54 protein-coding genes (1 of these 54 cut by a window edge) are annotated in these 56,119 nt (G+C 59.5%); 32 read left to right on the top strand and 22 right to left on the bottom strand.

Translation table 11 applies throughout. The annotated features are described in order from the left end of the window. The 3 genes in view from BMZ24_RS12425 to BMZ24_RS12410 are tightly spaced (at most 4 nt apart) and all read right to left on the bottom strand, a layout consistent with a single transcriptional unit that may run on beyond the window. Positions 1-306, bottom strand: partial view of a phosphate ABC transporter ATP-binding protein gene (locus tag BMZ24_RS12425; RefSeq protein ID WP_225940268.1) — the beginning only. It extends 462 nt beyond the left edge of the window; the window shows 306 of its 768 coding nt (coding positions 1-306); the start codon lies at positions 304-306; the stop codon falls past the left edge of the window. After that, a complete protein-coding gene (locus tag BMZ24_RS20175; RefSeq protein WP_244150354.1) occupies positions 306-2,105 on the bottom strand; it encodes a phosphate ABC transporter permease in 1,800 nt (599 codons plus the stop codon). The genes BMZ24_RS12425 and BMZ24_RS20175 overlap by 1 nt, the downstream gene beginning before the upstream one ends. Before the next feature lie 4 nt (positions 2,106-2,109). Continuing rightward, positions 2,110-2,940, bottom strand: coding sequence for a phosphate ABC transporter substrate-binding protein (locus tag BMZ24_RS12410; protein ID WP_092192757.1), 831 nt, complete (start codon positions 2,938-2,940; stop codon positions 2,110-2,112). A gap of 144 nt (positions 2,941-3,084) precedes the next feature. Between BMZ24_RS12410 and BMZ24_RS12405 the strand changes: the two genes are divergently transcribed. The 3 genes from BMZ24_RS12405 to hcp all read left to right on the top strand — a co-directional run bounded on the left by BMZ24_RS12405 (position 3,085) and on the right by hcp (position 6,540). Further along, the gene (locus tag BMZ24_RS12405) at positions 3,085-3,543 is read left to right on the top strand and encodes an HPP family protein (protein WP_407644764.1); all 459 of its coding nucleotides are present in this window, start codon (positions 3,085-3,087) and stop codon (positions 3,541-3,543) included. 78 nt (positions 3,544-3,621) lie between these two features. Then, entirely contained in the window at positions 3,622-4,803 is a 1,182-nt protein-coding gene (locus tag BMZ24_RS12400) for an FprA family A-type flavoprotein (protein WP_092192755.1), read from the top strand. 75 nt (positions 4,804-4,878) lie between these two features. Continuing rightward, on the top strand, positions 4,879-6,540 hold the full coding sequence (hcp, locus tag BMZ24_RS12395) for a hydroxylamine reductase (protein WP_092192753.1): 1,662 nt from the start codon (positions 4,879-4,881) through the stop codon (positions 6,538-6,540). Positions 6,541-6,658: 118 nt separating this feature from the next. Here the strand turns inward: hcp and BMZ24_RS12390 are convergent, their stop codons facing one another. Both BMZ24_RS12390 and BMZ24_RS12385 read right to left on the bottom strand, forming a co-directional pair. Further along, a complete protein-coding gene (locus BMZ24_RS12390) occupies positions 6,659-7,144 on the bottom strand; it encodes a chemotaxis protein CheW (protein WP_092192751.1) in 486 nt (161 codons plus the stop codon). A 19-nt stretch (positions 7,145-7,163) separates the two neighbouring features. Continuing rightward, a complete protein-coding gene (locus BMZ24_RS12385) occupies positions 7,164-9,197 on the bottom strand; it encodes a methyl-accepting chemotaxis protein (RefSeq protein WP_092192749.1) in 2,034 nt (677 codons plus the stop codon). Positions 9,198-9,797: 600 nt separating this feature from the next. Between BMZ24_RS12385 and BMZ24_RS12380 the strand changes: the two genes are divergently transcribed. After that, complete coding sequence (locus tag BMZ24_RS12380; protein WP_208599850.1) at positions 9,798-10,715, top strand: L,D-transpeptidase family protein; 918 nt, start codon at positions 9,798-9,800, stop codon at positions 10,713-10,715. Positions 10,716-10,725: 10 nt separating this feature from the next. On the opposite strand, the gene BMZ24_RS12375 is transcribed toward BMZ24_RS12380, so the two are convergent. Continuing rightward, positions 10,726-11,043, bottom strand: coding sequence for a hypothetical protein (locus BMZ24_RS12375; RefSeq protein ID WP_092192747.1), 318 nt, complete (start codon positions 11,041-11,043; stop codon positions 10,726-10,728). Positions 11,044-11,075: 32 nt separating this feature from the next. On the opposite strand from BMZ24_RS12375, the gene BMZ24_RS12370 reads away from it, so the two are divergent. The 4 genes from BMZ24_RS12370 to BMZ24_RS12355 all read left to right on the top strand — a co-directional run bounded on the left by BMZ24_RS12370 (position 11,076) and on the right by BMZ24_RS12355 (position 18,220). After that, entirely contained in the window at positions 11,076-12,044 is a 969-nt protein-coding gene (locus BMZ24_RS12370) for a L,D-transpeptidase family protein (protein WP_341864730.1), read from the top strand. Positions 12,045-12,403: 359 nt separating this feature from the next. Beyond that, positions 12,404-13,426, top strand: a complete 1,023-nt coding sequence (locus BMZ24_RS12365; RefSeq protein WP_225940277.1) for an efflux RND transporter periplasmic adaptor subunit — start codon at positions 12,404-12,406, stop codon at positions 13,424-13,426. 20 nt (positions 13,427-13,446) lie between these two features. Next, the gene (locus tag BMZ24_RS12360) at positions 13,447-16,617 is read left to right on the top strand and encodes an efflux RND transporter permease subunit (RefSeq protein WP_092192741.1); all 3,171 of its coding nucleotides are present in this window, start codon (positions 13,447-13,449) and stop codon (positions 16,615-16,617) included. Between the two features lie 4 nt (positions 16,618-16,621). Continuing rightward, positions 16,622-18,220 (top strand): efflux transporter outer membrane subunit, encoded by a 1,599-nt coding sequence (locus BMZ24_RS12355; RefSeq protein ID WP_092192739.1) that lies wholly within the window; start codon positions 16,622-16,624, stop codon positions 18,218-18,220. Between the two features lie 111 nt (positions 18,221-18,331). Here BMZ24_RS12355 and BMZ24_RS12350 read toward each other — a convergent pair whose 3' ends face one another. Next, positions 18,332-18,646, bottom strand: coding sequence for a DUF4351 domain-containing protein (locus BMZ24_RS12350; RefSeq protein ID WP_092192737.1), 315 nt, complete (start codon positions 18,644-18,646; stop codon positions 18,332-18,334). Positions 18,647-18,664: 18 nt separating this feature from the next. Further along, positions 18,665-19,648, bottom strand: coding sequence for an Rpn family recombination-promoting nuclease/putative transposase (locus BMZ24_RS12345; protein WP_143077901.1), 984 nt, complete (start codon positions 19,646-19,648; stop codon positions 18,665-18,667). Between the two features lie 195 nt (positions 19,649-19,843). Here BMZ24_RS12345 and pgl point away from each other — a divergent pair, with 195 nt between their 5' ends. Together pgl and BMZ24_RS20170 are read left to right on the top strand one after the other, a co-directional pair. Continuing rightward, positions 19,844-20,548: a 6-phosphogluconolactonase gene (gene pgl / locus BMZ24_RS12340; RefSeq protein WP_092192733.1), complete on the top strand. Its 705-nt coding sequence runs from the start codon at positions 19,844-19,846 to the stop codon at positions 20,546-20,548. A 415-nt stretch (positions 20,549-20,963) separates the two neighbouring features. After that, positions 20,964-21,326: a DUF2325 domain-containing protein gene (locus BMZ24_RS20170; RefSeq protein WP_225940263.1), complete on the top strand. Its 363-nt coding sequence runs from the start codon at positions 20,964-20,966 to the stop codon at positions 21,324-21,326. A gap of 123 nt (positions 21,327-21,449) precedes the next feature. On the opposite strand, the gene arsB is transcribed toward BMZ24_RS20170, so the two are convergent. The 3 genes from arsB to BMZ24_RS12320 form a co-directional block, all read right to left on the bottom strand. Continuing rightward, positions 21,450-22,505, bottom strand: coding sequence for an ACR3 family arsenite efflux transporter (gene arsB, locus BMZ24_RS12330; protein ID WP_092192965.1), 1,056 nt, complete (start codon positions 22,503-22,505; stop codon positions 21,450-21,452). Between the two features lie 161 nt (positions 22,506-22,666). Next, positions 22,667-23,371, bottom strand: coding sequence for a cytochrome c biogenesis CcdA family protein (locus BMZ24_RS12325; protein WP_192623092.1), 705 nt, complete (start codon positions 23,369-23,371; stop codon positions 22,667-22,669). Then, a complete protein-coding gene (locus BMZ24_RS12320) occupies positions 23,371-23,757 on the bottom strand; it encodes a thioredoxin family protein (protein ID WP_092192727.1) in 387 nt (128 codons plus the stop codon). Before BMZ24_RS12320 ends, BMZ24_RS12325 begins: the two co-directional genes overlap by 1 nt. A 91-nt stretch (positions 23,758-23,848) precedes the next feature. Here BMZ24_RS12320 and BMZ24_RS20370 point away from each other — a divergent pair, with 91 nt between their 5' ends. Next, positions 23,849-23,974, top strand: a complete 126-nt coding sequence (locus BMZ24_RS20370) for a hypothetical protein (RefSeq protein ID WP_264080937.1) — start codon at positions 23,849-23,851, stop codon at positions 23,972-23,974. Between the two features lie 96 nt (positions 23,975-24,070). On the opposite strand, the gene BMZ24_RS12315 is transcribed toward BMZ24_RS20370, so the two are convergent. Together BMZ24_RS12315 and BMZ24_RS12310 are read right to left on the bottom strand one after the other, a co-directional pair. Next, entirely contained in the window at positions 24,071-24,307 is a 237-nt protein-coding gene (locus BMZ24_RS12315) for a thioredoxin family protein (RefSeq protein WP_092192725.1), read from the bottom strand. 97 nt (positions 24,308-24,404) lie between these two features. Continuing rightward, positions 24,405-24,725, bottom strand: a complete 321-nt coding sequence (locus tag BMZ24_RS12310) for an ArsR/SmtB family transcription factor (RefSeq protein WP_092192723.1) — start codon at positions 24,723-24,725, stop codon at positions 24,405-24,407. 175 nt (positions 24,726-24,900) lie between these two features. Between BMZ24_RS12310 and BMZ24_RS12305 the strand changes: the two genes are divergently transcribed. The 12 genes from BMZ24_RS12305 to BMZ24_RS12250 all read left to right on the top strand — a co-directional run bounded on the left by BMZ24_RS12305 (position 24,901) and on the right by BMZ24_RS12250 (position 34,092). Then, a complete protein-coding gene (locus BMZ24_RS12305; RefSeq protein ID WP_092192721.1) occupies positions 24,901-25,245 on the top strand; it encodes an ArsR/SmtB family transcription factor in 345 nt (114 codons plus the stop codon). Positions 25,246-25,254: 9 nt separating this feature from the next. Further along, a complete protein-coding gene (locus BMZ24_RS12300) occupies positions 25,255-26,556 on the top strand; it encodes a permease (protein ID WP_092192718.1) in 1,302 nt (433 codons plus the stop codon). Positions 26,557-26,618: 62 nt separating this feature from the next. Next, positions 26,619-27,410, top strand: coding sequence for a prolipoprotein diacylglyceryl transferase (lgt, locus tag BMZ24_RS12295; protein WP_092192715.1), 792 nt, complete (start codon positions 26,619-26,621; stop codon positions 27,408-27,410). 46 nt (positions 27,411-27,456) lie between these two features. Beyond that, entirely contained in the window at positions 27,457-28,938 is a 1,482-nt protein-coding gene (gene atpD, locus BMZ24_RS12290; RefSeq protein WP_092192961.1) for a F0F1 ATP synthase subunit beta, read from the top strand. Beyond that, the gene (locus tag BMZ24_RS12285; RefSeq protein WP_208599849.1) at positions 28,922-29,314 is read left to right on the top strand and encodes a F0F1 ATP synthase subunit epsilon; all 393 of its coding nucleotides are present in this window, start codon (positions 28,922-28,924) and stop codon (positions 29,312-29,314) included. Before atpD ends, BMZ24_RS12285 begins: the two co-directional genes overlap by 17 nt. Next, the gene (locus BMZ24_RS12280; protein ID WP_092192713.1) at positions 29,307-29,633 is read left to right on the top strand and encodes an AtpZ/AtpI family protein; all 327 of its coding nucleotides are present in this window, start codon (positions 29,307-29,309) and stop codon (positions 29,631-29,633) included. Before BMZ24_RS12285 ends, BMZ24_RS12280 begins: the two co-directional genes overlap by 8 nt. Further along, positions 29,623-29,904 carry an ATP synthase subunit I gene (locus BMZ24_RS12275; RefSeq protein WP_092192711.1) on the top strand — a complete coding sequence of 94 codons (282 nt, stop codon included), beginning with the start codon at positions 29,623-29,625 and terminating at the stop codon, positions 29,902-29,904. Before BMZ24_RS12280 ends, BMZ24_RS12275 begins: the two co-directional genes overlap by 11 nt. Then, entirely contained in the window at positions 29,904-30,590 is a 687-nt protein-coding gene (locus BMZ24_RS12270) for a F0F1 ATP synthase subunit A (RefSeq protein ID WP_092192709.1), read from the top strand. The genes BMZ24_RS12275 and BMZ24_RS12270 overlap by 1 nt, the downstream gene beginning before the upstream one ends. A 16-nt stretch (positions 30,591-30,606) precedes the next feature. Then, a complete protein-coding gene (locus BMZ24_RS12265) occupies positions 30,607-30,888 on the top strand; it encodes a F0F1 ATP synthase subunit C (protein ID WP_092192707.1) in 282 nt (93 codons plus the stop codon). 2 nt (positions 30,889-30,890) lie between these two features. Then, positions 30,891-31,679, top strand: coding sequence for a F0F1 ATP synthase subunit delta (locus tag BMZ24_RS12260; protein ID WP_092192705.1), 789 nt, complete (start codon positions 30,891-30,893; stop codon positions 31,677-31,679). Beyond that, positions 31,676-33,202, top strand: coding sequence for an alternate F1F0 ATPase, F1 subunit alpha (locus BMZ24_RS12255; protein ID WP_092192703.1), 1,527 nt, complete (start codon positions 31,676-31,678; stop codon positions 33,200-33,202). The genes BMZ24_RS12260 and BMZ24_RS12255 overlap by 4 nt, the downstream gene beginning before the upstream one ends. Further along, positions 33,199-34,092, top strand: coding sequence for a F0F1 ATP synthase subunit gamma (locus BMZ24_RS12250; protein ID WP_092192701.1), 894 nt, complete (start codon positions 33,199-33,201; stop codon positions 34,090-34,092). The genes BMZ24_RS12255 and BMZ24_RS12250 overlap by 4 nt, the downstream gene beginning before the upstream one ends. Before the next feature lie 60 nt (positions 34,093-34,152). Here BMZ24_RS12250 and BMZ24_RS12245 read toward each other — a convergent pair whose 3' ends face one another. The 3 genes from BMZ24_RS12245 to BMZ24_RS12235 form a co-directional block, all read right to left on the bottom strand. After that, entirely contained in the window at positions 34,153-35,406 is a 1,254-nt protein-coding gene (locus BMZ24_RS12245) for a hypothetical protein (protein WP_092192699.1), read from the bottom strand. A gap of 154 nt (positions 35,407-35,560) precedes the next feature. Then, positions 35,561-36,631, bottom strand: a complete 1,071-nt coding sequence (locus BMZ24_RS12240) for a response regulator (RefSeq protein ID WP_092192697.1) — start codon at positions 36,629-36,631, stop codon at positions 35,561-35,563. A gap of 4 nt (positions 36,632-36,635) precedes the next feature. After that, a complete protein-coding gene (locus BMZ24_RS12235) occupies positions 36,636-40,553 on the bottom strand; it encodes a response regulator (protein ID WP_092192695.1) in 3,918 nt (1,305 codons plus the stop codon). Positions 40,554-41,260: 707 nt separating this feature from the next. Between BMZ24_RS12235 and BMZ24_RS19825 the strand changes: the two genes are divergently transcribed. From BMZ24_RS19825 to BMZ24_RS12210, 5 genes are all read left to right on the top strand, one after another. Then, a complete protein-coding gene (locus tag BMZ24_RS19825; RefSeq protein ID WP_161949148.1) occupies positions 41,261-41,902 on the top strand; it encodes a tetratricopeptide repeat protein in 642 nt (213 codons plus the stop codon). A 16-nt stretch (positions 41,903-41,918) separates the two neighbouring features. Then, positions 41,919-42,266 carry a hypothetical protein gene (locus tag BMZ24_RS12225; protein WP_143077900.1) on the top strand — a complete coding sequence of 116 codons (348 nt, stop codon included), beginning with the start codon at positions 41,919-41,921 and terminating at the stop codon, positions 42,264-42,266. A 90-nt stretch (positions 42,267-42,356) separates the two neighbouring features. Continuing rightward, positions 42,357-42,743: a hypothetical protein gene (locus BMZ24_RS12220; RefSeq protein ID WP_092192690.1), complete on the top strand. Its 387-nt coding sequence runs from the start codon at positions 42,357-42,359 to the stop codon at positions 42,741-42,743. Beyond that, positions 42,740-43,897, top strand: coding sequence for an ABC transporter permease (locus BMZ24_RS12215; protein ID WP_092192688.1), 1,158 nt, complete (start codon positions 42,740-42,742; stop codon positions 43,895-43,897). The genes BMZ24_RS12220 and BMZ24_RS12215 overlap by 4 nt, the downstream gene beginning before the upstream one ends. Continuing rightward, positions 43,890-44,567, top strand: coding sequence for an ABC transporter ATP-binding protein (locus BMZ24_RS12210; protein ID WP_092192686.1), 678 nt, complete (start codon positions 43,890-43,892; stop codon positions 44,565-44,567). The genes BMZ24_RS12215 and BMZ24_RS12210 overlap by 8 nt, the downstream gene beginning before the upstream one ends. Positions 44,568-44,706: 139 nt before the next feature. On the opposite strand, the gene BMZ24_RS12205 is transcribed toward BMZ24_RS12210, so the two are convergent. From BMZ24_RS12205 to BMZ24_RS12185, 5 genes are all read right to left on the bottom strand, one after another. Then, entirely contained in the window at positions 44,707-45,498 is a 792-nt protein-coding gene (locus BMZ24_RS12205; RefSeq protein ID WP_092192684.1) for a dimethyl sulfoxide reductase anchor subunit family protein, read from the bottom strand. Positions 45,499-45,502: 4 nt separating this feature from the next. Beyond that, entirely contained in the window at positions 45,503-46,060 is a 558-nt protein-coding gene (locus BMZ24_RS12200) for a 4Fe-4S dicluster domain-containing protein (protein WP_092192682.1), read from the bottom strand. A 12-nt stretch (positions 46,061-46,072) separates the two neighbouring features. After that, positions 46,073-48,325 (bottom strand): molybdopterin-dependent oxidoreductase, encoded by a 2,253-nt coding sequence (locus tag BMZ24_RS12195; protein ID WP_092192959.1) that lies wholly within the window; start codon positions 48,323-48,325, stop codon positions 46,073-46,075. Between the two features lie 29 nt (positions 48,326-48,354). Further along, positions 48,355-48,924, bottom strand: a complete 570-nt coding sequence (locus tag BMZ24_RS12190; RefSeq protein ID WP_092192680.1) for a molecular chaperone TorD family protein — start codon at positions 48,922-48,924, stop codon at positions 48,355-48,357. A gap of 121 nt (positions 48,925-49,045) precedes the next feature. Continuing rightward, the gene (locus BMZ24_RS12185) at positions 49,046-50,374 is read right to left on the bottom strand and encodes a helix-turn-helix transcriptional regulator (RefSeq protein WP_092192678.1); all 1,329 of its coding nucleotides are present in this window, start codon (positions 50,372-50,374) and stop codon (positions 49,046-49,048) included. Positions 50,375-50,491: 117 nt separating this feature from the next. Here BMZ24_RS12185 and BMZ24_RS12180 point away from each other — a divergent pair, with 117 nt between their 5' ends. Further along, a complete protein-coding gene (locus tag BMZ24_RS12180; protein ID WP_092192676.1) occupies positions 50,492-50,905 on the top strand; it encodes a hypothetical protein in 414 nt (137 codons plus the stop codon). A 101-nt stretch (positions 50,906-51,006) separates the two neighbouring features. On the opposite strand, the gene BMZ24_RS12175 is transcribed toward BMZ24_RS12180, so the two are convergent. Beyond that, on the bottom strand, positions 51,007-51,555 hold the full coding sequence (locus tag BMZ24_RS12175) for a GNAT family N-acetyltransferase (protein ID WP_208599848.1): 549 nt from the start codon (positions 51,553-51,555) through the stop codon (positions 51,007-51,009). 339 nt (positions 51,556-51,894) lie between these two features. On the opposite strand from BMZ24_RS12175, the gene BMZ24_RS12170 reads away from it, so the two are divergent. The 3 genes from BMZ24_RS12170 to BMZ24_RS20165 all read left to right on the top strand — a co-directional run bounded on the left by BMZ24_RS12170 (position 51,895) and on the right by BMZ24_RS20165 (position 55,950). Beyond that, the gene (locus tag BMZ24_RS12170) at positions 51,895-54,243 is read left to right on the top strand and encodes an ATP-binding protein (RefSeq protein ID WP_161949147.1); all 2,349 of its coding nucleotides are present in this window, start codon (positions 51,895-51,897) and stop codon (positions 54,241-54,243) included. Between the two features lie 3 nt (positions 54,244-54,246). Then, complete coding sequence (locus BMZ24_RS12165; protein WP_092192672.1) at positions 54,247-54,621, top strand: response regulator; 375 nt, start codon at positions 54,247-54,249, stop codon at positions 54,619-54,621. Between the two features lie 153 nt (positions 54,622-54,774). After that, complete coding sequence (locus BMZ24_RS20165; protein ID WP_244150353.1) at positions 54,775-55,950, top strand: methyl-accepting chemotaxis protein; 1,176 nt, start codon at positions 54,775-54,777, stop codon at positions 55,948-55,950. The last annotated feature ends 169 nt before the right edge of the window (positions 55,951-56,119 follow it).

Here is a 56,119-nt window from a genome sequence, read left to right as displayed (position 1 = left end):
GTTGGGGTGCTGGAAGACCATGCCGACCAGCCGACGCAGTTCGGGCAGGGGAATGTCGCCCGAGTAGGGGCGCACGACTCCGTGGTCGCGGTGGAGCTGCACCTCTCCGGTGGTGGTGCAGCCGGGGAAACAGTCGTTCAGGCGGTTGAAGACCCGCAAGAGGGTCGTCTTGCCCGCCCCGGAGCGGCCCATGACAAAGGTGGCCCGGTTTTTCATGATCTCAAGATTAAGGGCGGACAGGATCCGCTTGCCATTCAGGGCCACGCCTACGTCGCGCAAGGTGAAGAGGGGCGTCATTTTTTCCATTAATTCTCCATGCCCGCCCGCAGCATTCGCGCGCCTCCATAAAGGAGCACGGTCAGGACAAGCAAGGTCAGGGCCGCGCCGAAACCTTTGTGCAGATCATCCGCGCTCTGGTATTGGGCGGCAAGGTAGTAGATGGTGAAGGGCAGGGCCTCGAATTTGTCCAGCAGTCCGCGCGGCAGTCCGCCTTGAGCCACGACACCGGTCAGGAGGATGACGGCGGTGTCCTCGGCGGCGCGGCCCATGGACAGCACGATTCCGCCCAGGATTCCCCGGTTCGCGGCCGGAAGCAGGATGCGCCGCAGGCTCTGCAGGCTGGTCATGCCGAGGCTCGGGCCCAGCAGACGAAGCTCCTCCGGCAGCGTCTCCAGCGCTTGAGCCGTGGCATTGATCATGTACGGCAGGATGAGCAGGGCCAGGCAGAACGCGGAGAGCAGAAGGCTTGTGTTGGCCTCGGGGGCTATGGTGTGGCGCAGAAAGATGATCAGCGAGAAGCCGAACAGACCCATCACGATGGATGGCACTCCGGCCAGGGTGTTGGCCGAGAATCTGAGCGCGCGGGCGAGCCTGCCGTGCAGATATTGAGACAGGGCAATACCTGCGCCGATTCCGGCGGGGATGGCCATGAGCGAGGCCAGGGCGACCAGCGCCACAGTCCCTGCGCAGGCGGCGAAGATGCCGTCCCAGACAGGTGCGCGTCCCAGGATTGCGGCCATGATCGGCGCGTCGCCGAAGAAAAGCCGCGTATTGAAGACAGGCAGGCTTTGCCGAAGCAAAAAGACGACCAGACCGCCGATGGCAATGAGCATCAGGGCCGAGGCCGTTCCCGACCAGACGTGAATCAGCGTCCGGCAAAGCCGGTGCCCGGCCAGGAAGGACAGGAGGTCCAGCCACTTCCCGCCCAGCGGTTTGGTGGACGCGTCATGTCTGCGAATCATGAACTGCACCGCAAGGCTCATGCCGAAGAGCAGCAGGCCGCAGGCAAAAAGGGAATGAAACGCTGGCGAGCTGTTGTCCGTGGCCACGACCAGGGCGATGTGCGCGGTCAGGGTGCGGATGGAGTCGAAAAAGGAGGTCGGCAACTGCGGTGCGTTTCCGGCCAGCATGAGGGGGATGAGGGTGTCGCTCAAGGCCCTGCAATAACCCATGATGGCCGCGGTGCGCAGGCCCGTGGCCGAGCCCGGCAGGACGACCAGGAGCAGGGCCTGGAGCGGAGAAAAGCCAAGGCTCGCACTGGTCAGGCGGGTCCGCTTTTCCGTCTCGCGCATGGTTTGGTAAAGAAAGAGGACGATGGTCGGCAGGACAAGCAGGGCCAGGGTCAGGCATGCCGCCAGCAGGGATGGTCCGCTCCTGCCCGTCAGGGCGCCGCTCAGGATGGGCACGAGCAGAAAGACCGCGACAAAACCGTACACCACGGTGGGGATGGCGGTCATGAAGGTGATCACCGCGATGACCGCCCGGCGCAGGGGGCGTGGGCCTGGTCCGCAGGCAAAGACGCAGATGCCAAGGCCGAGCGGGTAGGCCACGGCAAAGGCTGACACGCTCAATGCCAGGGAACCGGCGATCATGGGCAGGATGCCATAGTGCCCCTGGTACGGGCGCCAGGTCAGGGACAGGATTTGCCCCCACTGTCCTTCCAGAAAGAGGGGCAGGGCCAGTACCAGCAGGAAGACGAAGATGGCTGCAAGAGTCCCAAGAGAGATGAATCCGGCCCCGCAGGAAAGAATCCTGACCACCCGGTCGAAAAAAAGCTGCCGGCAAAACCGCGAGGAATTTTGCCGGCAGGTTCGTATTTGCTGCATGCCTCTACTGGAGCGGGATGTAGCCGGCCTTGGCGATGATGTCCGTGCACTCGGAGCTGGTCACATAGTCGATGAACAGTTTGACCAATCCCTGGGGCTGGCCCTTGGTGTTCATGTAGAGTTTGCGGGCCACCTTGTAGGTGCCGGATTTGGCGTTGTCCTGCGAAGGTTCGATTCCGTCCAGCGTGGGCGCCTTGACCGAGGCATCCACGAAGCCGATGCTCATGTAGCCGATTGCGCCGGCATCCTGCGACACGGCCACCTTCATGGCGCCGTTGGAGGCCACTATGTTGGCGCTGTCGGCGATGGCTCCTTTCTTGAGCATCTTGCCCCAGAAGACTTCTCGCGTGCCGCTGGCCTCGTCGCGGGAATAGAGATTGATGAGTGCATCAGCTCCGCCGACTTCTTTCCAATTGGTGATCTTGCCTGAAAAAATGTCCTGCACCTGAGCCGCGCTCAAGTCCGCTACTGCGTTGGCGGGATTGACGACCACGGTCACTCCGTCCACGGCAAACGCGAAGGAAACAAGGCCGTACTTGGCGATTTCGTCTTCGGACAGGGCGCGGCCGGTGTTGCCGATATCGACCAGTCCTTCGCCGGCCTTCTGGACTCCCACACCGGTCCCGCCTCCTTCGATATTTATGCGGATGCCGGGGTTGGCCGTCATGATCCTTTTGGCTGCCTCGGTCATGACCGGAATGTGAGCCGTGCCCCCGGCAATGTCGATCTTGCCGGACTGGCCGGCGAAGTTGTCGAGCAAACCGGCGTGGGCAAAGCCGCTGGTCAGGAAAACACCTACGATCAATGAGATGACAAAATGCGTCCAAGCTTTCATTTCAGGCCTCCAAGAATAATATGTTGGCAATTGCACTATGCCAGCAAAGGTGGGAAAACAAATTGATAGCATCTATGAGTGGGCATCATTTTTATTGAAAAAACGGATGGTTGAAACGTGGTATTCTGCGCCTGTGGCCGAATTTTGGTATGGGATGCCACGATTCCTGAGCCGAATTTCCAGAAAGTCGGAATGGTCGATCAAACCGGTCAGGCCCTGCTCATCGGATCTTTCGGGGCCACGGCGGTGCTGGTTTACGGGGCTATCCGCAGCCCCCTTGCACAACCGAGAAATGTGCTCGGGGGGCATGTTCTTTCCGCAATAATTGGTGTATGCGCGCAGCAGGTCCTCGGTGAAGCTCCATGGTTGGCGGCCGCGGTGGCCGTGGCCACGGCCATTGCGGCCATGCACCTGACCAAGACCCTGCATCCTCCGGGCGGGGCCACGGCGCTGATCGCGGTCATCGGCGGAGATTCGGTGCACAGCCTGGGCTACATGTACGCCCTGGTTCCGGCGGGGCTGGGGGCGGTGGTTCTGCTTCTGGTCGCCCTGGTGGTCAACAACATTCCCAGGGGCAGGCGCTATCCGGAATTCTGGTTCTGACTCGTAAGGGTTTTGCCGTAACGACCGGAACTCGCTTCGCCAAATTTGCAACACACAAGATATGACAAGGAATCTCTGATGCGAACGAAAAAAATCACTGATGGTGTATACTGGATGGGCGCTGTCGATTGGGACAGACGCCTTTTCGACTCCCTGGTTCCGCTTCCCGACGGGACGACCTACAACGCCTACCTTGTGGAAGGCAGCGAAAAGACCGCGCTCATCGATGCCGTGGATCCGGACATGGTCGACACGCTGCTCGGGCATCTGGAAGGTGTGGAAAAGCTCGATTACGTCGTTTGCCAGCATGCCGAGCAGGATCATTCCGGGACCATCGCCCTGGTGCTGGACCTCTACCCCGAGGCCAAGGTCGTCACCAACGCCAAGGCCAAGTCAATGCTCATGGACCTCCTGCTCATCCCCGAGGAAAAGTTCATCGTCGTCGGGGATGGTGAAACCCTCTCTCTTGGCGACAAGACGCTGACCTTCATTCTCACGCCCTGGGTGCACTGGCCGGAAACCATGTCCACCTATCTGTCCGAGGACAAGATCCTGTTCAGTTGCGACTTTTTCGGCTCGCATATCGCCACGAGCGATCTCTTCGTGCGCGACCAGGGCCGGGTGCATGAAGCCGCCAAACGCTATTTCGGCGAGATCATGATGCCTTTTCGGAGCATCATCGCCAAGAACCTGGAAAAACTGAGCCCCCACGACATCCGCATGATCGCCCCCAGCCACGGCCAGATCTACGACAGCCCGGGCTGGATTGTGGACGCCTACAGAGACTGGGTTTCGGGCGCTCCGCACAATCTGGTGGCATTCCCCTTCGTCTCCATGCACGGCAGCACGCGGCTCATGGTCGACCATCTGACCGCGGCCCTGTCCGAACGCGAGGTGCGGGTGGAGCTTTTCAACCTCGCCGTGACCGACATCGGCAAGCTGGCCATGTCCCTGGTGGATGCCGGAACCATCGTGCTCGGTACTCCCACGGTACTGGCCGGACCGCATCCCATGGCCGCCAATGCCGCGTTTCTGGCCAACGCCCTGCGGCCCAAGGCCAAATATCTGTCCATAATCGGCTCATATGGGTGGGGCGGCAAGACCGTGGAAACCCTGGCCGGAATGATACCCAATCTGAAGGTCGAGGTACTTGAGCCCGTGTTGTGCAAGGGTTTGCCCAAGGATGACACCTTTGACGCCCTGGAGCGCCTGGCGGACGCCATTGCCGCCAGACACCGGGAGAGCGGCTTTCAGGGGTAGTTTTGAGTCATTGAAAATTGGTAGAGGTGCGTGCGCTTGCACGCGGCAAGGAACAGACAGTTGAAGGAGGTCGGTATGTTTTGCTTTCAGTGTCAGGAAACGGCCAAAAATACAGGCTGCACGGTCAAGGGCATGTGCGGCAAGCCGGAAGAGACCGCCAATCTGCAGGATCTGCTTATTTTCGTGCTGCGGGGAATCGCCGTGTACGGCGAAAGGCTCAAGGAACTGGGGCAGCCGGATCGTTCCAATGACGATTTCGTGTTGCAGGCTCTTTTTGCCACCATCACCAACGCCAACTGGGACGATGCCCGCTTCGTGGCCCTGATCCAGGAGGGCCTGGCCCGGCGCGACAAACTGAGAAATTCCTTTCTGGCCGCATTCAAGGCCAAGCACGGCAAGGATTTCGCCGATCCGCTGCCCGAGGCCGCGACCTGGAGCGCGGATTCGTCCGCCTTCGCTGAAAAAGCCAAGACCGTGGGCATTCTGGCCACGGAGAACGAGGACGTGCGCTCCCTGCGCGAGCTTCTGATCATCGGCCTCAAGGGCGTGGCCGCCTATGCGGATCATGCGGCGGTGCTGGGTTTTCGCAAGCCCGAGATCGACGACTTCATGCTTGAGGCCCTGGCCTCCACGACCAAGGACCTGTCTGTAGATGAAATGGTCGCCCTGGTCATGAAGGCCGGGAACATGTCCGTGACCACCATGGCCCTCCTGGACGAGGCCAACACCACGACCTACGGCAACCCGGAGATCACCACGGTCAACATCGGCGTGGGCACGAACCCCGGCATCCTCATCAGCGGCCATGATCTGAAGGACATGGAAGAACTGCTCAAGCAGACCGAAGGCACGGGCGTGGATGTCTACACCCACGGCGAGATGCTCCCGGCCAACTACTATCCCGCCTTCAAGAAATACTCCCATTTCGTGGGCAACTACGGCGGTTCCTGGTGGGAGCAGAACCGGGAATTTGAATCCTTCAACGGTTCCATCCTGCTGACCACCAACTGTCTGGTGCCGCTCAAAAAAGAGAACACCTATCTGGATCGTCTCTACACCACGGGCGTGGTCGGTTACGAAGGGGCTACGCACATTCCCGACCGTCCGGAAGGCGGGGCCAAGGATTTCTCGGAGATGATCGCGCGGGCCAAAAAATGTCCGCCGCCCACGGAGATCGAGACCGGAAGCATCGTCGGCGGCTTCGCGCACCATCAGGTCCTGGCCCTGGCCGACAAGGTGGTGGAAGCAGTCAAGTCCGGCGCCATCAAGCGCTTCGTGGTCATGGCCGGCTGCGACGGACGGCAGAAATCGCGCGGCTATTACACCGAGGTGGCCGAGAACCTGCCCAAGGATACCATCATCCTGACGGCGGGTTGCGCCAAGTATCGCTACAACAAGCTGGATCTGGGCGACATCGGCGGAATCCCGCGCGTGCTCGATGCCGGGCAGTGCAACGATTCCTATTCCCTGGCCGTCATCGCCCTGAAGCTCAAAGAGGTCTTCGGCCTCGACGACATCAACGACCTGCCCGTGTCCTACGACATCGCCTGGTATGAGCAGAAGGCCGTGGCCGTGCTGCTGGCCCTGTTGGCGCTGGGCGTGAAGGGCATCCGCCTCGGGCCCACGCTGCCGGGCTTTTTGTCCCCGAATGTGGCCAAGGTGCTGGTCGAGAACTTCAACATCAAGCCCATCGGCATCGTGCAGGACGACATCGCGGCCATGATGGCCGGAAAGTAGACCGCACGTTCGAGCGGCACGAGATGGCAAAGCCCCCGACGGAAATTTCCGGCGGGGGCTTTTTTGGCATTCAGATCGTTGGAACCGTATCTACCGTTCAGAACGGCAGGGCATTGTGCTAGGCGTCAAGCACTTCATGGTCGTGCACGCGCGCCAGTTCCTCCTGGGAGAAGACCTTGCCGATATCGAGGATCATGATGAATTCCTCGTTCTGCTTGCCCATGCCCCGGATGAAGTCCGCCCTGATGGACGTGCCCATGCGCGGCGGCGGGTTGATCTGGTCGCTTGTCATTTCAAAGACCTCGCGCACGGAATCGACGATCGCTCCCATGTAGCAGTTCTCGCCCTCGACCTCGACATCCACGATGATGATGCAGGTATTCACCGTGTCCTGGGTCTTTGGCATGTCGAATTTGATGCGCAGATCGACCACGGGCACGGCGTGGCCGCGCAGGTTGATGACTCCTCGCATGAAGGGCGGCGTCTTGGGGATGCGGGTCACGGGCACAAGTTCGATGACCTCGCGCACGGAGCCGGTCTCCAGGGCAAAGATCTCTTCGCCCAGGGCGAAGGTCAGATATTGCAGGGTGGTGTTGTCATTCATGAGTCAGTTCGGCCTTTGGTTAGAAACGTTCGAATTCATCATCTTCTTCGTCGCGCCCCATATCAAGGGCCAAGCCGCTGGTCGAGCCCTTGGCCGCCAGGGTCTTTGGAGCCCTTCTGGGCGGCTGGGCCATGCCCCTATGGGCGGCCTGCCGGGTGACGCGGGCCGCCGTGGCGCCCAGATGGAAGAAGGAGATGGAGGACTGCAACTGTTCGGCCTGGCTGGACAGTTCCTCGGATGTGGAGGCCATTTCCTCGGAGGCCGAGGCGTTTTGCTGGATGACCTGGTCAAGCTGCTGCAGGGCCTTGTTGATCTGCTCGGCGCCGGCGTTCTGTTCGCTTGATGCGGCGGAGATTTCCTGCACCAGTTCGGCGGTGCGCTGGATGTCCGGGACGAGCTTGGTCAGCATCTGCCCGGCCTGGTCGGCCACACTCACGGTGGAGGAGGACAGCTCGCTGATCTCGGCCGCGGCCGTGCCGCTGCGTTCGGCAAGCTTGCGCACTTCCGCCGCGACCACCGCGAAGCCCTTGCCGTGCTCGCCGGCGCGGGCGGCCTCGATGGCGGCATTGAGGGCCAGCAGGTTGGTCTGGCGGGCGATCTCCTCGACGATGGAGATCTTCTCGGCGATGTTCTTCATGGCGCCCACGGCCTGAATCACGGCCTTGCCGCCGGCCTCGGCGTCCTGCGCGGCCTTCAGCGCGATCTTTTCGGTCTGGGTGGCGTTGTCGGCGTTTTGGCGGATATTGGAGCCCATCTCTTCCATGCTCGACGAAACTTCTTCAACGGAGGCGGCCTGCTCGGTGGCGCCCTGGGAGAGCTGCTCGGCGGAGGCGCTCAGTTCCTCGGAGCCCGAGGCCACGTTGTCGGAAGCCGACTGCACTTCGGTCACGATCTCGCGCAGCTTGGCGACCATGTCGCGCAGCGCCTGGGCCAGGATGCCCAGCTCATCCTTCTGGTCCACGTCCACCTTGGCGGTGAGGTCGCCCTGGGCGATCTTGCGGGCAAATTCAACGCCTTTATACACCGGCCCGGTAATGGACTTGGTCAGAAGAAGTCCCAGGGCCAGGGCTATGGTGACTCCCAAGACCATGCCGCCGATGGAAATGGTGGTGTCCCGCGAGGCGGCGGCGCGTGCAGTTTCGAGATTCCGGTTGCTCTGCTCGACCGCCAGGTTCACGACCTCGATCAGGAGCTTGTCGAGCTTGTCCTGCCCTGCCTTGGATTCGACCATGAGCAGTTGCCCCATTTCCTGGAAGATTTTCTGTGACGCTTCCGCCTGGCCCCGGATGGTCCTGAAATGGGCAAAAACTTCTTCCGCGATGGGCAAGAGCTTCCGGTACAGGTCCTGGGCCTCGGCTTCACGCCCGGCCGCGAGGGCTTCCTTGATGTCGTGGATGGTCTGATGGAAGGCTTGGTGCGGTGTACGTACGACCTCCATGGTCTTGTCGAAATCGGAGTTGTCGGTGGAGAACGACGCTGACCATTTTCCGAAATTGCAAGCCTGATGGTCGGTGCCTCCCTCGAAAGTTTGCCCGGTGGCCAGGAGTCTGCCGATTTCGGTCATGAGCTTGTAGTGGTCCCCGCGATATTGTTGCAGCTTCTGCATCAGGTCATCGGGGTTCATGATGTCTCGGGCAATGAGTTGCTGGTTCAGTTCAAGCACGCGGTTGTTGGTTCCGGTCAGACCGGCGAGGGTCTCCTGGCATTGCTTCCAGATGGCCTGGGCTTCGGCGGTCTGGGGCAGGGTGGTGTATATGTCCAGGGACTGCTTGTATTCCGCCCTGATAGTGGCGATGTTCGTGGAGATGTCCTTGCGTTCCTGAGGGGTCAGGTTGGAACTGAGCAACGTGCGAAGCCCCGTGGTCAGGTCGGAGATGCTGCCTTTCATGCGCAGCAGATGTTCTACTGTAGGCAGGGAGACGGAGCCAATGGAATCCATGCCCCGGGTCAGGTTGTTCATGCCATTGATGGCGAGCAGCCCTATGGCCAGGGCAATAAGAGCGGTGAGGCAAAAGCCTCCGATAAGCTTGAGGCCGAGTTTGACGTTCTTCATGGAATCTCCGCAAGGATGAAGTGGGTATATTTTATCCTTGTGCCCTTTCTCACATGAAAGCAGAAAATGCAATGCGTCTTACAGAATGTTTAATTGCTATATAAAAATTGTATAAGTATCATTTTTTTGATTAAACTATAATATTATATTTGTAATACATTTATTTTTATGATGTTTTTTAAAAAAAAACTTCTTATAATCAATTTAGTAATATTAAAAATTTGATTATCTAATCGCATTTAATACTTTATTTTAATTTTTTTTATTCATTTTACTTATAAATATATATCTATAATTTTAATTATATGACAAGAATTTTTAATATTTAATTTTTATGAATAATTAAATCATTCATACTGTTTCTGCTTAATCGTGTGTTCTTTTTTGAAGCAACTGCAAAAACTCGTCACCCCTTTGAAAATGCGGGCGCCAGATTTGATCCTGGAAATTATCCGGCAATCACGACTGGAACAATGCGGGATAAATCTGCTATGGGGTGTGTCATGGCAGGAGCCGTCCCGGTAGCGCGTTTGGCCGCGATTGTGGCTCGGAGCGGGGAGTTTTATTTCGGTGTCAGGAATTTATGGAGATCGGCGGGTCATGAAGCGAATATTTCCATCTCTTATAGCGGCGGTTTTTGTCCTCTTGCTGGCTCATCCCGGTTCCGCATGGGCGCTCAGGTCCTTCATGCTCTCGCCGGACACCGATTTGTACGGCTCTGTGCGCCAGGTGAAGGTGGAGGGAGAGGATACGCTCCTTGATATCGCGCGCGAGTTTGGCCTTGGGTACAATCAGATCGTGGCCGCGAATCCCGGCATCGACCCCTGGGTGCCACCCACGGGGGAGTTGGTCAAAATCCCCTTGGCCTTCATGCTCCCCCGGGAACGTCCGCAAGCGGGCATTGTGGTCAATCTTGCCGAGATGCGGCTGTATTTCTTTTTTTCAAACGGCGGCCACGACTTTTTTTTCACCGCACCCATCGGCATCGGGAGGGAAGGGTATCTTACGGAGCTTGGCGTCTACAAGGTCAAAAGCAAGACGCCCAATCCGACCTGGGTCGTGCCCGCTTCGATCCGTGAAGAGGAACCGGACCTTCCGGCCGAGGTGCCGCCTGGACCGGACAATCCCCTGGGTGATTTCGTGTTCAGGCTGTCCCGTAACCTGTACGCCATTCACGGCACGAACAAACCTTGGGGCATCGGCCGCAGGGTCAGTCACGGGTGCATCCGCATGTACCCGGAGGACGTGGGCGCGCTCTATCCGGTGGTTCCCGTGGGCGCCACGGTGCAGGTCATCTACGAGCCGGTCAAATACGGATGGGGGAACGGGCTTTTCTGGGTGCAGGCTTTCGAGGATTTTGAAAACAGGGCTGAATACCCTCTCATGAAAATCATGGAGGAACTTCTCTATCACGAAGCAACCATAGGCCCCCTCGACATTGACCGTCAGGCCCTCGAAAGGGTCCTGGAGGAAAAGACCGGGGTGCCCATGGTTGTTGCGCGTCCCAGGGAGCAATAACCGTGATCGGTTATTTCTTCAGGGACTTGTCGAAGATGCGTTCGGCCTTTTCGGCCGCTGCCTCGGCGCGTGCGGCAGCCATCTCGGCCTTGGTCGCGGATTGCTCGGCGCTGGCCGCCGCGTTTTCAAGGCGCACGCCCATGGCTTCGAGCCTGTCGCCCACGGCCTCGGCCCTGGCGGCTGAAAGTCTGGCTTCCTCGGCGGACTGCTTCGCGCTTTCAAGGAGAGCACGATCCTCCTTGTTCAAGGTCGCGCATCCTGCAAGACCAAGGACAGCGGCGAGACAGACGGCCATGGACAGATCGCGATACATTTTTCTCGTGAACATCTTTTTTCCTCCTTATTTCGAGCCGGGGTAACGTGAAACCATTTTCACATATAATACAGCGCAAACATTTTCAAAGTCAAAGGGTACTGTTATTTTGGCTGATATGTGCGCTCACTATTTTTTTCACGGCTCAGGCATGGTCCGCGACGAGCGGATGCCTGGTCGTGGACAAGGCCAGGAGAGAATTGGTCGCATTCAGGGAAGCAAAGCCGGTGGCCACGTACCCTGTCAGCTTCGGGATCGACCCGGTCTCGGACAAGCGCAGGACCTTCGACTGCGCAACCCCCGAGGGGCTCTATTTCGTATCATATAAAAAGGCCGTGACCCGCTTTCATCGCACGCTCGGGATTTCCTACCCCAATCTCGCCGACGCGGAAAAGGCCCTGGCCGTTGGCGTCATCTCTATCCCGGAATTCAAGAAGATACGCGCCGCTGCCCGAAAATCCAGGCCCGGCCCCTGTAACACGGGACTTGGCTGCGGCATCGCCATACATGGCGGCGGAGTGTTCCGGCAATTCGGCGACAATCGGGAGCGCGACTGGACCGAAGGATGCGTGGCGCTGGACAATCCGGACATGGAAAAGCTTTTCAAATCATGCCGGGTAGGGGACGCGGTGATCATCTTCAACAGCGCAAGCAACCTTTACGCCCTGGCCAGGCCCTTCGCCCGAATGGCCACGCTCGATGCCGAGGGGCTGCCGTTTTGTCCTCAGGAGGGCTGCGTCTACGTGCTGGATCTTGTGACCGCCCTTGGGCGCACGCTCATAAGCATCACGGAAGGGGGCAGGCTTGGCTGGTCCGTTCGGGTCCGCGTGACTTCGGGCGACGGTTCCGGGAGGGAACTTCTGGCCCTGTCCGACACCAACGCGGACGGGCAGATCTCCTTTCTGGACAGCGTGACGGGACCACTTGCAGAGGGGCGTTCCTCTGAAGCCGTCTACGAGATGGTCAGGCAGGCGGTGGTCGATGTTTTTGCTGGCGGGACGTATCGTGGCCTTTGATGTCTGCATGGGGAGCGTTTCAGGAAATTTGTGACGAAAATTGCGTGACTGTTCGAACGGGATTGGCATTTTGGGTGAAAATATGTAATTGATCGCCTTAATATGGAAATTTTGGCGTCACGTGGGATGCGGATACGGAAGCGTGGTCTTCATGCGGTTTTGCGGCTGGAACTATTGAGTGGCAGATGAAAAAACGAGGAAATGGTGTCGACATGAGCAGGAATAAATTGATCTTCCGGTGCAGCGGATTTTTTTACCCTGGCGCTGCCTTGCTGTTTCTTTTTTCATTTTTTCTTTTGTCCGCATGTGACAGTCCGCCGGAGCGGCAGGCTGCGGCCGAGGAACCCCGGCCCGTGAAGATGCTGACTGTCGGGGAGTCCTCCGAGGTCATGCAGCGTAAATTTCCGGGCATGGTGCGGGCGTCCAAAAGGGCGGAGCTGGCCTTCCAGGTGTCCGGGACGCTTACGCAGCTCCCGGTGGGGGAAGGGCAGGAGGTCAAGGAAGGGCAGATTCTGGCCCAGCTGGATCAGCGCGATTTCGAGAACAGCCTGCGCAACGCCCAGGGCCAGCTCGGCAATGTGCGCGCGGCCCTTGAGAGCGCCACGAGCGAATACGAGCGCATCCTGCGCATCCGCAAGCAGGACCCCGGCGCGACCAGCGAGAGCATGGTAGTCAAGAGGCGGGAGGCCAAGGACCGGGCCTCGGCCGAGATGGAGTCCGCCCAGGCCGCAGTGGATGCGGCCCGGGACAAGCTCGGCGACACGACCCTGCGCGCGCCTTTTTCGGGCATCGTTTCCAGGCGGCACGTGGAAAATTTTCAGGAGGTGCAGGCCAAGGAGCCCATCGTCAGCCTGGACGACATCTCGGCGCTGGAAATTCTGGTCGATCTGCCGGAGAGCGTGGTCGCCCGCATAAACGAGCCTTCCGAAAGAACCGGCAAGGAGGCCCCGGTCATGGCCGAGTTCGCCGCGCTGCCGGGCAAGGAGTATGCGCTTGCCGTCAAGGAATTCTCCACCCGGGCCGACCCTAAAACCCAGACCTTCCAAGTCGTCTTCGAGATGAAGAAACCAGACGACGTCTCCATCCTGCCCGGCATGACCGCCATGATCGTCGGTTCGTCCCGGGAGGGCGTCAACGGTGACGGACGGTTCGTCGTCCCCGCCGTGGCCGTTTTCTCCGACGAACGGGGCGTGGCTCACGTCTGGGTGGTCGAGCCGGACACGATGGCGGTGCAGCGCCGCAAGGTCGTCACGGGTGGGGTGGCCGGGGAGGCGGGCATCCGCATAGCCGAAGGGCTAAGGGCCGGAGACGTCGTGGCTGTCAGCGGGGCCAGTCGGCTGCGGGACGGGATGCGGGTCAAGCCGTTTGATGGAACCTTCTGAAACCGGCCGGGAGAACGATGATGAATATCGCGGAGTGGAGCATACGCAAGAGCGTTATCAGCTGGGTGATGACCGTTCTTTTTCTCGTGGTCGGATGGTATTCCTTCAACAACCTGAGCAGGCTTGAGGATCCCGAGTTCACCATCAAGGAGGCGGTCATCATCACTCCGTATCCGGGGGCCTCGGCGGAGCAGGTGGAAGAAGAGGTCAGCAACGTGATCGAGAAGGCCTGCCAGGAGATGGGCCAACTGGAGCGGGTCGATTCGCGGTCCTCGCGGGACTTGTCCATCGTGCAGGTCACGATGAAGGACAATTTCGACAAGGCCACCCTGCCTCAGGTCTGGGACGAGCTGCGACGCAAGGTTTCCGACGCGCAGCGCAGTCTCCCGCCCGGAGCCGGACCGTCCATCGTCAATGACGATTTCGGCGATGTTTACGGCGTCTTCCTGGCCATCACCGGAGAGGGCTACACGCCGCGCGAAGTTTACGAGTACGCCAAGTTTCTGCAACGCGAGCTTCTGAAGGCCAAGGACGTGAAGCGGATCAATCTCTACGGCGTGCAGAAGGAAGCTATCTACATCGAGATGCGTCGCGAAAAGATGTCCCAGTTCGGAGTATCTCCGTCAGACATCAGCAATGCCCTGAAGGCCAAGAACATTCCGGCCAGCGGGGGGCATCTGCCGCTCGGGGTCGAGTATATACCCATCAGCCCCACGGGCGAATTCAAGTCCGAGCAGGACATCGGCGGGCTGCTCATCAAGGGCATGGGGTCGGACAGCACTGTCTATCTTCGCGACGTGGCCGACATCAAACGCGACTACATCGCTCCGCCGGATACGATCCTGCGCTACGACGGCAAGCCCGCCATCGGGCTGGCCGTCTCCACCGTCCTTGGCGGCAACGTGGTCGACATGGGCGAATCCCTGGACCAGCGTTTTCACGAGCTTGAATCCATGCGTCCCGTGGGCATGGAGCTGCACGTCATCTCCCACCAGAGCCGGGCCGTGACCGGAGCCATCAACGGCTTTCTGATCAACCTGCTGGAGGCCGTGGCCATCGTCGTCGTGGTGCTGCTCATATTCATGGGGCTGCGCAGCGGGCTGATCATCGGGGCGGTCCTTGTGATTACCATCATGGCGACCTTCATCGTCATGGATCTTGGCGACATCACCCTGGAGAGAATTTCGCTCGGCGCCCTGGTCATTGCGTTGGGCATGCTGGTCGACAACGCCATCGTGGTCACGGACGGCATGAAGGAGAAGATGAATCGTGGCGAGGATGCTCTGACCGCTGCCCGCGACGTGGTGGGGCAGGTCGGGGTGCCTCTGCTGGGCGCGACCTTCGTGGCCGTGGCCGCCTTTGCCGCCATAGGCACTTCCCAGGACAGCACGGGCGAATATTGTCGCTCCCTCTTTTATGTCATTCTCATTTCCCTGCTCATGAGCTGGGTCACGGCCGTGAACACCACCCCGCTCTTTTGCAAGGCGTTTCTGAAGGTACGGCCGCAAAACGCGGACGGATCAAGCAGCGCGGCCGACTCCTACGGCGGGAAATTCTACGGTGCATATCGCGCCTTTCTGGCCTGGTGCATCCGTCGGCGCTGGGTCACGGTGGCGGTTGTCGTCGTGATGTTCATCGCGGCCATGGTCGGCTTTGGCACCCTCAAGAACAGCTTCTTCCCTGACTCGACCAGGGCCCAGTTCTATGTGGACTTCTGGTTCGCCGAAGGCACGGACATCCGCGAAACCCAGCGGCAACTGGAGCGGGCCGAAGCGGATATCGCCCGGCGCGAAGGCGTGACCCACATGACGACCATGATCGGAGGAGGGCAGGTCCGGTTCCTGCTGACCTACCCGACGGAGAAGAGCTACGACGCCTTCGGCCAGATCCTTGTGGACGTCGACGATTACAGGCGCATCCCGGATCTGACCCAAAAGATCCAGCGGGATCTGGACCGTATGTTTCCGCAAGCCCTGGTCAGCGTGCGGCTCTTTGTGCTCGGGCCTTCCGTGGGCGGCAAGATCCAGCTGCGTCTCTATGGTCCGGATTCGACGGTGCTGAGAGAGCTGGCCGCCAAGGCGGAGAAGGTGTTGCTGGATGACCCTCATGCCAAGTCCGTGCGCAACGAGTGGCGGCAGAAGGTCAAGGTCATGCGGCCCCAGATGGCCGAAGTTCCGGCGCTCAAGGCGGGCATCGAGAGACCTCAGATCGCCATGGCTTTCGAGTCTGTTTTCGAGGGGACCCGGGTGGGCGTGTTCAAGGAGCGCGACGAGCTGCTCCCGATCATCACGCGCGCTCCGGAAGAGGAACGCAGTGACCTGGACAGCATGGAGAGCATTCCCATCTGGAGTCCGGCCGCGCAGTCGATGATTCCCATCGGCCAGGTGCTGACCGGCATGAAGATGGAGTTCGAGGACGCCTATCTGTGGCGCCGGGACCGCTTCAAGATGCTGCGCATTCATGCCGATCCAAGCTCGGGCCTGCCGAGTGAGCTGATGAAGCGCGTGAAGCCCGCGATCGAACAGGCCCTGAACGTGGACGTGGCGCAGGTGCTCGGAAAAAGCTTCGCGCCCGGCGAGGACCCCTTTCAGGAAGGGTACGACGCCTCGACCCTCAAGGTCGGTTACTCCGACAAATGGCCCATAAGGGACATGCCCGGCTACTCCATGGCCTGGGGCGGAGAGTCCGAAGACTCGGCCAAGGCCAATTCGCGCCTCGCGGGCACCATCCCGGTGTTTTTCGGACTCATGATCCTCATCGTCATAGTGCTCTTCAATTCCATCAAGAAGACCCTGGTCATCTGGTTCACGGTGCCTCTGTCCGTCATCGGTGTGACCGCGGGCCTGCTTCTTTTCGACCAGCCCTTCGGGTTCATGTCCCTCCTGGGGCTCATGAGCCTCTCGGGCATGCTGATCAAGAACGCCATTGTTTTGATCGATCAGATCGATGTGGAGACCGGGAGCGGCAAACCGCCCTTCAGGGCCGTCATCGATTCCGGAGTCAGTCGTCTCATTCCCGTGTCCATGGCCGCCTTGACCACGATCCTGGGCATGCTCCCCCTGGTGCAGGACGCCTTTTTCGTGTCCATGGCAGTGACCATCATGTTCGGTCTCGGTTTCGCCACGGTCCTGACGCTGATCGTCGTGCCCGTGCTGTATGCGATCTTTTTCAACGTGAAGAGCGAGGAGTAGAGCCATGAAGGATGCCACACGCCGGGCGACGGATGCCGCCAATGTCTTGCGGATCACGGTCCTGGGCCTTGCCCTTGTCCTTCTGGGCGGTTGCGCCGTTGGTCCGAATTATGTCCGGCCGGAGGTCCCGGTGATGAAGGAATGGAGCGGGAAAGGCGACACCAGGCTCAAGGATGGCCCGGCCGAGCTTGCGGTCTGGTGGAAGCGACTGAATGATCCGGTGCTGGACCGGCTGGTGGAGATGGCCCGCGAACGGAACCCGTCCCTGCAGGTCGCCGGGCTGCGCATCCTTGAGGCCCGCGCCAGGCTCGGCATCGCCACCGGCAACAGGTTTCCGCAGCTGCAGCAGCTCAAGGGCAACCTTGCCGACAACGGTCTGAGTAAGCACAACGCCAATACCTCGCCCGCGCTGGACACGTATTACGCCACGGCCTCCGTCGCCCTCGACGCGGCCTGGGAACTCGATTTTTGGGGAAAATTCAGGCGTGCGGTGGAATCGGGCGTGTGGGATCTGGACGCGGCCACGGCGGGTTACGACGATCTGTTGGTCACGCTCACGGCCGAGGTGGCGCGGGTCTACGTGACGTTGCGCACCCTGGAGGAACGCCTGGACATCGCGCGTGAAAACGTGGCGGTTCAGGAGCGCTCCCTGCAGATTGCCCGGGCGCTTTACGAGGGCGGGGACGTGACCGAACTCGACGTGGCCCAGGCCCGGGCGCTGCTGGCCAACACGCGCGCCTCCATGCCGCGGCTGGATGCTCAGCTGCGTCAGGCCAAAAACGGTCTGGCTGCGCTGCTCGGCATGCTGCCCGGCGAGGTGGACGACCTGCTCGGCGCGCCGGGACGCATCCCCGAGGTGCCCGCCGATTTGGCGGTGGGCGTTCCCGCCGAGCTCCTGCGGCGGCGTCCGGACATCCGCGCCGCCGAGGCCCGCATGGCCGCCCAGTGCGCGCTGATCGGGGTGGCCCGGGCGGATCTCTACCCACGCTTGACCCTGTTCGGCAATATCGGCCTGTCGGCCAGCAACGCGGCGCTGACCATCGCCGGATATCCGGGCGGCAGCAATCTGGGCGATCTCATGAGCGGGGACAGCCTCCAGTATTCGGGAGGCATGGGCTTTGGATGGGACATCTTCAACTACGGGCGCATCAAGAACAATGTCCGCGTCCAGGACGCGCGTTTCCAGCAGCTGGTCGTGAGTTACAAGGATACGGTGCTCCAGGCCGCCAGGGAGACCGAGGATGCCTTGTCCGCCTTCCTGCGCTCCAGGGAGGAGGTTGCCTTTCTCGCGCAGGGCGTGGACGCCGCGACACGTTCGGTGGAAATTTCCATGATCCAGTACCGCGAAGGTCTCGCCGACTTTCAGCGCGTCCTGGACACGCAGCGTTCCAAGGTCCAGGCCCAGGACCTGCTGACGAGTACGCAGGGCTCGGTGCTCATCAATCTGTCGGCTGTGTACAAGGCCCTTGGCGGGGGCTGGGAGGCTCGCGTCGGCAAGGATTTTCTGCCCGAAGAAATCAGGCGGGAGATGGGCGAGCGGACGGACTGGGGAGGGCTGCTCGAAGCGGGAGCGCCTGTGGCTGGAGACCGCGTCCGGGAATAGGAATCATGTTCGGGCCAAACGCGGCCAAGAGATGGCCGAAAAAGATGACGCAGGCGTGAGCCTGACTTGGGCCAGGCTTGAGGCATGGGGCCTCGACCGGGATGGATGGATCTATTCCCTGAAGACATCCTCGATGGTCGTGGCGTCGAGGATGCGCTCCGCCCAGAGGTCGAGCTGTTCGGCGCTGGCGCTCCGCAGGCGGTCCTGCATGCGAATGTCCAGGATGTCCTTTCCGAAGCGTTTGCCGAGCTGGCGTTGCAGCACGGCATGTCGGCCCAAAACTTCTCCCTCCATCTTGCCTTCAATCCTGCCTTCTTTGCGCAGTCTATCTGCCAGGGTCATGACCTTTCCCTCCTTGTTCGAGTCCAGTTGCATGCTCGCGATATTGCGCATGACGTCCATGTTGATGTCCATGGTCTGGAACATGGGCCGCAACCGGCGGGTCTATTCCCTGAAGACATCCTCGATAGTCGTGGCGTCGAGGATGCGCTCCGCCCAGAGGTCGAGCTGTTCGGCGCTGGCGCTCCGCAGGCGGTCCTGCATGCGAATGTCCAGGATGTCCTTTCCGAAGCGCTTGCCGAGCAGGCGTTGCAGCACGGCATGGCGGCCCAGGACTTCTCCCTCCATCTTGCCCTCCATCCTGCCTTCAATCCGGCCTTCCTTACGCAGTCTATCCGCCAGGGTCATGACCTTTCCCTCCTTGTTCGAGTCCAGTTGAATGCTCGCGATATTGTGCATGACGTCCCTGTCGATGTCCATGGTCTGGAACAGGTAGGTCGCGATGACCTCGATCCAGCGCATGGAGGTTGCACTGTTGTCGAGTTTGGCCAGCAGCCCGAAGAGGTCCATGACGTGCCCGACCGTTCTTGGGTTGTTCTTGGCCCGAAAGCACGCAAGCATCAGGCGCAGGGTGATGGCTCCCTTGATTTTTTCATCGGATGCGGGCGAGAAATCGTAAAACGCGAGGTCGAAGCGCGGCACGTAAGCGTTGCATTTCATGTCCGGAAGTTCGATCAGATCGGCGAGTCTTGACGCTTTTTGAGTGTTCTTGCCGTGATAGACGACGATGGGGATGATGAGTGGCAGGGTCTTGGATTTTTTTTGCTGCTTGCGGTGCAGTTCCCAGATTTCGACCATGTAGCGCAGGATCTGTAGCGCAACGAAACGGTCGGGCCGGCTTTTGTGCTCAAACAGGAAATAGACGAACGCCGATGTGCCTCCCTTCAGGAGGACCGTGTAAAGCAGGTCCGAATAGTGCTCCCGCTGATTCGGGTCCACAAAGGTATCCTTGGCGATGGTCAGGGTGTCGAGGCGCAAATTGCCGGTCACTTCCGAAGGCAGGTACTGGACCAGAAAGTCGGCGGCCACATTGCTGTGGCTCATGGTGTATCGGAACAGATTGTCGTGGATGTTGTTGACCGGTTTCATGCCGGTCGCTGTACGCCAGACCTTTGCCGGGAACAACTCCTCTTGTTATTTTAGACGAATACGGGTTATTGAGTACGCTAGGTCATCGGCGATGGCGATTTTTCCGCAGAACGCGATGCTTCAAAATGATTCAGGATTTGAGAGAGGTTCGACAGCCGTTTTTTGGCTTGAATTTGTTTTAAAGGGACACATTTCATGCTCACGATACTCCAAGAAAAGGATACCGATCTGCTCCTGCAACGGGCTGCCCGGCACCTGTGCCAAAAGCTTCGGGATGCTCTGGCCGTGCACGCCGCCGTGAACATCGCGGTGCCCGGCGGGAGAAGCGTTGTGAAGATTTTCGACGCGATGCGTACGGAGGCGCTCGATTGGCACCGGGTGCATTTCTTCATCATTGACGAGAGACTTGTTCCCATCGATCATCCCGACAGCAATTTTGGGCTGCTCCGGGATCATCTCGTCACGCCTCTGGCGCGGGAAGGCAAGATTTCTCCGGAAAACGCCCACCCCTTCATCCTGGATACGACCGCGACGGATCGCGGAACACTGGCCTATGAAGAGGTGCTCGCGGGGCAGGGATTCCGCTACGACATCATCCTGCTCAGTTCCGGCGAGGACGGCCACGTCGGGGCCCTGTTTCCGGGGCATCACTCCGTGACGGACCCGCATCACGGCTTTATCGTCATGGACGACTCGCCAAAGCCGCCTCCGGAACGGATGAGCTCTTCCCTGTCGCTCATGCTCACTGCGCGGACCGGGGTTCTTCTTTTCACCGGCGAAGCCAAGCGCGAGGCCTTCAAAAAGTTCGGCGACGCCACGATTCCGGTCTCGGCCTGTCCTGCCAGGCTTGTGACCGGAATGAAGGACGCGACGGTGTTCACGGATCAAATTCACGAATGACGCTGGCTCACATGTGTTTTGTTAGTTGTCTTTAAGTTTGTATTATTGCCATATTGGTAGTTTTTTTGTTTCGACTTGGCTTGTTGCATGTTGACAAGGGTCGATTTTGCGGGATAGGTGGGTATCAATATATTAGTTATGCCTAATTTATAGTACACGACCCAAGGGCTAGGCGCCGGGGTCAATGACCATTTTTCATGGGGCACTCCGTCTGGAGAAAGACGCAAGCATGCGCAAGGCATCAATATCGCATCGTGCCTGGCAGCCGGGTGTTGTCGCGAAAAGAGGGGGTTTTTGGATGAAGATCTCAGCTGCGGAAAAGGAACGCTCTGTGCTGCGTTCCGGGAACTCTGGCCTTTGCCGGTCCCACACTTTTATGTCCCGCCAGGCGGAGGAGAGGGGGCCTAAGTCATGTATGGATGGAGACTGCAGGGGCGGAAAATGCAGCCCCAGGTGTCCGTCCTACGATCTGTGCAAGAAACGGGTGCTCATCGTTGGCGGCATCGAGCGCATGGAGAAGTCCTATCGCAGGCTGATCGAGGAGCGCGGCGGCGTGTTCGAATATCACGCCGGACACATGAAGTCGGGGGGCAAGGGGCTCGAAAACAGCGTGCAGCGGGCGGATCTGGTCCTTTGCCCGGTAAACTGCAACAGCCACGGCGCTTGTCTGAAGGTCAAGAACCTGGGCAAGAAGTTCAAGAAACCCGTGCACATGCTCAGCAACTTCAGCCTGAGCGCAGTGGCCCGCACCATGGAACAACTGCATGGCGTGAATTGAGAAGATCGAAAAGCACGCTCAAAGCCTGGCTGGGCAGATGAAAAATTTCCGGGCGGTTTCGTGAGAAGCCGCCCGGAAATTGTTTATGGGGTTTTTGTTGGTGCGTCCGCGCGATGATGGCCGTCAGGCCTCCGAGTCCGGGAACCAGCTTGTGGTGCGGTTGGCGTATTTGACCAGGGCCAGCATGACCGGAACTTCCACCAGCACGCCGACGATGGTGGCCAGGACCACCGGGGAAGATGCCCCGAAAAGGGTGATGGCCACGGCCACGGCCAGTTCGAAGAAATTGGACGCGCCGATCATTCCCGCCGGGGCGGCGATGCTGTGGCAGAGTTTGAGTTTTTTGCCCGCAAGGTAGGCCAGAAAGAAGATGAGCACGGTCTGGATGATGAGCGGGACGGCTATGAACAGGATGTGCAGCGGATTGCCGAGGATCACCTCGCCCTGGAAGGAGAAGATGAGCACCAGGGTCAGGAGCAGGCCGACGATGGTGGCATTGTTGAATTTGGGGATGAAGGTGTTGTTGAAATAATCCAGTCCCTTGCTTTTTATGACATGGTTGCGGGTCAGCACGCCGCCTGCCAGGGGGATGACAACGAACAGGACCACGGAGAGGAGCAGGGTGTTCCAGGGAATGGTCACGCCGCTGATCCCCAGCAAAAAAGCCACGATGGGGGTGAAGGCGACCAGGATGATGAGGTCGTTGGTGGCCACCTGGACCACGGTGTAGGCCGGGTTGCCCCTGGTCAGATGACTCCAGACAAAGACCATGGCCGTGCACGGCGCGGCCCCGAGCAGGATGGCTCCGGCCAGATAGTCCTTGGCAAGTTCATGCGGAATGAAGGGCCTGAAGACGACGAAAAAGAAAAAGCCCGCGATGGCGAACATGGTGAAAGGCTTGATCAGCCAGTTGACGACCCAGGTCAGGTACAGCCCGGTCGGATTTTTGCCGACGTTTTTGATACTGGCGAAATCGACCTTCATCATCATGGGGTAGATCATGAACCAGATCAGCACAGCGATGGGAATGGAGACCTTGGCGTATTCGAACTTGCTTAAAAATGCCGGGACAGCGGGCAAAAAATTGCCAATGAGCACGCCCGCGACCATGCACAGGGCGACCCAGAGGGTGAGGTTCTTCTCGAAAAAGCTGATTCCGGCGGTGGTTTCTTTCTTCATGTGGCTCATGTCTCCTTCTTGTCCTGTCTGTGGTGGGCTCGCGCCAGATGGTGAATACATATCCGCATAGGTGGATATGTCAATGCAAAACTTGCCGCCTGGCGCATGAGGCATGAGCGACAGGCGCGCTGGCCAAGACGGGTTGCCTCAAAGAGATTGGCTCAGACCGGCAGGAACGGACGGGCGATAAAGTAGAAGCCCATGAGGCCGATCAGAATTCCGGCAATTCGCCGGAAAGCCGTGCCCCCGCGTTGCCAGGAGGTGTTGGCCATGAGACGGCGAACCAGGGCGGTGGAGCTGCCGGCGATGACGATGGGGATGCAGTGCCCAAGGCCGAAGAGGACGATGAGCAGGATGCCGGTCGCGATCTTTTCCTGCACCGTGATGACGGCCAGGATTGGCGCGATGAAACCGAAAGTACAGGAACCCGACAGGACGCCGTAGGCCAGGCCGAGCACGAAAGCCCCACCCATGCCGCGCAGTTTGAAACGGCCCATGAGGTTTCCGCCCATGGAGCATTGGGCGACGCCCAGCATGTCCATGGCCACCCACAACAGAATGAGCCCGACGACGATGGTCCAGTACGGGCCTACGTCGCCAAGCATCCGTCCGAGCCAGGCGCAGATCACGCCGATGGCGGCGATGGTCAGGAACAGCCCGGTGGTGAAGAGGATCGCATAGAATGCTGCCTGACGACCTTCGACCAGTTTGTTCTGACCAGCCACGTAGCCGACGATGAGGGGGATGGAGGCCAGGTGGCAGGGGCTGAACAGCACGCTGACCACGCCCCACAGAAAGCAGCCCAGCGCTGCCAGGCCCACGCCGGACCCCATCCACTCGTGGATAAGAATCAGGAACTGGTCCATTATTCCACCCCGAGCTTGGTCAGAACCTTGATGATCTCCTCTTTGGAAAAGTATCCTTCGTGGCGCATGACTTCCTTGCCGTCCTTGTCATAGAAGATCTGGGTCGGGATGGCGCGAAGACCGAATTTCGGGGTCTCGTCCGGGTTTTTCCAGACGTCTATGAAGACGATGGCGGCCCGACCTTCGTATTCCTCGGACAAGGACTCGATAACAGGAATCATCATCTTGCACGGGATGCAGGCTTTTGCGCCAATATCGACCATGGTGACCATGCCCTTGATGGGAACTTCCTGGGGGTCTCCTGAAATGAGCGGGGAAGGCCCGGCTACGGCCTGTGATGCTGCAATCAGGAAAAACAGGGCGAGAAAAAGGCGAAAGATTTTCATGGAAACCTCGAAGAAAGGGTTGCTCGAATGTCGTTTGAAACAAATGGCATTTTGCTTCGCTTCAGCGCATCTGGTTTAAAGTTGGAGACAAATGCCAAAAGTCGCCGGTGAACCTGATCGTCATTCCCGTGAACGTGTGCCGGACATGGCCCGGCATTGGCTTGAAATTCATGCCTTTCAGGTCATTGCACATGAATTTCCGTTTTTCAGGGGATGACGACTTTCTGCCATGACGTCCTTCCAGGGGACGTCGCATTTTGCAGGGACCGCAAAAGATGGCGTGGTGACGGCGATGCTCCGGACCGAAAGCGTGTTACGCGGTCAGCCAGGCTACGACATCGGCCTTCTTTGGCACCTTGCCCATGACCTTGACCGTGCCGTCCACGGCCACTGCGGGGGTCGTGAACACTCCGAATTTTGAGATTTCGGTGAAGTCCGTGACTTTCTCCAGGCTTGCCTCCACCCCTGATTCGGCAATGGCAGCTTCGACGATCTTGAATGTTTCCGTACATTTGGGGCAGCCAGGACCCATAACGTGAACTTTTTTCATGACGACTCCTTGAACAGTTGAAGTTACGAATGGCCTGACGGCCAAGAATCAGTTTGTCTGAACGGCCTTGAAAAATTTAAAATTTGCAGGCCGGTTATCAACGGCCTGCCAGCCTGTCCCGGGCCGTGAGCACCGAGTCCAGGCAATGAAAGAAATTCAGGACACAGGGCACGCGCAGGCGGTAGAAAACCTGTTTGCCCCTTTTCTCGTCCTGCACGATACCTGCGTCCTTCAGGATCGAGAGATGCTTGGAGACCGTGGACAGATCGCGGTCGGCCAGGTCACGCAGCTCGCGAACGCAGCGTTCGCCGCGCGAGAGCTCCTCGATCATCATGAGGCGGGTCGGGTGCGCGAGAGCCTTCATGACCTTGGCGCGAGCCTCGAAATCTTCCCTGGTCGGGCACAGGTGCACGAGCATGTGCGTCTCCTTTTTTTAATTGGCAATATTGCCAAGCGTTGTTTGCGTCAATTTTTTTCCCGTCTTTTTTCCTTCCCTGGATAACTTCAAGGCAGCCCGGCAAGGTCGGTCTCGCACTCTTGACGAAACGCTGATCCTTGCATACTTGGTCATTTGTGCAAACGTAGGAGCTACCATGAAGGCTGAAGACAGAAAGTTTTTCGAGGCCAAGGCCGCCGTGCTCAAGGCGCTGGCTCACCCGACCCGCTTGTGGATGGTCGAGCATCTGGAATCCGGGGAAAAGTGTGTCTGCGAATTCGCGGAACTCATCGACGCGGATTTTTCCACCGTATCCAAGCATCTGACCGTGCTCAAGCAGGCAGGCATCGTGCAGGACGAGAAAAGGGGCAAGCAGGTGTATTACAGCCTCAAGGTCCCGTGCGTCCTGAATTTCATGCATTGCGTGGAGGCCGTGCTTTCGACGCGCGCCATGGAACAATTATCAATGACCGGCCAGGCTGCCCGGCCAAAACTCAAGTAGAGGTTGATCATGAACTGGAGAGAAGAGTGGAAGCCCCTGGCGGTCATCGTCGCGGTTTTCCTGGCCTGCTTTTATCTGCCCGTGGGCGTGCCGCGTTTTGACAACGCCATCCTCGAAGCCTTTCATCTCGTCAAATGGTACGCCCAGGAACACGTGCTGCTGTGCCTGATTCCGGCATTCTTCATCGCCGGAGCCATCTCGGTCTTCGTCAGCCAGGGCGCGGTCATGAAGTATCTCGGCGCCAAGGCCAACAAGGTCTTGGCCTACGGTGTAGCCGCCGTCTCGGGCACCATCCTGGCCGTGTGTTCCTGCACGGTGCTGCCGCTTTTCGCCGGCATCTACCGCATGGGCGCGGGCCTTGGCCCGGCCTGCGCGTTCCTCTATTCCGGGCCGGCCATCAACGTGCTGGCCATCGTCATGACGGCCCGCATCCTGGGGCCTGAAATGGGCATCGCCCGCGCCGTGGGAGCCATCCTTTTCAGCGTGGTCATCGGCCTTTTGATGCACTTTTTCTTCCGCAAGGAGGAGGCCGAACGGCAGGTCATTCAGATGGCGCAGATCGAGGAGGAAGTGAAACGCCCCCTGTGGCAGAACGCCCTGTATTTCGCCTCCATGGTCGCGATTCTGGTTTTCGCCAACTGGGGCGCTCCCCAGACGGATTCCGGATTGTGGGCCACCATTTTCGGGGCCAAGTGGATGCTGACCTCTGCATTCTCGGTGGCCTTGGGCGTAATGCTTGTGCGCTGGTTCGATGTGAAGCTTTGGAAAGTGGGTACCGCCGCCATCCCGGTGGTTCTTCTGGCGGTTTTCTTTCCCGGCCAGCCGCTTTTGGCCTTCACGGCCGGGGTCATCGGCTTGTCCGCCTTCACCAGCACCGATGAAGGCGAGGTCGGGGACTGGTTCTCCTCGTCCTGGGGTTTTGCCAAGCAGATCCTGCCGCTGCTGCTTTTCGGCGTGCTTATCGCGGGAGCCTTGCTTGGCCGGGTCGGCAACGAAGGCCTCATCCCCTCGCAGTGGGTGGCCAGCGCCGTGGGCGGCAATTCCTTCTGGGCCAATTTTTTCGCCTCCTTCGCCGGGGCCTTCATGTATTTCGCCACCCTGACCGAAGTGCCCATCCTGCAGGGCCTCATCGGCGCGGGCATGGGCAAGGGCCCGGCCCTGGCCCTGCTGCTGGCCGGTCCGGCGCTGAGTTTGCCCAACATGCTGGTCATAAACAGCATCATGGGCGTGAAGAAGACGGTTGTCTTTGTGAGTCTGGTCATCGTCATGGCCACGTTTTCGGGTCTTTTATACGGGTCGATCTGGGGATGACGCCGGGTTTTTGCGAAACGATTCGGACTTGTTGAAAACTCATCCCCGGGAGGACTTTTTTTATGATCTACTGGAACGCCGACCCCATCGCCGTGAGCGTCGGGCCCCTGTCCGTCCATTGGTACGGAATTTTTTTCGCGGCAGCCTTCATCGTCGGATTGCAGATCATGGGGCGCATGTTCGCACGGGAGGGGCGCTCCACCGACGACCTGGATTCCCTGTTGGGCTTTGTGGTCGTCGGCGCCCTGGTCGGCGCGCGGCTCGGGCACTGCCTGCTCTACGATCCAGTCTATTACCTGTCGACCCCGCTGCTGATCCTCAAGATATGGGAAGGCGGGCTGGCCAGTCATGGCGGCGTGATCGGGATTCTTGTGGCCGTGGGCGTTTATGCCCGTCGCAGCGGCATGCGCTTCTGGTGGCTGCTGGACCGCATCGCCGTCCCCGCGGCGCAGGGCGGCGCGTTCATCCGCATCGGGAATTTCATGAATTCCGAAATAGTCGGCATGCCGACCATCGTGCCCTGGGCCGTGATTTTCGAACGCCTCGACCCGCTGCCCAGGCATCCTGTGCAGTTGTACGAGGCCGCGGCCTATCTTTTGATCTTCATCGTCCTTCTCCTGGCTTATCGGGTGCGAGACCTGCGCGACCGCCAGGGCCTGCTGGCCGGCACCTTCCTGGCTCTGGTTTTTGCCGCCCGCTTTGTCCTCGAATTCTACAAGATGCCCCAGGCGGCCTACGAGTACGGCCAGTTCTTGACCGTGGGCCAGTGGCTGAGCGTGCCCTGCGTGCTGGTCGGATTCTGGCTTCTGTTTCGTGCATTTCGCGGGCAAGGGCAGAGCACAAAACGGCATTGATCACGAAGAAGCTTGACCCTGGCCGGTGAAGGGGCAATAAGTGATCATGGTCACTTCTTCTCAACGCCCCGATTCTTCAGTAACGCCTCCTGTCCTGGATCAGTCCGCTCGATCAGGAAATACGGGCTTCGTCACCGCCGTGCGCGGCAGCGTCGTGGATGTTTCTTTCACCTCCGGCCTGCCTGCCATTCGGAACATTTTGCGTACGGGGAAGGACGGGCGCATCGTCATCGAGGTCATGTCCCACCTTGACGAAGAGCACGTGCGCGGCATCGCCCTGACCCCGACCCAGGGCCTGGCCAGGGGCATGGTCGCCCATGACACGGACGGCCCTCTGATGGCACCCGTGGGGCCCGGACTGCTTTCGCGCATGTTCGACGTTTTCGGCAACGCCCTGGACCAGGAGGGCGAAGTGCGCGACGTTTCCCTGCGCAGCGTCCACAATCCACCTCCATCCCTGTCGCGGCGTTCCACCAGAACAGAGATCTTCGAGACCGGGATCAAGGTCATCGACGTGCTGCTGCCCCTGGAGCGGGGCGGCAAGGCTGGGCTTTTCGGCGGGGCGGGGGTGGGCAAGACCGTCCTTCTGACCGAGATGATCCACAACATGATCGGACATCACGAGGGGGTCAGCCTGTTTTGCGGCATCGGCGAGCGCTGCCGCGAGGGCGAGGAGCTTTACCGCGAGATGAAGGATGCCGGGGTGCTGCCGAACATGGTCATGGTCTTCGGGCAGATGAACGAGCCGCCGGGCAGCCGGTTTCGCGTCGGCCACGCTGCCCTGACCATGGCTGAGTACTTTCGCGACGACGAACGCCGCGACGTGCTTCTGCTCATCGACAATATTTTCCGTTTCATTCAGGCTGGGTCGGAAATTTCGGGCATGATGGGTCAGATGCCGTCCCGCCTGGGCTACCAGCCGTCCATGGGCACGGAGCTGTCGCAGCTGCAGGAGCGCATCGCCAACACCGACACCGGCAGCATCACCTCCATCCAGGCCGTGTATGTCCCGGCCGACGATTTCACCGACCCCGCAGCAGTGCACACCTTTTCCCATCTTTCGGCCTCCATCGTCCTGTCCCGCAAGCGGGCCGGCGAAGGTTTCTACCCGGCCGTGGATCCGCTGGAATCCAACTCCAAGATGGCCACCCCGGGTGTTGTCGGCCAGCGCCATTACTCTGTCGCCCGCCAGGTTCGCCAAACCTTGGCTCAATACGAGGACTTGAAAGACATCATCGCCATGCTCGGTCTGGAGCAGCTCGCGCAGGAGGATCGCCTTGTGGTCAATCGCGCGCGGCGGCTGGAGCGTTTTTTGACCCAGCCTTTTTTTACCACCGAGCAGTTCACCGGGCTTCAGGGCGCTTTCGTTTCCCTGGATGCGGCGCTCGAAGGGTGCGAGCGCATTCTTGACGACGAGTTCAAGGACTATCCCGAGAGCGCCCTGTACATGATCGGTGAAGTAGACCAGGCCAAAGATAAAGTCGCCGGGAGCAAGGAGCAGGAGGACCGTGATGGAAATGCGTCTTAGGATTTTGCTCCCGTTCAGGGTTTTCGAAGATGTGGGGGCCTTGCGCATCGTGGCCGAAAGTCGCGACGGCTCCTTCGGCATCCTGCCGAGGCGACGGGATTGTGTGGCCGCGCTTTGTCCCGGCATCCTGGTTTACGAAACAGAACAGACGCAGGAGGTCTACGTCGCAGTGGATGAAGGCGTGCTGACCAAGACCGGGCATAATGTCGTGGTCTGCGTACGCAACGCCATCGCTGGGCAGGATCTGGGGCAGCTGCGCCGGGCTGTGGAAGAGGAATTCATGCATCTGGACGAAGAGGAGCAGGAGGTGCGCCGGGCCCTGGTGAGAATGGAAAGCGGCTTGATCCGCCGCATGGCCGGGTTTTACCGTGACTAGTCACGAAAATCCGCAAAAGCCGGATCTGGAGCGAGAAGTCGACGTGCGGGCCAGACGCAAGCTGCGGGCCAAAAAACGAGCCGGGAACGAGGTTTGGTTTGGGCTCGGGATGATGGGAATCATCGGCTGGTCAGTGAGCATCCCGACCCTCCTGGGTGTGTTTATGGGTTTGTGGCTGGACCAGAATTACCCGGGCGGAAGGTCCTGGACCTTGGCCCTGCTCGTGGCGGGTCTGGCCTTGGGCTGCTGGAACGCCTGGTACTGGGTGGCCAAAGAGGATCGGGCCATCCGCGAGGAGCAGAAAGACGATGATACATAGCGATTTCGCGCTGGCCCTTGCCGCCGGCCTTTGTCTCGGAGCCTTCTTTTTCGGCGGCCTGTGGTGGACCACCCGCAGGGCCTTGGCCTCAAGCCATTCCGCAGCCTGGTTCATGGGAAGCTTCGTGGTTCGTACCGGCGTCACTCTGGGCGGGTTCTACCTGGTCGGCGACGGGCGCTGGGAACGCCTGGCGGCCTGTCTGCTCGGGTTCATCATAGCGCGCATGGCTGCAACGCGGTTGACCAAGAGCTGCATGAACGGAGGGAAGTGATGCGTATCAGCCCCGATGCCATACTCCTGTGGCAGTACGGATTTGTGAAGATAAATGCCACCATCGTCTTCACCTGGGCTCTCATGCTGGCCATGACCCTGGCGTCGATACTCATCACCCGCCGACTGTCCAGGAGCGATGATCGCTCGCGCTGGCAGAATCTGCTCGAGATCGTGGTCACGGCCCTGGACAGGCAGATTCGCGAAGTCGGCATTGCCCGCTCCAGGGAATATCTGGATTTTCTGGCGACTCTTTTTCTTTTCGTGGCCCTGGCCGCCCTGTGCTCCGTCATCCCCGGCTATGCCGCGCCCACGGCTTCGCTTTCCACCACCGCGGCCCTGGCCCTGTGCGTGTTCGTGGCCGTGCCGCTGTACGGCATCCGCAAACAGGGAGTGCGTCGTTATCTGGCCTCCTATGCCCAGCCGACTCCGTTCATGCTGCCTTTCAATGTCATCGGCGAGCTTTCCCGCACCATGGCCCTGGCCGTGCGCCTTTTCGGAAACATGATGAGCGGGGCCATGATCGCGGCCATCCTGCTGCTGGTCACCCCGTTTTTCTTTCCCATCGTCATGACCGCGCTAGGTCTTCTGACCGGCATGATCCAGGCCTATATTTTCTTCATCCTGGCCACGGTATACATCGCGGCCGCCACCAGCGTCTCGGACCGCAGGGAGACAACCAAATGATTACAAAGGAGAGAACATGGACAGCATGACCCTCATTGCCGTAGCCTCCATCATCACCGCCGGCCTGACTACGGGCATCGGCTGCCTGGGCCCGGCCCTGGGCGAGGGACGGGCCGTGGCCCAGGCCCTGACCGCCCTGGCGCAGCAGCCCGACGCCTCCATGACCATCACCCGCACCCTCTTTGTCGGCGTGGCCATGATCGAATCCACGGCCATCTACTGCTTCGTGTTGTCCATGATCCTGCTCTTCGCCAATCCGTTCTGGACCCATGCCGTCGGGCAGGCAGCGGGGCAGTAGCCATGCTCATCGACTGGTTCACCGTCGGCGCGCAGGTCGTCAATTTTCTCGTCCTGGTCTGGCTCATGAAGCGCTTTCTATACAAGCCGATCCTTGGTGCCATCGACGCCCGCGAGGAGCGTATCGCCAAGGAGTTGGCCGATGGCGAGCGGATGCAGGCCGAAGCCGCCCGGGAGCGGGAGGAATTTAAGCGTCAAAAAAAGGTATTGGAAGACACCCGCGAGGAGTTTCTGGAAACGGCCAGAAATGAAGCTGGGGACGAACGACAGAAGCTCTTGGGCCAGGCGCGGGAGGAAGCCGAAGCCGAGCGCGCAAGGCAGAGCAAGGCCCTGAAACGGGACCGTGACTGCCTGCTCGATGAGATAGCGCGGCGCACGCGGGAGGAAACCTATGCCATTGCCCGCAAGACCCTGTCCGACTTGGCAGGGGCGAGCTTCGACGAGCGCGCCAGCCAGGTCTTCGCGGAACGGGTTCGCTCCATGGACGAGCCTGCGCGTTCCGATCTGGTGACCGATGCCAAGTCCGGACCGCTTCGGGTGCGCAGCGCTTTTGAATTGTCCGAAGAAAGCAGGGCCTCGGTGCGTTCAGCCCTGGAGGAAGTCCTGGAGGGAAGCGCAAAGGTGCACTTTGAAATCGATCCGGACCTCATCGGCGGCATCGAGATCCTGACCGGGAACCGCAAGATTTCCTGGAGCATAGAGGAATATCTGGCCCGGATGCAAAAGAGCATGGACGAGCTGTTTTCCGCTTCCGAAGCTGTTGCTCCCGCAGGCGAGGGGAGGGGCGCATGACCTGTTCCCTCGCCGGCACCCTGGACAGGACCTTTCAGAACCTGCGCAAGGCTCGCGAGGATTTTATCCCGACGCATGACGCACGGGAGATCGGCAGCATCATCAGCGTCTCTCCTGGCATCGCACGGGTGTCGGGTCTGCCGGGAGTCGAATTCGAGGAGATGCTGGCCTTTCCGGGACGAATTTTCGGCATCGCCTTCAACCTGGACGCAGAGGAGATCGGCGTGGTGCTCCTTGGCGATCACGGGCATCTGCGCGCGGGCGACACCGTGGAGCGTACGGGGCGGGTCATGGACGTGCCCGTGGGCGACTTGCTGCTGGGCCGGGTCATCGACCCGCTCGGTCTCCCTCTGGACAACCTGGGGCCGCTGGTCAGCGAAAAACGCCTGCCCATCGAACGCCCGGCTCCGCCAATCATGGATCGCGCGCCGGTGACCGAGCCGCTGATGACCGGCATCAAGGTCGTCGACGCCCTCATTCCCATCGGACGCGGGCAGCGCGAACTGATCCTTGGCGACCGCCAGACCGGCAAGTCGGCCATTGCCCTCGACGCCATTCTCAACCAGCACGACAAGAACGTCGTCTGCGTCTATTGCACCATCGGGCAGCGCGCAGCGGCCACGGCCAAGGCGGTGGCCATGCTGAAGGAGAAGGGGGCCATGCGCTACACGGTGGTGGTTGTGGCCGAAGGCGGCGATCCGCCGGGCATGTCCTACATCGCGCCCTACGCGGCCACCAGCATTGCCGAACACTTCATGGAACAGGGCCGCGACGTGCTCATCGTCTACGACGACCTGACCCATCACGCCCGATCCTACCGCGAGCTGTCTCTGCTGCTGCGCAGGCCTCCGGGGCGCGAGGCCTTTCCCGGCGACATCTTCTACATCCATTCGCGGCTGCTGGAGCGGGCCACACACCTGCGTCCGGAACGCGGAGGCGGCTCCCTCACCGCACTGCCCGTCATCGAGACCGAGGCCCAGAACATGGCCGCCTACATTCCCACAAACCTCATCTCCATCACCGACGGGCAGATCAGCCTCTCGCCCACGCTGTTCCATCTTGGCGTGCTGCCGGCCGTGGATGTCGGTACTTCGGTTTCGCGGGTGGGCGGAAAAGCCCAGCGCGCAGCCTACCGCGCGGTGGCCGGGGACCTGAAGCTGGCCTACGCGCAGTTCGAGGAGCTGGAGAGCTTTGCCCGTTTCGGGGCGCGCCTCGACGACGCCAGCCTCGAAACCCTGGAGCATGGACGGCGCCTGCGGGCCTGTTTGCGGCAACCGGAATTCGCCCCTGTGCCCATGCCGGAGCAACTGGCCGTGCTTCTGGCCCTGACCTCGGGCCTGTTCCGCGCTGTCCCGCTGCAGCGTATGGCCGAAGCCGAGCAGGCCGTGCGTCAGGCTGTGGCTTCGGTATCCGGGACCATGCTGGAACGTCTGGAGCATGAAGGCCTGGCGGACGATGACCGGGCCGCCCTGGTCCGCATGGCCCGGCAGGCACTACTCGACGCGGGGCTGAACCGGTCATGAGCGAAACCGCTGTAGGCCTGCGCCGTAAAATCCGCAGTGCCGGCGACCTGCATTCCGTGGTTCGGGCCATGAAGGCCATGGCCTCGTCCAATATCGTCCGCTACGAGCAGGCGGTCCAAGCCCTGGAGGAGTACGCCCAAAGCGTGAATCTGGGGCTTGGTCTGGCGCTGCGCGAAGCGGGGCGACAGTTTGCCGCCAATGCGGGAGGCATGGCCGGCGGCGGGGGGGCGATGGGTGTGATCGTGCTCGGCTCGGACCAGGGCCTGGTGGGGCAGTTCAACGAGGCCGTGGCGGAGCAGGCCCAAAAATTCCTGGCGGGTCTGCCGCAGACTCCCGTTGTCTGGGCTATGGGCGAGCGGGTTCAGGGTTTTCTGCAAGAGGCGGATCTGGATGTCGCCGGGCTGTTCCCGGCGCCGAACACGGTGGAGGCCATCACCCCGCTCATCGGGCGCATCCTGGCCGAAGTCGAGTCCAGGCTCGGCTATGACGCGCAGGTGCATCTTTTTCATAACTGCCAAAACGCCAGCACCCAGTGCGTTCCCCGGCACCTGCAGCTGCTGCCTCTGGATAGGGGGTGGCGGCAGCGCTACGGCAGTATGGCGTGGCCCACAAAAAGCCTGCCAGAGATCACGGGCGATCCGGAGCGCACTCTGCGCGCACTGGTGCGTGAATATGTTTTCGTGTCCCTTTTCCGGGCCTGCGCCGAATCCCTGGCCGGAGAGAACGCGAGCCGCCTGGCGGCCATGCAGCGGGCGGAGAAGAACATCGAGGAGCTGCTGGCCGATATGTCCGGGGCTTTTCACCGCCTGCGCCAGGCCGGGATCGACGCGGAACTTTTCGACGTCATCGCGGGTTTTGAAGCCCTGTCGCAGGAGGGGGCCAAGTCCTAACCGCAGCTTGGCAGCGCTTTAAAAAGAACTGCTCGCGCAGCTGCCTGGGCGGGGGACAATTCAGCTCTCTTCGGCCAGCCTGTCCACCGGAAGAATCTGTTCGGCCTGGCCCTCGTGCAGATAGAACGCTCCGAGCAGACCGTCATCGATGGGACTGCCGTACAGGCCGCGTTTCAGTGCGGAGATCTCTTCCGGCAGATAGCGGCCGTACATCTTGATGGGGAGCTCCGGAATGTGGACCGTGGGCGAAGACGCGAGGGCCAGCATGTATTCGATCAGATAGCTCGCGTTCTGCCCCAGGGGGCCCCGGTATTTTTGTCTCTGCCGCAGTCGCAGTACGCGCAGTTCATGGATGGATCGGCCGAACTCCGCCTCCATGAGTTCTTCCGGTGTAGTCAGAATGAGCTCGATGCGTACCGAATCCGCGCCTTGTTCCACGTAACCGGCTATATTGCGCCGTATCTCGTCTCGGTCCAGGCCCCGCCTGCGGGCCACGTCCCAATCCATTTCGGCAAGCCTGGCGGTCAGCACGTTCGCGGGAGGAAGGGCAACATCCAGCAGCAGATTTACGGCGTTGTAGTTGCCGGTGTGCTTTTCAATTTCTGCGATATGCACCCCTGCTTCGTTCCCCAGCATGTCCGGAAGGCGGTCAAGGGTTTCCTGAGGCGCTATAATCTTGAAACCGATGATGTCGTTTATGGTCAGGGATTCGGCGCCGATATGGATGGTTTTGTCCATGAAACTGCAAGCCACGGCTTCCTCAGCCTGTACAAAATCGTTCTGCATAGCCTCTTTCGAACTCAAAAGTTCGTTAAGCGGCACACCCGCCTGCGCGGCACGCAGTTCGGCTAAGTGACGGGCCTTGCTTCGGATTTCCCTGTACAGGGCTTCCACCAGCCTGAACGAAACCTTTTCCGCCACACGGGCCATGCGTTTGATGCGGCCCAGCGCCAGCAGGTGAGAGTCCAGGTCTGTGATAACCAGGGCATCGATGGGCAGGTAGGGGAAGAAATATTTGGGGTTCTGGCGATAGCTGTACGCCAGTTCAGCCATTCGCGGAGTGAGTGCGCCGAGATGTGCGATAATACGTTCGCGCAGTTCCTGCTTGAACCGGACTCGCCGTGCGTGCAGTTTGGAACCCCAAAATCCTCCCAGCAGGCGCAGGATGCGTTCGCTGATCACGGCGGAAATGGCGCTTTCATACACGAATATGCGAGTCAGCGTTTCTCCGTCGTCAGGATGGAAATCGTCGTTCATCCAGCGCAGGGTCAGCTCGAAAAGCTCGTCGCGATGGGTCATGGCGGTCAGGTACATTGAGCCTCCAGGTGTCCCGGGCGCCGATGGCATCAGCAAGGGGCCCGGGCCGCTTTCGTTTTTTATCCGAATGCGGAGTGCCTGTCGAACTGGGGCTGTTTCAGGGCGTGCGAACGTCCCGGAGGAGGATTTTCGGCCGGTTCGCCGAACCCCTCTAGCTGCCGAGTTCGTCCAGGGAGGCGGTAAAGAGGTCCTCCTTTTCGTGCTGGTTCCAATAGTCCCTGATGCGCTCGATTTCATCCCTGATGGAAATGAACAGATTCGTCAGGCGCGGCTCGAAATGCCCCGCGTTGTCCCGGATGTATTCCATGGCCTTGTCCACGCTCCAGGCTTCCTTGTAGGGACGCTCCATGGTCAGGGCATCGAAGACGTCGGCGATGGCCGAGATGCGGGCCGATTCGGGGATGTCCTCCCCCTTGATGTTTTGCGGATAGCCGCCACCCAGCCAGCGTTCGTGATGGGAGAGGGCGATTTCCGCGGCCATCCGGAAGACAGGCGCATCGCTGACCGAGAGAATCTTGTGCCCGACGGTCGTGTGTTCCCGCATGATGACCCATTCCTCATCCGTGAGCTTGCCGGGCTTTTTCAGGATGGCGTCGGGAGTGCCGATTTTCCCCGAGTCATGCATTGGCGCGGCCAGGAGCATCTGCTCCTGCTCTTCCACGGTCCACCCGGCCGCCTTGGCCAGAGCGCGGGCGTAGGCGGCCATGCGCCAGATGTGCACGCCGGTGTTGTCGTCGTTGTAATGGCCGGCCTGTCCCATCATGTAGATCGCGTCCTTTTGTCCCTGGCGGATCGCGGCCACCTGTGTTTCCACGGTTTTTTCGCAGGTCCGCTGCTGGTCGGCCAGGGCCAGGTGCGTTTTTACCCGGGCCTGGACTATGGGCGGCGAGAAGGGTTTGGCGATGTAGTCGATGGCGCCGACATCAAAGCCCCTGGCCTCGTCCTCGACTTCGGTCATGGCGGTGATGAAAATGACCGGAATCCTTGCCCAGGATTGCTCCGACTTGAGTTTGCGGCAGACCTCGTAGCCGTCCATGCCAGGCATCATGATGTCCAGCAGGATCAGGTCGGGCCGGGCATCGCGCACAGCTTCGAGCGCTTCCAGGCCGCTCATGGCCACGCTGAGTTCATATTCGTCTCCGAGCACGCCCACCAGAAGGTCGATGTTGGACTCCGTGTCGTCCACGATCAGGATGACGGGTTTTTCAACGCGGCTGGTCATGGTTTCATGCTCCTGTGATGCGTAAGAGGTTTTCCGCAACCGTAAGGGCGTCGCTGAAATTGTATTTCTTGACCAGCGTTTCCAGTTCCATCACGTCCCGGACTGCCTCTCCGGGCCAGTTCAGGGTCGCCATCTCCTCCAGAATGGGCGCGCAAAGTCTTGGTTTGCGCGCCTTGAGCTGGGGCAGAAGCCGCTCCAGGACGTCCAGGCGCACCGTGACTTCCGAGATGTCCCCTCCGGCGGGATCCGGTGGAGAAGCGCTTGTTTGCCCTGCCAGGGGCTCAAGGCCGCGCATGACGGATTCCAGGCTGGTCCTGAAATTGTCGAGGCGGGAGGTATCCGGGAGGCTACCGGCTTTGAGGGGCTCCTCCAACGCGGCCGCCGTGGCCTGCATCCGGGCCGCTCCCAGATTTCCGGCGACGCCTTTGACGGTATGGGCCAGGAGCATGGCTTCATGCATGTCCCCCTTGTCCAGCAGCTCGCAAATCCTGCCATGGGCGTCACGGTATTCGTCATGCAGCTTGATCAGCAGGGTGCGGTAGAGTTTTTTGTTTCCGTTCACCCGGGCCAGTCCGCTTGGGATGTCGATGCCTTCCAGCGTCCCGGGCAGGACGGCGTCATCCTGCGGCGCCGTGAGCGCGGCATCTTTGGGACCGGCCTCGTCGTGCCCCGCAGCATCGATGCGCACGGGATCGATGCGCGCGGGATCGATCCAGCGCGTCAGGGCCGAGAAGAGCTCCTTGGGGTCGAAGGGTTTGGTGATGTGGTCGTTCATGCCCATGTCCAGGCTTTTGCGTCTGTCCTTGGCCATGGCGTGGGCCGTCATGGCCAGAATGGGCATGTCCTTGAATTCAGGCATGGCCCGCAGTCGCGCCGTGGCTTCGAAGCCGTCCATTACGGGCATCTGAATGTCCATGAGGATCAGGTCGAAGCGCTGCTCCGTGGCGAGCCGCACGGCCTCACGCCCGTCTCCGGCAACGACGACCTCCAGACCTTCGCTTTCCAGGATTTCGCGGGCGACCTGCTGGTTGATGACATTGTCCTCGGCCAACAGGATGCGCGCTCCCCGAATTTTTTCGCGGCTTCCGCCACGGCCGGTTGCCGGGTTTTCGTCGATGTCCGGGCGCACATCGTGCCCGAGGACCTTCATGATTGCGTCCTTGAGCATGCTTCGGCTCACGGGCTTGATGAGAAACGCTTCCATGCCGACCGTCTCGGCCTGGCGCATGATCTCCTCCCGGCCGTAGGCCGTGACCATGATGATGGCGGGCATCTTTGGCAGATGTCGTTCGTTTCTGATGCGCCTGACCGCCTCAACGCCGTCCCAGCCCGGCATTTTCCAGTCCATGAGCACCAGTTCGTAAGGCTTTTGCGGTGGCGCGGCCACGATCTTTTCAAGGGCCTCTTCCCCGGACGGGGCGGTTTCGGGGATGCACCCCATGCTCTCCAAAGCCTCGGAGAGAATCTCAAGGGACGTCCTGTTGTCATCCACGACAAGCACGCGCATGCCCTTGAGATCATCGACCGGCATTCGCAGGGGCGTTTTTTCCTTGTCGTGCAGGCCGGTCCGGATGGTGAACCAGAAGGTGCTTCCACGGCCAGGCGCGCTGTCCACGCCGATGTCCCCGCCCATGAGACTGGCCAGGCGTTTGCTGATGGCCAACCCCAAGCCGGTGCCGCCGAATTTGCGGGTCGTGGAGGTGTCGGCCTGGGTGAAGGACTGGAAGAGCTTTTTCTGCTCCTGGCTTGATAAGCCAATGCCGGAGTCCTGCACGCTGAAGCGGATGAGCGCGTTGTCGGCGCTCTTTTCGAGGAGCTTCGCGGCCACGACGATTTCGCCCTGCTCGGTGAATTTGACGGCATTGCCGGTGAGGTTGAGCAGAATCTGGCCCAGGCGCAGAGGGTCGCCCACGAGGCTGCGCGGGATCGTGGGGTCAATGCGAAAGAGCAGCTCAAGGCCCTTTTCCTCGACCTTGACGACCAGCATCGCGGCCAGGTTGTCGACGACATCGTCCAGATTGAATTCAATGTTCTCGATGTCGAGTTTTCCGGCCTCGATCTTGGAGAAGTCGAGGATGTCGTTGATGATGCGTAGCAGGGCCTTGGACGCGCCGTCGATCTTGGACAGGTAGTCCCGCTGCTTGGGAGTCAGGTCGGTCTGCAGCGTCAGATGGCTCATGCCGAGGATGGCGTTCATGGGAGTGCGGATTTCATGGCTCATGTTGGCCAGAAAGTCCGATTTGGCTCTGGTGGCCTCCTCGGCTTGCTCCTTGGCCTCAAGGGCCTCCCTTTCAAGCTTTTTGCGCGTGGTGATGTCCGTGGCCAGGATGATGAGGGCGAACGGGGCCCCCTGTTCGTCGCGCAGCGGCACCTTGGTGGTCAGATAGGCGTGCAGGGTGCCGTCGGGATGCGGGACCTGTTCCTCGAACTTGTGGGGTCTGCAGGATTCGAGGACTGCCCGGTCCTCGGCCATGATTCTCTCGGCGACTTCGCGCTGCATGAATTCGTCGTCCCTGCGCCCAAGGACCGTCTCGGCGGAAAACCCGGTGGCCTGCTCGAAGAAGGCGTTGATCATGAGGTGGCGGCCGTCCCTGTCTTTCAGGATGACCACGCTCGGGAGATTGTCGATGATGGCCCGCAACTGCTCCTCCCCGGCCTTCAGTTCGGCCGTGCGTTCCTCGACGATGTCCTCGAGGCCGTCCCTGACCTTTGCCCAGGCCCTGCTGGTGCGTTGGCCAATGCCCAGGACCAGCAGGGTCGAACCGACGGCGAGAAAGAGGGTGATGCCAAGTATGCCGAAGGCCGAGGCCCTGATGTAATGAAAGTCGTGCAGGGCCTCGTCCATGTCGATTTCGGCGGCCATCCCCAGATTCAGTCTGTGATTCCAGAGCCAGGCCCCGAAGACCTTCGTGCCCCGGTAGCTCCTGTAGCCGGTGACGTCGGATTCGATGACGGGTTCCGTGTTTCCGCCGGGCGTCCCGGTAAGCGCCTGCCCAAGACGGATGGCTCCGGCCGTTGGTTTTGCCAGGGGCCCTGAATTGATGGTCTTTGCCGAATCCGGGACGGGCTGATCCTGGCCTGGATCACGAAGCACGATTTTCAGGGCGCTTTGCCGGTCTTCCCCGAGCAGGCCGCTGCCGCGCAGCCGACTGTCGAAGCGGCTGCCGGTCATGAGCAGCCCTTGGTCGTTGAAGGCGAATGCCTCCAGGGAAGAATCATCGGCCGTGCCGAGCATAGGTTCCATCAGCCCGTCTTTGGCCGTCAGGCGCAGAAAAAGGGCCGCGAGCACCCTGCCGTCAAGTCTGATGACCGGTCCGGCGAAGAGAATCTCCAGTGCTTCGGACTCGAGCGCGCCGTCTTCGGGAAGCCTTGGAAAGATGACCAGGGATTGCCCTTCAAGGATCTTTTTCATGGCGTCCGGGTCATTGGCTAGAAAGGCTGGCTTTGTGCCCACCTCGGTCGTGTCGCTCGACGCGAGGGTCACTGAGTCGAGGCTGACGATGGCGAAGCCGCTGTAGGGAAACGTGTGCGCGGAGGAAAAAAAGTTTCTCGCCTGCTGCTGGGCCAAGGACGCCAGAAGCAGATCGCCCCTGGGCTCGATTCGCGCGAGTGCTTGCGTGATGTTTCCGAGTTCCGGGGCGTGCCCGAGCTGTCCGGTCTGGGCCGTGCGCTGGTTCACCCAGAGTTCAAAGGAATTGCCGGCGATGCGCAGGCTGGAGCGCAGGGTCCGCTCGATGTCGTGAACGACCCGCTTTTTGATCATGGACATGGAAGTGAGCGCCATGGCGCCGACAATCATGACAAAAAGACCGATGCCGACGAGCACCACGAGCCGGAAGCGGATGGACCCGAAATTTTCGGCCAGCCTCATGTCATCGAAAAATCTGCCGGAACGGGGGCGCTTTGGGTTGTTGTTCTGCATTTGTGGTCACCGCGCCATGGGTGGCGTATTTTATGCGGGTGCAATGGAACTTCGCATCAGGTGCTTTGGCGCATCGTGGCATAAGCGAACGCGATGACAGTGGCCGATCGGCGTCTGACCTGACATATTGAAACAATTTATAGATGCTATCAGACGATTGTTCAAGAAAATCGTCATTTGTTTCAGAATCATCTCTCTTGCTTTGCGGATTTTTTGGGCGTGAGCCTGGATGATCATTCTCGATGCAGCTCAATGAAAGGAAGGAGCAATTCGCCAAATGGCCCAAACGGGGGAACGACGGGCGGGGCGCTGGCTCGGGGCTGCGGGGAAAGGGCTGGGAATCGCGGGCAGGGCAGGTCAAAATGGATGCGCCCGGAAGGGGCTGGGCCGGGTCAGCCCCTTTCGGGCTTTCAGTAGGGAGCGCCGATATTGACGGCCGTATGGATTGTTACTGTCTGTCGAGCCGATTGCCACCTGGAATGGACGCTTTGCCATTGCTCCCGAGGTCCTGTTCGATGTGCAGTTTTGGGTATTTCGCCGTGCAATCAATGTGCAGAATTTTGTTTTTCTTGAATTTATTCCTGCTGAACTGCGGTAGTGTCGGTGCCTGCGTGTGGTCCGATGCTTGCTTGGGGCACGGGTGCGTTCCGGGAGGTCCGGTCCGTATCCGCCCGAACCCGGGTCAAAATTTCAGACAAGGAGAATGCATGGCAAAATCATCGACAAAACAGCAGCCAGGCAAAAAGAACAATACCCTGGTTTACGGGATCGTGGTCCTGATGGCCGGGGCGCTCATCGGAGTCGCCTTCAGCACGGCTTTTCATTCCACCAAGGGGCAGGGTGAAGCTCCTGCCCAGACCCAGGGCAATGACATGCTTGGCCAGATCAAGATCTATTCCGACCGCGTGGCCCTGAACCCGCAGGACGTGAACGCCTGGATCACCCTTGGCAACCTCTACTTCGACACGGGCCAGCCCGCCAAGTCCATCGAGGCTTACAGCCGTGCCCTTGAGATCAGCCCGGGCAATCCCAACGTGCTGACCGACATGGGCGTCATGCATCGCTCTTTGGGCGAATTCCAGAAGGCCCTGGACGCCTTCGCCAAGGCCATCGCCGTAGACCCCGGACATGAGACGGCGCGCATGAACACCGGCATCGTGCTGCTCTACGACCTCGGCGACAAGGATGGTGCCATCGCGGCCTGGCAGGATCTGGTGCGCGTCAATCCGCGGGCTGTGAACGCCAACGGCACGCCCATCGCGGACATCCTGCGCGAGATGACCGGTACGACGCAGGACGTGGGCGGTGGACAGAAGCTGCTCGGCCCCAAGACCAACCCCGCCGACTGACCTGCGACGTGAATCCATGAGCCAGCGCGGACACAGAAGCATGTTGCAAGGTCGTCTCTTCGGAGCCGTCCTGGTGCCGCTGCTTGCGTTCACCCTCATGTCCGTCTCCATATCCACTGTGGTTTTCCTGCACGGCCTGGAAAAGGCCTGCTGCAGCGAGGACTGCTCTCCGGAGCCTGCCACCGCGACGGCCGAGTGCGCCGATTCGGTCTGCGGGATGATTTCCGGCTTTCTTTCATTTCTGCCCGAACAGGGTTTCCCCGTGACCGTCAGCCGCACCGCGAGCCGTTTCGAGTGGCAGCTCGTCCTGGCTGCGCCGGACCCGCTTTTGCGCGCCGCCGAATTTCCTCCTGAATTCACCTGATCCTTTTCCGATTTTCTTTTTTGAAGCCGTCGGTGCGCGCAGCGTCGCAATTCGGCGATCGTATTCCATTTTCTTTTCAGGAGTGAATTCATGCGCATTGTCATGTTTTGCGGAATCTTTCTGGTCGGCATGGCCCTGTTTGTCACGGGCTGTGAAAAAATCAGTCCGCCTCTGGGTGTGGGGCAGGTGGTGTCTGATCCCGGCGCCTTCAGCGGATCCATGGATGTCATCGGGATCGCCTATGCTTATTCCAGCTCGGATCCGAACGTCATGGGCATCATGGACTTGGGCGAATTGAAGTGTGCAAGCCCGGGCTGCACCAAGGCGCTTCTTCCGGTCAGGCTTGGCGACACGCGGCCCGCCATTGGCGATGAAGTCAGGGTCACAGGAGTTATGGTCAAGGACGCGTCGGGCTATCTGTTCAAGGCGGAGACGATACAAACCCTGCGGCAGCACAATCTGGGGGCCCTTAAATGACCCCGGCCAAACTTGTTTTCAAGAACATCGTCCGTCGCAGGGGGCGGTTCGTCTTCACCTTGCTGGGCATCGTCATCGGCATGGCCTCTTTTGTAACCTTCGTGGCGCTTGGCGGAAGCCTCACGGCGCAGATCAGCAAGGAGTCCGCCGCCTTGGGCGCGAATCTGGTTGTCACTCCCAAAGGCAGCTGCGCCTTCGAGCAGGTCTCGATCCTGACCGGTGAACAGTTGCCGACCACCATCACCGCCGAAGAGGTCGCGGCCATCCGCGCAATCCCCGGCATGACGGCTATTCCCTTCCTGGCTGAGCGTTCGGCCATCCAGAACCGTCCGGTCTCCGTGCTGGGCGTTCCGACCGAGGAGTCACTGCCGTTCAAGGGGTGGCGTGTCTCGGATGGGCGCTATTTCAACGCCCCGGGCGAACATGGCGCGCTGCTCGGCGCGGTGGTGGCCGGGCAGTTCGGCCTTGGGCCGGGCGGGGAAGTGACGATCCGCGGGACGCAGCTGCCGGTGCTCGGGGTGCTCGAAGAGACGGGCGGCAAGGACGACCTGACCGTGTTCCTGCCCCTGCCGGTGGCGCAGACGCTGTACGATCAGCAGGACCGCGTCTCGTACGTGGCGGTGCGGGTGGACCGCCTGGAAGAGGTCGATGCCTATGCTCTCAAGATCAAGGAAGTGGTGAGCCTGGGCGTGGTCTCGGACAAGCAGATGCTGGCCTCGGTCCTGTCCATCGTGGGCACGGTCAGCGTGACCCTGCAGCTCATCGCGGCGGTGGCCGTGCTGGCGGCGGCTTTTGGCATCGTCAACACCATGATGACCGCGACCTACGAGCGCAAGCGCGAGATCGGCATTCTGCAGGCCATGGGCGCGACCAGAGGGACGATCTTTCGCCTCTTCCTGCTCGAATCCGGGATCTACGGACTGCTGGGCGGCATCGGCGGGGCCGCGCTGGGTCTTGTGGCGTCCATGCTCGCGACTCCGCTCATCAGCCAGAACGCGGCATCGTCTTTCGTCAAGGGCGCGCAGGGCGGAGTCGATCCGCTCATGCTGGCCGGGGCCGTGCTTTTTTCGACGCTCATCGCCATGCTCTCCGGGCTCTATCCCGCCTGGCGCGCGTCCAGACTTTCACCGGTGGAGGCCATCAGCTATGAATGATTCAATCATTAAGGCCCAGGGTCTGACCAAGACCTATGGCCAGGGCGCAAGCCTGACCCAGGCCCTGCGCGGCGTGGATCTTGAAATCGCGCGTGGCGGTCTGACCTGCATCGTCGGCCCCTCGGGGCACGGCAAATCGACGCTCATGCATCTTCTGGGGGGGCTGGACCGTCCCAGCAGCGGGCGGGTCGATCTCGACGGGCAGGACATGTTCACGCTTGGGGACAGCGAACTGGCCGCGTTGCGTTCGTGCAAGATCGGGTTCGTGTTCCAGTTCTTCAACCTGCTGCAGAGCCTCACGGCCCGGGAAAACGTGGAAACGGCCCTGATGCTGGCCGCCGCGTCCGAGGCCCGGCAAAAAGAGCGGGCCGAGGAACTGCTGGCGCTGGTCGGGCTCTCGGACAAGACAAATGCCAAGCCGGGGCAGCTCTCCGGGGGGCAGCAGCAGCGCGTGGCCATTGCTCGGGCCCTGGCCAACGATCCGCCGGTGCTGCTCATGGACGAGCCCACGGGAAACCTGGACTCGGCGGCGGAGGCGGAGGTGCTTGGCGTACTTGAAGATCTCGTCCAAAAGGGCAAGACCATCATTTTGGTCACGCACAGCGCCGACATCGCCGCTCGGGCCGACACCCTGGTGCGGGTGCGCGACGGCGTCATCTGTCACGGCTGAGCCAGGATGACCATCGGGGGCGCAGGTCGCCCCCTTCCTGGCTGACTGTTGAAAAATTCAAAATTCGCAGGCCGTTCAAAAATGGCCTGCGAAGGGACCCCGGGAGCTGAACCATGTGGTTCGGCTCCCGGGTGTTTTTTCAGTACGGAGCGCCGATATTGACGGCCGTGTGGATTGTTTCGGAAAAGAACACGGCCCGTCCCGCCAGTTCCCCAGCCAGAGCCAGTATGGGGAGCCAGACCGGGATTGCGCGGTTTTTCCAGAGTACGCCGAGGCACGCCGCCATGAGCGCGATATGGACCCAGTAAAGCGGAGCGCCGAGCCAGGCCATGCCCGTCTGGCGCATGATCTCCGAGCCGGAGAGCCAGGCGCAGGGGACGGTCAGGCGCACGACCAGACCGACCACAAGGGCCGTCACGAAGATGCGGGCCAGCAACGGCTGGTTGCCGTCGGCGGCGAACCAGCTTGCGAACCCGGCGCCAAGGACCACGGCGGAGATCAGGAAGAAGACCGTGGGCAGGGCGTTGTTCACCGCCGGCAGCGCGGGCGGGGCATAGGTCATGCCCGAGGCCAGGAGCGCCAGAAGTCCGGTCAGGACCGAGGCCCAGACCAGTACGGGTGACCCTTTTTCCCGCCCCGTGAACGCTGCGAAGGCCGCCAGCGCGAAGAAAATCCCCGCCGCGAGCACTTCGCGGCTGAGCCACGCTTTTTCAAGATGCGCAAGCGCGCGGTAGGATTCAAGCGGATGGCCGAGGTGAAAGAGGGAGGCCGCGATGCCCACCCCCATCAAGGCCGCGACCAGCGTCCATTCCTTGCGGGCGTTGCCTCCGCCGGGGCCCGCGTGCAGACGTACGGCGTTCATGAGAACGAGGCCGATGGCGGCCTGCGAGAGGACCGTAAAGAGGACCAGTGGTAATTCCATGGATTGCATCTGCCTACCTCCTTACCATTGTCGGAACTTTGGGCATGATGAACCGGGTGGAAGAGTTCACCTTGTCGTTTTTTGGAAATCCGGGAGGAAACTGGACATGGTTTCCGGGTTCCATGGTGGCCAGATCAATGAGCTTCAGCGCGCCCGTCGGACAGCTTTGCACGCAGGCGGGCAAGAGCCCCGCGTCAAGCCGTTCGTGGCAGAAGCTGCATTTCTCCGCGCGTTTCTCCACGGGATTGTACACCGGGGCGCCGTAAGGGCATGAGCGGATGCAGTTTCCGCAGCCGATGCATTTTTCCTGATGGTGCACAACGACCCCGTCCTCGCGCTTGGTGTAGGCTTCCACCGGGCATACGTTCAGGCAGGCCGGGTTTTCACAATGGTTGCAGGCCAGCGAGAAGAAGGCCCGTTCCCGATGCGGATATATTTCTTCATTGAGCGGATAGACATGCCGCCACACAACGCCCTTTTCCTGATGGTAATAGTTGCGGCAGGCCATGGCGCAGGTGAAGCATCCGATGCATTTCTCCGAATCGACCAAAAAAGCATATTGTTTCTTCATTGCATTCACTCCTTAGACCCGTTCCACATTGGCGAACTGGCCATGAATGGCGACACCCGGTGCTCCGGTCTTGTATGCACCCATGTCCGCGGATTCATCATCCACCAGATTCTGGACGTTGAAGTCATTTCCCTGTCCAAACCACGCTTCATAGATGACCAGGGATTTCTTGGCGACGTTGCTTGTCAGCTTGACCTTGATTTTTAGTTCTCCGACCTTGTTGAAGACACGCACCATGTCGAGATCCGCGATCTTTTTTTCTTGCGCGTCATCGGGATGCATATAGAGGAAAGGTTCCTTGTTGAATTCGTGCATCCAGTCGAGATTGATGAATTGCGAATGCAGACCGAATTTCGTGTGCGGCGTCAGCAACCTGAACTCGTCGTACGGTTTGCGCCCTTCCTTGTATCTTGGCAGGGCATCGTGGCCGTTCTGCTGGCAAAGCTCGGAGTGAAACTCGTACTGGCCGGAAGGCGTGCCGAATTTCTTGTCGCTCCAGGAGGCCGAGGACGCGAGCCTTGCCTTGACGGGGCCGTTTTTCAGGTCGGTCCAGTGTTTGATGCCCAGGTAGTCGTAGATGCCCTGGTTGAATTCCTTCTCCAGCCACTCCCTGGTGTCGATGTCCTGCGGGAATGTGCAGGAGCCGGGTGAGAGCTGGTTCATCTTCTTCGAGAGCAGGGCGGCAATCTCGATGTTCGATTTGGTCTCGTACATGGGTTTTATGGCCTGCTCGTTGATGCCCACCCAGTAGTGCCAGTAGGAGGCGTTGACGGTCCACTCCTCGAAGAGCGTGGTCACCGGCAGCACGATGTCCGAATTGTTCACCGTTTCGGTGAAGAACTGTTCCACCGAGACGACCATTTCCAGCGTGTCGAAGGCTTTTTCAAGCTTGGGACGGTCGAAGTCCTGGGCGAAGGGATTCTTGCACGACACCCAGAGCATTTTCAGGGCGGGGTCCTTGGTGTCCAGGATGGCCTGCGCGGTCTTGTTGATGTTCACGGTGCGGTCCGTGAAGCTTGCGGCTTCGCCCTTGGTGAAGTCGAATTCGCCCTTGGGGCCCGTCGCTCCGATAAAACCCTTGGCGCCTTCGGGCTGTTTCTGGAGCAGCGCGTGGTAGTTGAAGCCCCAGGTTCGCAGGTGGCCGTAGCGCGCCCCACCGCCTTCCTTGCCGACATTGCCGGTCATGGCGACGAGGGCGTCGATGGCCCGGACCGAAGCGCCGCCGTTGGTGTGCCGCTGCATCCCGTAGCCGATCCAGATCGTGGCCGGATCGGCGCTGGCAAACTCCTCTGCCACTTCCCTGATCTGGTCGGCGGGGATGCCGCTCACGCCCGCGGCCCATTCCACGGTGACGTTTTCGCGCAGGTAGGCGGCGAATTCGGCGAAGCCCTTGGCGTGGTTGTTCACGAAATCGCTGTCCACCAGGCCCAGGTCGAGGATGTGACGGGCCATGCCCAGCGCCAGCGCGCCGTCGCTGGACGCTTCGGGTTGCCAGTAGACATCGCCCTTGGCGGCGGTCTGGGTGAAGACGGGGTCGATGACCACGACCTTGGCCCCGCGCCGCTTGGCCTCATTGACGTATTTCATGGAGTGCACCGAGCACCACGCGGGATTGGCTCCCCAGATGATTACGTATCTGGATTTGACCATGTCCTCGGGGTCGTTGCACCACATGTCGCCAAGGTCGTAGTTCTGGGCGTCGATACCGGCCGGCCAGCAGGGTGTGCCCACAAAGCGGGTCGTATAGCCGAGCGAAGACATCATGCCCTCGACGCCGTAGTTGGTGATGCCGAAGTTTCCGGAATATTTGGTCAGGCCAAGCCCCAGCAGGGAGCCGTCCTTTTCCTTTATTTCGAGGATCTTGCCTGCGATGCGGTCCATGGCTTCGTCCCACGAAACGCGGCGCCAGTTGCCCGTGCGACGGCCGTCCTGCACCATGGGGTATTTGATCCGGTCCGGGCTGTAGACGCGCCTCGGATAGGCATAGCCTTTCACGCACAGGCCGCCCTGGGTGAATGTGGACTCCTGCGCGCCCTCGATGAACTGGACCACCCCGTCCTTGACGAACGTCTTGATGGAACAGGTATCGTAGCAGTTTCTGGGGCAGGCGTTCCTGAAGATCTGGAAATCCTGTTCCCTGAACGCTGTCGCGGCCTCGGCCGAATACGGCATCAGCAGCCTCAAGGGGAGCAGCGAGGCCGCTCCGGCCACGGAGATCCCTTTAAGGAATTGACGCCTGCTGAGAGCTCTCGTTTTTTGGGACATGCAATCCTCCTCGCGCGTCGCCTGCCCGGTCATTCCGGAAGCGGCGTCGCAGTTGTGTTGAGTTCCTTGTCGAACCACGCGGCCAGGGCGTCCGCGGCCAGTGCGACGACCCCGCCCGGGGACGCATGGGTCCTGGTCGCCAGGATGAAGGGCCCAAGCCACCGGGCCAGATGCTCGTGCACGAACCAGGCATGCAGGGCTTTGGCATCCTGGGATGGCGGGGCGTCCGCGCCAAGAGCGCTTTTCAGGACGATCATCGCCTCCAGTTCAAAGGCCAGATGGTCATCCGGGATGACTCCCTCCCGGGGCACGGCCAGACCGAGTTGGTGATACAGTCGGCGGGCCTCCAGGGCCGCCTTGCCCATCAGGACGCGGTCGGATTCGCAATACGCGGATGCATACAACGGGGCGGGAACGGCGGCGGGGCCTACGAACAGGCGGTTGAATTCATACTCGACCGCTGTCCAGTCCGTGTCGGGGGGAATGACGGCAGCGACGCTTCCGGCGATGCGCACGGCCGCATCCTCCAATTCCATGGCGTTCGATGCGGAAAAGAAATCGCGCAGGCTTTCGATGCAGGCGATACTTGCGTCGTTCATGCTGGCGCACCTCGGTAATGGGAAAAGGGTTCTTTATTTCTTTCCTATACCAATTACGTGCGCACGGCCACGATAAACAGGCGGGATTCAGGGTATATGTTGGGTAGTTTTATCTACCCAGTCAGTCGTGCAGGCCCATGGTGTTGAGATGGGCGTACAGGCTGACGCTCTTGCCGAGCAGGTCGAGCTTGCGGCGGATGTTCTTGCGGTGGGTCTGGATGGTCTCGACGGAGAGGTTCATGAGGTCGGCGATGTCCTTGTTGGAGTGGCCGGATTGAATGAACTGGCAGACTTTCATCTCCGTCTGCGTGAGCTTGAGGAGCAGGGGCATGCCGCCGGGGTCCCGGGGCAGGAGGCGCGTCAGCTGGTCCTTGACGACGGTGACGTAGCCCTTGCGGATCGAGGCGTCGTTTTCCGATTCGATGCGATCCAGCGCGGGCAGGACGAGCGTGTTGACCTTGGCGGCCAGGTTGCTGGCGTGGTCTTCGTGTTCCTTGCCGACGCTCTTGAGGACATTGCGCAGCGTGATGTTCATTTCCTCGAGCTGCGCTTTTTCCTTGCGCAGCGCCTCGGTCTTTTCGTCCACGATGCGTTCCAGGGTCTGGCGCTGCAAGGCCTGCGCGGTCATGTTGGTCAGGACGAAGATGTACTGGTCGCTGGCCAGGCTGACGGAGTTGATGGGGTTTATCTGCATCCGGTAAATGGTGGTCTCGTCAAACGGGGCCAGTTCGCAGGTGATGCCGACCGGATAGTAGCGCAGCAGTTCTTCCACGGAAGCGCCTTCGAGGGAAAGAACGTCCCAGATCGGACGGTTCAGCGTTGAAGCCTCTTCCATCACGGCCTTGACCGCGGCATTGATGTTGGCCACCAGACCATTGCCGTCCACCACGAACATGAGATCGGACGTGGCGTTGAGAATATTCTCGAAGCGGCATTTCTCAAGGGTCAGCAGCCTGTTCATCTCGTCGAGCCTGGTGTTTGAAAATTCGGGAAAAGTCCTGATCCAGTCCTGCAGATAGAGCACTTCAAGCGCGTCGCCGTAGAGCCGGACGAGTCTGCGCGCCTCCACTTTGTGGCTGTATGGGGCGTCCATCCGTTCGATGACGTCGAGCAGACTGTACACGAATGTCTTGAAGCAGCCGAGAAACATGTCGAAGGTGATGCCGCGTGATCTGTGACGGCGGGAGGATTCGATCAGGAAACGTTCCCATCCCGTGTCGCAGCGCAGCAGTGCGGAGAATTCCTCGGGAATGTCATGGCGCTCGATATGTCCAAGGAGCGGCTGCATGAATTCCTTCAGGGCGACAAGGCAGTCGACGCGTTTTGCCGTGGTGTGTTGCAGATATCCGGCAGCCTCCATGCGCACGGACCAGCGCTCCAAAAAATAGTCATGGGGCGCTTCCGCCAGCCGAAGCAGGATCTGGTAACCGGTGGAGTCCTGTGCCTTCATGCGATCCTTTTTTTTGTTTGCGTCATCTACCCATTGCCTACCCATGGGCTTGTCATATTTCTTTTATGGGCTATCAGCAAGGCAGCTTGGACAACACGTAAAATTCGAGGTGGGATCATGCGCGGTTTTCAGATCTTGCTGCTTGTGGCGGCCTTGCACCTGACCGGGGGCGCCCTCGCGGCCCAGACACCGTCGCAGGACAAGGGCAGGGCGGATGCCCGGCTGACCATCGCCGGAGACCGGGTCGTCGGCGCGGAGCTCGTGGCCACGTTTGAAATGGGCGATTACGAAGTGCCTGAAGGGATGTACGCTTCGATCAACGTCGACGTCATGAAGCGCCCGGAAGGGGAAAGGCCGGACATTCAGACGGGATATCCCCGGACGCGGCTCGTGTTCAAGGCTCCGGGCACCTACGAACTGAGGTTCAGGCTCAACCAGATCAGCAAATCCAGCTGCGGCGGAGTGGACGCCGTCTTGCTTCTGGAGACGACGCGGGTCCTTGAGATCGCGCCCGCCGAAGGCGCCAGGTGACTTCAGGCCGCCCCGGATCTCTTCTGGCGGGCACGGCAGGGGCAGTGGGGCATGGAGCCACATTGCGCTTTCTTTCGCTGCAATCCGGAACGTTGCACCCATTACCAATAAACGGCCTTGTCGAGCGCTTTCACGCAAAATGATTCGCCTGCAATCGGCTCAATTTCTTCACCAATCAAGGACTGACCCAGCCAGCCATCCGGATGCGTCAGCTTCAACGGGGCCTTGATCAATTCCTCGGCCACGGGCTTGAAGCCGACCTTCGAGTAGAAACCGGGATCACCGTAAGTAAACGCCAGTTCCACCCCTTCCTGCCTGAGGCTGTCGAGGCCGAATTTTATGAGCTCCTGCCCGATGCCCCTGCCGTGACAGCTGGTCAGAACCGCGACTGGAGACAAAAGGAACGCGTTGGCACCGTTTGCGAAGGTCAATCGGGTAAAGATGATGCAGCCGATTATCTTTTCTGCTTCTGTTGCGATAAATACCCGAATATTTGCTTTGTCAGTGGTCATCAGCAGATCAGATACCAATTTAGCGATCAACAAGCCTTCCGCTTCACCTTCCGAACCCGAAAACGTTTTTGTAAACATTTGTATTATCTCTTCGATACTGTCTGATTCATGCATGGATAATTTTAATGCAGTGTTCATTTCGATTAGCCTTCATGGTTGTTTATCTATTATTTTTGACCAATTCACTGAATGCATATATTCAACTTCGCCTTGATATCGATGAGTGATATTTTAAATCGGTCTACGGTTATTGGCCACGTCTGGTTGATAATCACATAGGCTGTCGCATGTTCTCTTTCTGGCTGGCTCGAGAAGTTGCTCCTCGTTAGCCACGGTTTCGGACGTCAGGTCCAGAGAATTTTCCGATGACACGAGTCAGATAAATATTGATTACTTTGACATCCCCACACGTTCATGTATTATTTTAACATTACGTTTATAATCTGAATTGTGATGGAAATAATTGGAATAATTGGAATGAAGGTTCATCCTCATTTGTTAACCAAGTCGTTGATCACATCAATTCTTTTCTTGGTAGTCCTCACCTGTGCGGTTATTATTTTTTCACCAGCCACCATGGCCTCCCGCCAGGGAAACATCGACGAGCAACCTAAACGGGTGCTGATCCTCAATTCCTATCATCCCGGCATGCCTCTTTCTGATGAGGAAATCCGGGGTATTAAGACGACCTTGCCGGCAGATACGGCAATCTTCATTGAATACATGGATACGAAGCGTTTGCGAGATGCAGGCTACCTTTCGCTTTTGAGGGAAGTGTATGCCATGAAATACGCAGGCAAACGATTCGACCTCATTTTTTCGTTGGATGATGATGCCCTTCTGTTTCTTCTCGAACATGGACAGAGTATTTTCAAGGACATTCCGGTGGTTTTCTGTGGTGTCAACGGACTTAAGCCAGGTATGCTTGATCAGGCTCCATTGTTCACCGGAGTCGTCGAGACCATGCATGTCGAGAGAACCCTGAAAACAGGCCTGAAGCTGTATCCGCAGGCCGAACGCATTCTTGTGGTTACGGACAGAAGTACCACGGGGGCGTCAAATCGTGCCATATTGGAAGAAATGGCCCTGTCGGGTCGAATCGGCAGGCCATTCGTGTTTCTGGACGAGGGGCATGGGCTTGACCTGACTGAGCTGATAGACAAACTCCGTAGTTCTCCCCGGCCGAGTCTCGTGTATCATTCCGATTTTTTTCAAGATAAATATGGGCACGCCTTGAATCCCGAATCCGTCATGCCCCTGGTTTCTGAGAATGCGCCAGGGCCGGTATTGGTGCATGGAGGCATGTATCTTGGGCTTGGAGCCCTTGGCGGCTGGATCAATAGCGGTTTTTATCAGGGCTCGACCGCAGCCGGGCTGGCTTTGCGCATCTGGGCAGGAGAGGCTCCCTCTTCAATTGCTGTGGTCGGAGAAAACGTCAATTCAGTCACCCTCGATTATCAGGTGATGAAACGCTGGGGCATCGACCCGGCCGCCGTTAAAATTTCCGAACAAGTCAATTTCATAAATGAACCGGAAACACAGTGGCATGGTTACGGGCTTTATCTGATCGCAGCCGTGGCCTTTATCATCCTGGAGGGGCTGCTCATCCTATGGCTGCTGCATCTATTGCGACAGCAGCGAATCTTGCGCAATCAAACCCTTCAAAGTGAGGCCAGATTCCGCGGACTTTTCGACCTGACTCCAATCCCGCTTTGCTATACTTTGAATGATGGTCGATTTGTCGCCGTGAATCAGGCATTCACAGAGGTACTGGGTTATACAGTAGAAGATCTTCCTGCTATCGATGACTGGTGGCTGAAGGCTTATCCCGACCCTCATTACAGAAGTTTGGTACTGGAATCCTGGCAGCGCAGCGGTTTCATGAATTCAGACGGCATACCAAAAGCGCATGAGCGTCGTGTGGCTGCCAAGGATGGCACGGAGCACGTCATGCTCATATATTACAACTTTCTGGACAATTACAGCATTGCCAGCATGGTCGACATAACCGAACACAAGAAAATGCAGGAGATGATGGTTCAGACGGAGAAAATGATCTCCGTGGGCGGCATCTCTGCGGGCATCGCCCATGAGATAAACAATCCTCTGGGCATCATATTGCAAGCTGTACAGACCTTGGCACAGCGTATGCGTCCGGATTTTTCCAAGAATCGGGAAGTTGCCAAGAGTATGGGGCTCGATCTGGAACTGCTGGAAAAATATTCTCGAGCGCGTAAACTCAACATGTTTATTGCGGATATCGAATCCGCTGCGCTTCGCGCTGCAAGCATTATTCGGCACATGCTCGATTTCAGCCGTATGAGCCAGTCTCACCGGTTGAGTTGCAGTATGCCCGTCATCATCGATAAGGCCCTTGCGTTGGCCTCCAATGATTTTGACCTGAAGAAGAGTTTCGATTTCAAGAAAATATCCATCATAAAGCATTACATTGATCCCCTCCCCGATATTGAGTGCACGGAAACCGACATTGAACAGGTGGTACTCAACCTGCTGCGCAACTCCGCGCAAGCAATGGGCGCTGACTGCGAGGCACCGCGTATCGAAATCCATCTGTCCTGTCAGGGAGACTGGCTACGATTGGAGATTAGGGACAATGGGCCAGGTATTCCTGTGGATATTCAGCGCCGCATCTTTGAGCCCTTCTTCACCACCAAGGCCCCGGGTGTCGGCACCGGTCTGGGATTATCTGTTTCCTATTTCATCATTACCAATGGACATGGAGGGAAGATGAGCGTTCAATCAACTCCTGGAAACGGAACAGTCTTCGTCATCGAGTTACCGGTACGCAGTAACCCAGAGGGATAGGGAATGAAAAATTTGAATCGGGTACTTCTGGTTGATGATGAAGCACAGATCCGTTCGAGCTTCGTGGCATATTGCGAGGATTACGAAGAGTTCGCAATTTTGGTCGCAGCTTCGGCTGAGGAGGGACTGGGTATCCTGGAACGCGATGGAGCGGATTTGTGCATTGTGGACATGCGCTTGCCGGGTATGCACGGCGGTGATTTCATCAGGGCTGCGTCGTGCCGGTGTAGGCGCTTTCTGATCCACACCGGTTCCGTGGATACGGAGCTTACCACTGAACTGGAGTCTCTGGGCATGAGTAGCAAGGATGTGCTTATGAAACCGTGCAGCATGTCTCGCATGATTGAACGGATTCGACATCATTTATCCTTGCCGTAAATATGTTTTTCTGTACAACTTACACAAAATTCTTTTGCGCGGACTCAATGCGTGACTCGAAAACTCAATTGCGCTCTTTTTTTTTCTGGAATTCTATTGTACTAATTTTGATTTATTATTTCATTTTTTTAACATTGCTCCACGGGAGGGGCCATGCTGAGTAAATTTCGCATACGCGGCCGTCTGTTCATCATTCTTGGCCTCAATATCGCTTTGATTGCGATCATGGGGTTTGTGGCTTTTTTCATGGCCACGTCCATCAACGGAAAATTGTCTCTGGTGCTTGGGCGCGACCTGCCGGGAACGGCGGTTTTGCTCGAAGCGGATCGCGATCTGCATCAGATGCTTTTGGCTGAGCGGGGTCTGCTGTTGAGCGTTCCCGGAACCGCCGAGTATGACAACAACATGAAGTCCTACAGGGAAAACATGGAGCAGGCGGACAGTCGTCTGAAAAAGTTCATCGCGGTCAGCTTCTCCGAGGAGAAGAAGGAACTGGTCGATCAGTACGTCAGGGACAGGGCGGCCTGGGAAGCGGTTTCGAATAGGATTCTAGAGTTGCGCGCAAGGTCCACGGGGGAAGCGAGCCCGGAAGCCGTCGAGATGGCCATTACGGATGGCGCTGCAAAATTCGACATTATGCGCGAGCATATCAACAAACTGACCGAAATTGTCGATAACGACGCAAAGGATGCGGGGCAGGAAGCGGCGGCTGCCTTTGAGCGGCTCAAACTCATTCTGGCAATCATCACATTCGGCAGTATTTTTGTGGGTGGGGCGCTGACCTTGTTCATCTCCAACGGCATAACGGGTCCCTTGGGGCGCATGATTGCCATGCTGCGTGACATTGCCGAAGGTGAGGGCGATCTGACCAAAAGAATCAAGGACCAGTCCGGTATGGAAACCCAGGAATTGGCCGAATGGTTCAACCAGTTTGTGGATAGGGTGCACAACATCATCAAGGACGTCGCCCACAATTCAAGTCAAGTCAGCATGGCCGCGCGGACCCTGCTGGAACTTGCAGGCAACCTGAGCAGTTCTTCCGGTAGCATGACTGGAACTTCAAATACGGTTGCGGCCTCGGCGGAGGAAATGAGCGCGAACATGAACAGCGTGGCCGCGTCCATGGAGCAGTTTACCGTGAACATAGGCACCGTGGCCACAAGTTCCGAAGAGATGAGCGCGACCATCACGGAAATTTCGGTCAGCACCGGCAAGGCCAAGGACATAACAGGACAGGCTGTTGCCGCTGCCGGGAAAGCCTCCGTGCAGGTCAACGAGCTTGGCTGCGTATTCCGGTCCAAACTGACCACGGATTCCGGCGGAAACTGACCACCGATTCCACGGCAAACTGACCACGGATTCCACGGCAAACTGACCACCGATTCCGGAACAAACTGACCAGCCCCAACGGCGTCAGACTCGGTGGAAAATTCGCAGCGGATGCGGCGCTGGATAAATCGGGCATACTCCTTTTCAGGAGGTGCCCATGCCCAATTCG

This window comes from Desulfomicrobium norvegicum (assembly GCF_900114595.1).
GTDB lineage: Bacteria > Desulfobacterota > Desulfovibrionia > Desulfovibrionales > Desulfomicrobiaceae > Desulfomicrobium > Desulfomicrobium macestii.
The sequence above is the reverse complement of the archived record's forward strand: the minus strand, read 5'-3'. Positions and strand labels throughout refer to the sequence as shown.

Coding starts and splice junctions, on each gene's coding strand:
- BMZ24_RS12275 (WP_092192711.1), top strand. CDS start 29,623: ATGATACATAGCGATTTCGCGCTGGCCCTTGCCGCCGGCCTTTGTCTC.
- BMZ24_RS12185 (WP_092192678.1), bottom strand. CDS start 50,374: ATGAAGGCACAGGACTCCACCGGTTACCAGATCCTGCTTCGGCTGGCG.
- BMZ24_RS12285 (WP_208599849.1), top strand. CDS start 28,922: ATGGAAATGCGTCTTAGGATTTTGCTCCCGTTCAGGGTTTTCGAAGAT.
- BMZ24_RS12350 (WP_092192737.1), bottom strand. CDS start 18,646: ATGTTCCAGACCATGGACATCAACATGGACGTCATGCGCAATATCGCG.
- BMZ24_RS12215 (WP_092192688.1), top strand. CDS start 42,740: ATGACCCCGGCCAAACTTGTTTTCAAGAACATCGTCCGTCGCAGGGGG.
- BMZ24_RS12200 (WP_092192682.1), bottom strand. CDS start 46,060: ATGAAGAAACAATATGCTTTTTTGGTCGATTCGGAGAAATGCATCGGA.
- BMZ24_RS12310 (WP_092192723.1), bottom strand. CDS start 24,725: ATGCTCGTGCACCTGTGCCCGACCAGGGAAGATTTCGAGGCTCGCGCC.
- BMZ24_RS20165 (WP_244150353.1), top strand. CDS start 54,775: ATGCTGAGTAAATTTCGCATACGCGGCCGTCTGTTCATCATTCTTGGC.
- BMZ24_RS12380 (WP_208599850.1), top strand. CDS start 9,798: ATGAAGCGAATATTTCCATCTCTTATAGCGGCGGTTTTTGTCCTCTTG.
- BMZ24_RS12400 (WP_092192755.1), top strand. CDS start 3,622: ATGCGAACGAAAAAAATCACTGATGGTGTATACTGGATGGGCGCTGTC.
- BMZ24_RS12315 (WP_092192725.1), bottom strand. CDS start 24,307: ATGAAAAAAGTTCACGTTATGGGTCCTGGCTGCCCCAAATGTACGGAA.
- BMZ24_RS19825 (WP_161949148.1), top strand. CDS start 41,261: ATGGCAAAATCATCGACAAAACAGCAGCCAGGCAAAAAGAACAATACC.
- BMZ24_RS12195 (WP_092192959.1), bottom strand. CDS start 48,325: ATGTCCCAAAAAACGAGAGCTCTCAGCAGGCGTCAATTCCTTAAAGGG.
- BMZ24_RS12375 (WP_092192747.1), bottom strand. CDS start 11,043: ATGTTCACGAGAAAAATGTATCGCGATCTGTCCATGGCCGTCTGTCTC.
- BMZ24_RS12325 (WP_192623092.1), bottom strand. CDS start 23,371: ATGGACCAGTTCCTGATTCTTATCCACGAGTGGATGGGGTCCGGCGTG.
- lgt (WP_092192715.1), top strand. CDS start 26,619: ATGATCTACTGGAACGCCGACCCCATCGCCGTGAGCGTCGGGCCCCTG.
- BMZ24_RS12205 (WP_092192684.1), bottom strand. CDS start 45,498: ATGCAATCCATGGAATTACCACTGGTCCTCTTTACGGTCCTCTCGCAG.
- BMZ24_RS12345 (WP_143077901.1), bottom strand. CDS start 19,648: ATGAAACCGGTCAACAACATCCACGACAATCTGTTCCGATACACCATG.
- BMZ24_RS12360 (WP_092192741.1), top strand. CDS start 13,447: ATGAATATCGCGGAGTGGAGCATACGCAAGAGCGTTATCAGCTGGGTG.
- BMZ24_RS20170 (WP_225940263.1), top strand. CDS start 20,964: ATGGATGGAGACTGCAGGGGCGGAAAATGCAGCCCCAGGTGTCCGTCC.
- BMZ24_RS12385 (WP_092192749.1), bottom strand. CDS start 9,197: ATGAAGAACGTCAAACTCGGCCTCAAGCTTATCGGAGGCTTTTGCCTC.
- BMZ24_RS12175 (WP_208599848.1), bottom strand. CDS start 51,555: ATGAACACTGCATTAAAATTATCCATGCATGAATCAGACAGTATCGAA.
- BMZ24_RS12245 (WP_092192699.1), bottom strand. CDS start 35,406: ATGTACCTGACCGCCATGACCCATCGCGACGAGCTTTTCGAGCTGACC.
- BMZ24_RS12410 (WP_092192757.1), bottom strand. CDS start 2,940: ATGAAAGCTTGGACGCATTTTGTCATCTCATTGATCGTAGGTGTTTTC.
- BMZ24_RS12210 (WP_092192686.1), top strand. CDS start 43,890: ATGAATGATTCAATCATTAAGGCCCAGGGTCTGACCAAGACCTATGGC.
- atpD (WP_092192961.1), top strand. CDS start 27,457: ATGGTCACTTCTTCTCAACGCCCCGATTCTTCAGTAACGCCTCCTGTC.
- pgl (WP_092192733.1), top strand. CDS start 19,844: ATGCTCACGATACTCCAAGAAAAGGATACCGATCTGCTCCTGCAACGG.
- hcp (WP_092192753.1), top strand. CDS start 4,879: ATGTTTTGCTTTCAGTGTCAGGAAACGGCCAAAAATACAGGCTGCACG.
- BMZ24_RS12270 (WP_092192709.1), top strand. CDS start 29,904: ATGCGTATCAGCCCCGATGCCATACTCCTGTGGCAGTACGGATTTGTG.
- BMZ24_RS12165 (WP_092192672.1), top strand. CDS start 54,247: ATGAAAAATTTGAATCGGGTACTTCTGGTTGATGATGAAGCACAGATC.
- BMZ24_RS20175 (WP_244150354.1), bottom strand. CDS start 2,105: ATGCAGCAAATACGAACCTGCCGGCAAAATTCCTCGCGGTTTTGCCGG.
- BMZ24_RS12260 (WP_092192705.1), top strand. CDS start 30,891: ATGCTCATCGACTGGTTCACCGTCGGCGCGCAGGTCGTCAATTTTCTC.
- BMZ24_RS12390 (WP_092192751.1), bottom strand. CDS start 7,144: ATGAATGACAACACCACCCTGCAATATCTGACCTTCGCCCTGGGCGAA.
- BMZ24_RS12355 (WP_092192739.1), top strand. CDS start 16,622: ATGAAGGATGCCACACGCCGGGCGACGGATGCCGCCAATGTCTTGCGG.
- BMZ24_RS12265 (WP_092192707.1), top strand. CDS start 30,607: ATGGACAGCATGACCCTCATTGCCGTAGCCTCCATCATCACCGCCGGC.
- BMZ24_RS12220 (WP_092192690.1), top strand. CDS start 42,357: ATGCGCATTGTCATGTTTTGCGGAATCTTTCTGGTCGGCATGGCCCTG.
- BMZ24_RS12235 (WP_092192695.1), bottom strand. CDS start 40,553: ATGCAGAACAACAACCCAAAGCGCCCCCGTTCCGGCAGATTTTTCGAT.
- BMZ24_RS12300 (WP_092192718.1), top strand. CDS start 25,255: ATGAACTGGAGAGAAGAGTGGAAGCCCCTGGCGGTCATCGTCGCGGTT.
- BMZ24_RS20370 (WP_264080937.1), top strand. CDS start 23,849: ATGCCAAAAGTCGCCGGTGAACCTGATCGTCATTCCCGTGAACGTGTG.
- BMZ24_RS12225 (WP_143077900.1), top strand. CDS start 41,919: ATGAGCCAGCGCGGACACAGAAGCATGTTGCAAGGTCGTCTCTTCGGA.
- BMZ24_RS12180 (WP_092192676.1), top strand. CDS start 50,492: ATGCGCGGTTTTCAGATCTTGCTGCTTGTGGCGGCCTTGCACCTGACC.
- BMZ24_RS12170 (WP_161949147.1), top strand. CDS start 51,895: ATGAAGGTTCATCCTCATTTGTTAACCAAGTCGTTGATCACATCAATT.
- BMZ24_RS12190 (WP_092192680.1), bottom strand. CDS start 48,924: ATGAACGACGCAAGTATCGCCTGCATCGAAAGCCTGCGCGATTTCTTT.
- BMZ24_RS12365 (WP_225940277.1), top strand. CDS start 12,404: ATGCTGACTGTCGGGGAGTCCTCCGAGGTCATGCAGCGTAAATTTCCG.
- BMZ24_RS12255 (WP_092192703.1), top strand. CDS start 31,676: ATGACCTGTTCCCTCGCCGGCACCCTGGACAGGACCTTTCAGAACCTG.
- BMZ24_RS12305 (WP_092192721.1), top strand. CDS start 24,901: ATGAAGGCTGAAGACAGAAAGTTTTTCGAGGCCAAGGCCGCCGTGCTC.
- BMZ24_RS12320 (WP_092192727.1), bottom strand. CDS start 23,757: ATGAAAATCTTTCGCCTTTTTCTCGCCCTGTTTTTCCTGATTGCAGCA.
- BMZ24_RS12250 (WP_092192701.1), top strand. CDS start 33,199: ATGAGCGAAACCGCTGTAGGCCTGCGCCGTAAAATCCGCAGTGCCGGC.
- arsB (WP_092192965.1), bottom strand. CDS start 22,505: ATGAAGAAAGAAACCACCGCCGGAATCAGCTTTTTCGAGAAGAACCTC.
- BMZ24_RS12240 (WP_092192697.1), bottom strand. CDS start 36,631: ATGACCAGCCGCGTTGAAAAACCCGTCATCCTGATCGTGGACGACACG.